This is a genomic window from Streptomyces racemochromogenes (assembly GCF_044129415.1).
In the GTDB taxonomy this organism is placed as follows: domain Bacteria; phylum Actinomycetota; class Actinomycetes; order Streptomycetales; family Streptomycetaceae; genus Streptomyces; species Streptomyces racemochromogenes_A.
Genome location: NZ_JBBDHD010000065.1, coordinates 1 through 40,877 on the forward strand (window position 1 = coordinate 1; position 40,877 = coordinate 40,877).

A 40,877-nucleotide genomic window follows, 5' to 3' on the forward strand; every position below is an offset into this window, starting at 1 on the left:
GATCAGGCCTTCCTGGAGGCCGACCAGGGCGGTGGCGTGGGTCAGGTTCGGGAAGTACCCGATACGGACCTCGGACGCGGAGAGTGCCTTGCCGTCCCCGGCGGTGGCGCCGGCCGCCTTCGGCGCGTCCTCCTCCTTCTTCGCCTCGGAGCCGTAGCCGCAGGCGGTGAGCAGCAGGGGGAGCGCGGCGGTGACGGCGATGACGCGAAGGGCGGTGAGCGATCTTGCGGCAGACACGGAGGTGTCCTTTCACGGGATGGGTTCGCGGGGAAGCGCGGGAACGGGTGTGGCAAGGGCGTGGGAAAGGCCTTCGGCGCACACGGCATCCGCTCCCGGCCGTCGGTGGACGGACGGACGGGGGAGGGGAGAGCGGTACGTCAGGCGGTCCGGGGCGGTGTCCACCCGGTACGGCGAGCGGGGGGCATGCCGCCCGGCCGGTGCTGTGCGCGCGGGGAGCCGGGCGCGGTGAGCGGTGTCAGGAAGGCTGACAGATGGCGCTGGACGTGCGGACCAGATCGATGTGCCGGCGGGAGATCAGGGACGGTGTCCGGCCACCACGGTGCGGTGCGCGCATGATCGCCTCCCTTGGATTTCCTGGTTTTCCCACCTGGTTGGTAGGCATCTTGGCAGAAGGGCGCACCGGCCCCAAGAGGATGCCCACATGGTGGACAAAGCCGTCTCGAAAATTGAGAAGGCGCAGGTGGGGCGGGGTGTCAGGGATTGGTCCAGGCGCCAGGGGTATGGGTCAGCGCGGACACCTCGGCGGGCAGGTCGGCGGAGGCGACGTCGGCGAGCGAGACGCCGTCGAGGATCTCGCGCACGTTGGCCCGCAGGGCGATCCACAGCGGGAGCAGCGATTCGGCGGGGCCGGTGTAGGACAGGTCCGGCGGCCGGACCCCGCGCACGGAGACGAGCGGTCCGTCCACCACACGGATGATGTCCGCGATGCTGATGGACCCCGCCGGCCGGGCCAGCCGGTAGCCGCCGTTGCCGCCGCGCCGGCTGAGCACGAGGCCGCCCCGGCGCATGTCGCCCAGGATCCCTTCCAGGAACTTGTGCGGGATGTCCTGGGCTTCGGCGATGGCCTCGGCCTTCAGCGGCCCGTCGTCCTGTGACGCGGCAAGCTGCAGCGCGGCGCGTACCGCGTAGTCCGCCCTGGCTGAGATCCGCATGCGGACATTATCCCGTACGGCTCCGGCCGCCGTGGCCCGCGGGTGGGCCCCCGGCCGCCGGGCGGCTGCTCCTCCCGGGCGGCCGCACGGCCCGGACCGCGGATCAGCGCAAGGCCGCCGCCAGTGCGCGGTGCGAGCCGTTGAGGAAGTGCTCGCCGATGGAGCGCAGGCGGTGCGCGACCGGGCGCCGGGAGGTGAGGACGCGGGCGTTGCGCCAGAACCGGTCCAGGCCGGGGGCGTCGGCGAACTCCAGCACCCGGGCGGTGATGTGCAGGGCGGCCTTCGAGGTGACGGTCTCGGCCGTGGCGACCAGGGCGGCGACGCCCGCGGCCTCCTCCACGTCCAGCCGCGGGCCGGCGTCGAGGGCCCGGGCCATCACCTCGGTCGCCCGGTCGGCCACGGCGGTGGCCGTCTGGGCGGCGGAGGCCAGTTCCCCGTACGTCAGGAAGAGGTCCGGGTCCTCGCCGGGCAGCCGTCGGGCGCGGCCGCTCCGGCTGAGGTCGCGGGTCTCGGCGAGGGCGCCCTCGGCGATGCCGAGGCCGACGTGGCAGAGGGCGAGCCGCAGCGCCGGCTCGGCGAGCGCGGTGAAGGGCGGGGTCGACTCCTCGTCCCGCGGCCGGCGGCCCAGTACCTGCTCGGGTGCGACGGCGACGCGTTCGAGGACGGCCGTGCCCGCACCGGCGACGCGCTGCCCCAGGCGGTCGCGGGCGGGTTCGACGGTGAGCCCGCGGGTGCCGGGCGCGACGCGCACGACCAGGACGTCGCCGGTCACCGCGCACACGGCGTCCACCACGATCTGGTCGGCGGTGGTCGCCGCCGTGTCCACCGGCCGGTGGCCGTCCAGTACGTAGCCGGTGGTGCGCGGTCTCAGCGTGAGGTCCGGCCGGTCGGCCTCCTCGTGGGGTGCCGGTGCGCGCACCGCGCCGGTCCACAGCCACTGCTCGCGCACCGACTCCTCTTCGAGGGCGGCGGCGCGCTGGTCGGTGGTGTAGAAGCGCCCGCTCCACGCCTGCACGTAGTGGCGGGCGAGCAGCTCGCCGATCGCGCTGTCCGCCGCCGAGACCTCCCGTATGACGGAGCATCCGGTGCGCCAGTCCGTCCCGCGGTCCGCGCGGGGCGGGGTGAGGGAGGCCGGGAGGCCGGCCTCGCGCAGCCGGGCCGTCTCGTCGGCGGGCTGCTCGCCCGCCTGGTCGCGGGCCAGGGCGTCGGCGGCCAGGTCGTCCGCGACGTCGCGGGCGGTGCGCAGGAGCGCGCGCCGTCGCGCGGTGGCGGCCGGGTGCGCGGCGGCGTCGGGGGTCGTCGGCTCGGGCGTCACCGGCGGGACCTCGCGCCGCGGCGGGGTGCGGGGTCCCGGCGGAGGGTGCGGTCGGGTGGGACGACGGTGGTCATATCGGCTGCTCCGGGACGTTGTCGGGTGGCGCCGGCCGGTTGCCGGAAGGCGTGGGAGGTACGGGGAGGGGGACCGGGGCCGAGCTGATCCCCAGTTTTCCCATCGGATTGATAGGAATACTTGCCCGGCTCCGGCCGCCCCGGCAAGAGCATGCCCGGATGATGGACAGGCTGGTCCCGTTATACGGACATCCCGTCAGCGGGGCCGGGAGTCGGGGGAGTTCGACCCCGGCGGGCTCCTCCGGCGTCGACGGACGCGCCGGCCCGTCGATCCGGCCATCCGGCCCGGCCGGGAAGAGGCGGTCCTTCCGCTTCCGGTTCCAGTGGGGCGCCCACCTCCGGGCTCGGCCGTCGCGAAAACAGACCAACTCCGCTCTTCTCGCCGCCCCGCCGCCGGGTGGCGGGCAGTCTCGGCCACTCTCCCCGGCACCCCTTGCGCCGTCGGGGAGGCCGCGTGGTGAACTGGTCGAGCCGTAACCGATCAGGTGCGTGAGCATCACCGCGGGCCCGGGCCAGGGTTGAACGACACCGCCGTACCGTGCGCACCCGCCGGGTGCGAGCCGGCGGGCGTCCGCGCCCCGGGCGACCGCCGGCCATGTCCGCCCGTGCCTGCCCTCCTCCCCTCGCCTCGCCTCGAACCGTGAACGGAGCGATCGTGCACCACGGCACCGAAACCCCCGAACCCCCCGAAACCCCCTACGAGGAAGTGGCCGTCACCGGCGGAGCCGGATTCGTCGGCCGGCACCTCGTCACGGCACTCGCCCTCCTCTCCCGGAAGACCACCGTCGTCGACCACGCCCCCCTTCCGGCCGCCCTCGCCGCCCTCCCCGGCGTTCGCCACGTCCACGCCGACCTGCGCGACTACGGGGAGACCCTGCTCGCCCTCCAGAACGCCGACGCCGTGTTCCACCTCGCGGGCAACGCCAGCGGCACCGAGTCGGTGGCCGACCCCCGCCGCGACTTCCAGCTCAACGCCCTCGGGACCTGCAACGTGGGCAACGCCTGCCTGGAACTGGGCGTGCGCCGCCTGGTCTACCTCTCCTCCGCCATCGTCTACGGCACCCCCCGCCACAGCCCGATCCGCGAGGACCACCCCACCCAGCCCTTCCTGCCGTACGGCGCCTCCAAGCTCTCCGGCGAACTGACCCTGCGCAGCCTGTACGCCACCGCCGGACTGCCCGTCGTCATCGGCCGCTCCTTCGTCGTCTACGGTCCCGGCGAGGACCCGCGCCGCGCCGGCGGGGAGGTCTCGCAGTTCCTGCGCTGGCACCTCAACGAACAGCCCATCCCGGTCGTCGGGGACATCGACCGCAAGCGCCGCGACTTCATCCACGTCGAGGACCTGTGCCGGGCCCTGATCACGCTCGCCGCCCGCGGCGCCGACGGCGAGACCTACAACCTGGGGACCGGCACCGCCGTGTCGATGCGCGAGCTCGCCGACGCGGTCGGGGCGGCGACCGGCCGCCCGGCACTGCTGTCCGCCGATACCTCCAGCCTGGCGGACAGCTTCACCCTCCTCGCGGACGTGGGCCGGCTCCAAGGGCTCGGCTTCGCCCCGCGCGTCACCCTCGCCGACGGCCTCACCGGGCTCGCCGGTCTGCTGGGCCCCTTCCCCGAGGTGCCCTCCGCCCGGGCCGTGTTCCGCCGTGAGGCACCGCCCCGCAGGAGGCTGACCCCGGCCGCCGCCGGCGGGACCCGTGAGGAGGCCCGGACGTGTTAGCCGTCGACGGGGGCGCCCCGCTGCTCGCCGAGGGCGAGGCGGCCCCCTGGCCGCACATCACCGACGCCGACCGCAAGGCGGTGCTCGACGCGCTGGAGCAGGCCACCCCCTGGCACTGGCCCATGCGCACGGTGACCGGTCTGGAGGAGGCCTGGTCGGAGTTCACCGGCATGCCCCACGTCCTCGCCGCCAACTCCGGCACCGCCGCCCTGCACATGGCCGTCGCGGCCGCCGGGGTGGAGCCGGGCGACGAGGTGCTCGTCCCGGCCGACACCTTCCTGGCCTCGGCCTCCTGCGTGCTCCAGGCCAACGCCATTCCGGTGTTCGTGGACACCGATCCCGTCACGTTCACCCTCGACCCGGCCCTGATCGAGGAGCGGATCACCGACCGCACCCGCGCCGTCGTCGCCGTCGACCTCAACGGCCTGCCCGCCGACCACGACGCACTGCGCGCCATCGCGGACCGCCGCGGCCTCGTCCTCATCGAGGACGCCTCCCAGGCCCACGGAGCCACCTACAAGGGCCGCCCGGTCGGGTCCCTCGGCACGATGAGCGGCGCCAGCCTCAACGGCTCCAAGACCCTCTCCGCCCTCGGCGAGGGCGGCCTGTTCGCGACCCGCGACGAGGAACAGCACCGGCTGGCCCGGCGGGTGCTGATGTTCGGTGAGGAACTCCCGGGCCAGAGCCGCGACTACAACGCCCGCATCATGGGCTGGAACTACCGCATCGACGTCCTCGCCGCCGCCTTCGCCCGCTCCCAGCTCACCCGTCTGGAGGAGATGTCCCTCGTCCGGCAGGCCAACGGCGCCGCCCTCACCCGGGCCCTCGACGGCGTTCCCGGCATCCGTACCCCGGCCGTCCCCGAGGACCGCACGCACGTCTACTTCTTCTACCCGCTGCTGGTCCAACCCGAGGAACTGGGGCTCGACGGCCTCCCCGTCGCCGCCTTCCGCGACGCCCTCGCCCGGGCGGTCAACGCCGAGGGCCTCGGCATCATGCGCTGGCAGCCTCAGCCGGTCCCCGGCCAGACCCTCTTCCGGGAACTGCGCGGCTACGGCCGCGGATGCCCCTGGAGCTGCGGACACGCCCGCCCCGGCCACCACTACGACCCCGCGCAGTACCCGGTGAGCGAGGACGTCTGCCTGCGCCGCCTGGTGCTGGGGCAGAGCTTCAGCTCGTTCGGCCCGCCCAACGACGCCGCGACGATGCACCGCTACGCCGAAGTCCTGTACAAGGTCCTTGTCGAGGAACGGGAGGCGCTGATCGCCCTGACCCGGCGGACGGCCGCGGCGGCGCGGTGACGGACGAGAAGGGAACGTACCGAGGATGCGCGACGGGCCCGAGACCGCGGACGGACGCACGGCGACGCAGACCCCCGGCCCCGGCCGGCGGCCGCGGTCCATGCGGCTGGCCGTCGGCGCGGTCTTCTTCGTCACCGGAGCCGCCTTCGCCACCTGGGCGGCCCGGGTCCCCGCCGTGCAGGGCCGGCTGGACCTGTCCGCCGGGGAACTGGCCGTGGCCCTCGTCGGCCTGAGCGGCGGCGCCTTCCTGGGGCTGCCGCTGGTCGGCGGCCTGGTGGCCAGGTACGGCAGCCGAACGGTCCTGTGCGCCGGCATGGCCGCCTACCTGGGCGCCCTCGCGAGCCTGCCGCACGTCCCGGGCCTCGCGGCGCTGACGGCGGCGCTGGCCCTGTTCGCCTGCGGCAACACGGCCGTCGACGTGGCCATGAACACCCAGGGCGTCCTCGTCGAACGCGCCTATGGCCGTCCGGTCCTCGGCGGCTTCCACGCGATGTTCAGCCTCGGCGGCATCGCCGGAGCCACCGCCGGGGGCCTGGCGGCCTCCGCCGGCGTCGGCGTCCGGGCGCACTTCACCGTGGCCGCCCTCGTACTGCTGGCCGTGGCGGGTGCCGCCGCCACGGCCCTGGCGCCCGACCCGCCCCGGCCCGCGGGCCCCACCCGGAGGGACCCCCTGTTGGCCCTGCCCGGCCCGGGCCTGTGGGTCCCCGGCCTGGTGGCCTTCTGCGCGCTCATGGGGGAGGGGGTCGTCAACGACTGGGGGGCGGTGTACCTGAAGGAGGAGACCGGGGCCTCCCCGGGCGCCGCGGGCCTGGGGTACGCCGTCTTCTCCGCGGGGATGGTCATCGGCCGGCTCACCGCCGACCGGCTGCGGGCCCGCCTCGGCACCGTCCGCTTCACCCTTCTGAGCGCCGTGGTGGCGGGTGCCGGGGCCCTCGTCCCGATCCTCGCCGCGACGACGGCGGCGGGCTTCGCCGGCTACACCCTGCTGGGCCTGGGGCTGGCCGCGGTCATCCCGCTCGTCTTCGCCCACGCGGCCGCCCTGCGGCCCGAGCGCACCGGCTCCTCCATCGCCGCCGTCTCGGCGGTGGGCTACGTGGGCTTCCTCGCCGGGCCGCCGGTCATCGGAGCGCTGGCGGAGGCGACGACCCTGCGGTGGGCGATGCTCGTCCTGCCGGCGCTGATGGCGGCGATGGCGCTCCTGGCCCCCCGCCTGCGCCGCCCCTGACCTCCCCGTCCGCCGCGGCTACTCGACCTTCGCCCAGTCGAGGGTGCGTTCCACGGCCTTCTTCCAGCCCGCGTACCCCTCCTCGCGCTGCTCCTGCGACCACCGGGGCTCCCAGCGCTTGGACTCCTGCCAGTGGGTGCGCAGTTCGTCCGTGTCCCGCCAGAACCCCGTCGCCAGCCCGGCGGCGTAGGCGGCGCCGAGCGCGGTCGTCTCCGCGACCACCGGACGGCTCACCGGAACGCCCAGCACGTCGGCCTGGATCTGCATGCACAGGTCGTTGGCCGTCACGCCGCCGTCCACCTTGAGCACGTCGAGGTGGACCCCGGAGTCCTGCTCCATCGCCTCCACCACGTCCCGGCTCTGGTAGCAGATGGCCTCCAGGGTGGCCCGGGCCAGGTGGCCGTTGTCGTGGTAGCGGGCCAGGCCGACGATCGCGCCGCGGGCGTCGGAGCGCCAGTACGGGGCGAAGAGGCCCGAGAAGGCGGGCACGAAGTAGATGCCGCCGCTGTCCTCGACGGTGGCGGCCAGGCGCTCGGTCTCGGCGGCGTCGGTGATGATCTTCAGCTGGTCGCGCAGCCACTGGACCGCGGAGCCGGTGACGGCGATGGAGCCTTCGAGCGCGTACACCGCCGGCTGGCCCGCGAACTGGTAGGCCACGGTGGTCAGCAGCCCGTGCCGGGACCGGACCAGCTCGGTACCGGTGTTCAGCACCAGGAAGTTGCCGGTGCCGTAGGTGTTCTTGGCCTCGCCCGGGGCGTAGCAGACCTGTCCGACCGTGGCCGCCTGCTGGTCGCCGAGGACCCCGGTGATGGGGATGGCGGCCCGCAGCGGGCGGGAGGTACGGGCCTGGCCGTACGCCTCGGGGTGGGAGGACGGGTGGATGGCCGGCAGCATCGACCTGGGCACCCCGAAGAAGCCGAGGAGCTCGTCGTCCCAGTCGAGGGTCTCCAGGTCCATGAGCATGGTGCGGCTGGCGTTGGTGACGTCGGTGGCGTGGATGCCGCCGTCGGGGCCGCCGGTGAGGTTCCACAGCACCCAGCAGTCGGTGTTGCCGAAGAGGGCGTGGCCCTGTTCGGCGGCCTCGCGGACCCCCTCGACGTTCTCCAGGATCCACTGGATCTTCCCGCCGGAGAAGTACGTCGCCGGCGGCAGCCCGGCCTTGCGCCGGATCACGTCCCCGCGCCCCGAACGCTCCAGCGCCGCGGCGATGGAGTCCGTCCGGGTGTCCTGCCAGACGATGGCGTTGTAGTAGGGGCGGCCGGTGCGCGGGTCCCAGACGACGGTGGTCTCCCGCTGGTTGGTGATGCCGATGGCCGCCAGGTCGGTCGCGGAAAGGTTCCCGTGCCGCAGGGCGTTCTGGATCACGGAGTTGGTGCGCTCCCAGATCTCGATCGGGTCGTGCTCGACCCATCCCGACCGGGGCAGGATCTGCGAGTGCTCCAGCTGGTGCCGGGCCACCTCGTTGCCCTCGTGGTCGAAGATCATGAAACGGGTGCTCGTGGTGCCCTGGTCCACTGCGCCGACGAAGTCAGCCATGGGGTTGCCGCCTCTCTCGGGTGCGTCCTGCGGGCCGTGTCAGCTCTCGTCCGGTGCCGGCACCCGTCCGGGCGGCTCCGGCTCGGCGGTCGGCAGGTACCGGCCGATGAAGAACTTGTACAGACCCGCGCCCAGCAGACCGCCGATCAGCGGGCCGACGATCGGCACCCAGAAGTAGAAGTTCCCGTACTGGTCGCGCCACGCGCCGCCGTATCCGGTGAGGAAGCTGGCCAGCCGGGGCCCGAAGTCGCGCGCCGGGTTGATCGCGTAGCCCGCGTTGGTGCCGTAGGCCATGCCGATCGCCACCACGATGAGACCGACGATGAACGGCCCGAGGTTGGCGCCGGGCGGGGTGTTGAGCAGGTCCGTCACCGCGAGGATGAGCAGCAGCAGGATCGCGGTGCCGATGATCTGGTCGCGCAGCGCGCCCCACTCGGTGACCGGCAGGTTCGGGTTGCCGTTGGCCGGCAGGGTGGAGAAGACGCCCTGCGTCTTGATGGTGTGCGTCGGGTCGACCTTCGCCAGTGCCTCGCAGTAGTTCCAGCGCACGATGAGGGCGGCCACGAAGGCGCCCGCCGTCTGGGCCAGCGCGTACGGGGCCACGCGGCTCCAGGGGAAGCCCTTGAACGCCGCCAGCGCGACCGTCACCGCGGGATTGAGGTGGGCGCCGCTCAGCCGGGCGGCGACGTAGACGCCGAGGACGACGCCGAGACCCCAGGCCCAGGCGATGCTGTCGTGGTTGCCCAGTCCTCCGGGGGGAGTGGTGAGGCCGCCGCCGGCGACCACCTGGGCCACCACGCCGACGCCGATGAGGATGAGGATCATCGTCCCGGCGAACTCCGCCGAGAGCTCGCCGATCAGCCCCGACTTCTTGAGCCGCTCAGCCATGGTGCCCGCTTCCCGCCGGCCTGAGACCGGCCGTCGACTGCCCCGAGACCTCTAGCGCCATCGTAAGTCCGGTGACGCCATCGGGCGCGGGGAGCGGGGCGCCGCCGCGCGAACGGCCCCGGCGGGGTCTTCCGCCGAACCCGACGGGTCCCCGGCCTGTTGGAGTCATCGGGGAGGGGCCGGCGCGATCTTCGTACGTTCGACCAGTGCGAAGTGCCGCGGACGACGCAGGAGACTCTTCCACCGAGGGCCGCGGCTCGTCATGGGAGCCGACGCCACAAATCGAGGGGGAACCACGATGAGTGGTCAGTTGTACGACGGTATCGGGGAAGCGTTCGAGGGCTTCAAGACCCTGCCGCTCGTCCGCTACGGCGAGGTGCCGAGCTTCCTCGCCCTGGTCGGGGACGTCAGGGGCAAGGCCGTGCTCGACATCGCCTGCGGAACCGGCTTCTACAGCCGTGAGCTCAAGCGGCGCGGCGCGTCCCGCGTCTTCGGCTTCGACATCTCCGGCGCGATGGTCGACGCGGCCCGGGCGATCGAGGACGCCGAGCCGCTGGGGATCGCGTACGAGGTCGGGGACACGGCCACCCTGCGGGAGTTCGACCGGCCGTTCGACGTCGCCGTCGCCGTCCAGGCCTTCAACTACGCCGCCGACGTGGCCGAGATCGAGCGGATGATGCGCAACATCCGGCGCAGTGTGGTGCCCGGCGGCGCGTTCCACCTGTTCGTGATGAGCCCGGCCTTCGACTTCGACGGTCCGTCGCTCGACAAGTACGGCTTCCTGTGCGAGGCGACCGGAAAGGACAACGGGATCGGGCGCGGGATCCGCCTCACGGCGCTGCTCGACCCGCCGGTCTCCTTCGAGGCCGTCGTCCCGTCGCGGGAGACGTACGAACGGACCCTGGAGGCGGCCGGGTTCACCGGCGTCGAGTGGGTCCCGCTGACCGTCTCGGAGGCCGGGGTGGAGAAGTTCGGCCGGGAGTTCTGGGCGGACCACGACGCGAACCCGCCGCTGACGATGATCCGGTGCACCGCCTGACGGCCGGTACACCGCAGGACGCCCGGCCGCGCCCCGGGGGGGGGGGTCCCGGCGGGCCCCCCCGGGGGGGGGGGGGGGGGGGGCGCCCCCCCCCCCCCCCCCCCCCCCCCCCCCCCCCCCCCCCCCCGCCCCCCCCCCCCGGGGCCCCCCCCCCCCCCCCCCCCCCCCCCCCCCCCCCGCCGGCGCGTGACGGCACCGGACCGGTCTCCGGGGCCACCGCGCGAGGCGTACGGAGCCTCCACCGCCTGGGCGTGTGCGTGCCCGACACGCGCCGCGGCGTCACCGGCGTGCGGCGGACCCGCGGAGCGCGACCGGCGCCGTACGTCCGCGCGCCGGCCGCGCAGCCGGGCGGCCCGTGTCCGCGTACCGCCGGACGGCGGTCGAGCCGCCGGTCGGTCCCCGCGGGCCCCGGACGTCGCACACCCGCCGGTCGCCGAGGCCCTGCTGCGGGAGCGTCGCGCCCGGCCCCCGCCGACCCGTCGGCCGTCCCCCGCGCCGGCGCTGTCGCCCTGCGCGACCCGGCCGCCGGGGGGGTTCTCGACCCCCGGGCGGGACCCCGGCGTCCGGCCCCTCCGCTCCGCCCGCCCCGCAGCCCGGGATCCGGGCCGGCCGCGCGGACACCGGCCGCCTGACCCGCACCGCCGACGCCCCTGCCTGCGAAAGGGAGTTGCTCCTCCGCAAGGCCCTCGGCCGGGCCCCGCGCGAACCGTCCGCCCGCGACCCTCGAACCGGCCTGACGCATACTCAACACCGGTACCGCACTTCACCGTAGAGGTCCGAGGAGATCCATGGCCGACACCGTCCACTCACTCACCGCCCACGTCCACGAACTGCTGGTGACGCACCTGACCCAGAGCGCCGCCGCGGCGGCACCGGCGCCGGACGTGTTCTCCTTCCTCACGGGCACGGTCCCTCCCGCCCCCCGGCGAACCGACGTCGCCGCGGGCCTCCACGACGCCGTGGCGAGGGCCGCCGCCCTCGGTCCCGAGGGAGCCTGGCTCGTCGCCGCGGGCCACGTCACCCTCGGCGGCATGGCCGTCCTCGGGCGTGACGCGGAGCGGGCCCTCTTCCACTTCGACGCCGCCGTGACGGCCGGCTACAACGACTGCGTCGCATTCCACATCGGCCTGGTACGCCCCCTGCACCACGACCCCCGCTTCCGCGCCCTGTACGCGCGGATGCGGGTCACCCAGGCCGACCTCGACGAGTTCTTCTGGCTGCACCAGGAGATGCAGACCACGGCGAGGGAGGCCCAGACGGCGGCCGTCGACGACGTCGGCCGCCACGACACCGGGGTGTCGCTGCTCCCGCAGGCCCCCCTGCCGACCCGTGAACCGGACACCCCCGGTGTCCTGGTCACCCGGCTGGACCTCGCCGCGACCCAGACCGCGATCCAACGGGTGGCCGTGCAGGCGGAGTTCCGGCGCAGTTCCGGCAACGTCAGCCTCAGCCTCATCGACGGCTCGTGGGACGACGACCGGGCCCTGCGCGACGCCCGGTACGCCGATCAGCTGGATGACCTGCGCCGGCGGGCCGCCGAGTCCCGGGCGTTCGTCGAACGCCCGGGCGTCGCACGGGTGCTCGCCCCCTGCCCGCCGCTGGGCTCCCTGACCTACCCGGTCTGAGGGGGCCGGGCCCGCGCGGCGGCCGGCCTCACCCCGCGCGTCCGGTCAGCCGGCCGCGCGCAGCCGGTTGGCGGCCGTCTCGGCCTCGCGCACGACCCGGGCCGTGTCGACGTCGACCAGCCGGCCGCCGAGTTTGAGGGCCCGGCCGTCCACGAACACCGCGTCGATGTTCTCGGGGCGGCCGTTGAACACGATCTGGCCTGTCCAGTCGAAGCGGGGGGCGAAGTTCAGCGCCGCCGGATCGATGACCAGCAGGTCGGCGCGCTTCCCGGGGGTCAGGGATCCCACCCGGTCCGCGAGGCCCAGCACTTCGGCCCCGCCCAGGGTGGCCATCCGCAGGACGTCCTGCACCTGCGGGAAGACCGTGGCCTCGGTCGCGCGGGCGCGCTGCAGACCGATGGCGGTCTTCATCAGGGCGTGGAAGTCCGACGTGTCGTTGGTTCCGCCGTCCAGCCCGAGCCCCACCTTGACCCCCCTGCGTCCGAGGTCGGACAGCCGCATGATGCCGGAGGCCAGCCGCATGTTGCTGAGCGGGCAGTGGGCCAGCCGTACGTCGTGCTCGGCGACGGCGGCGATCTCCGCGTCCGTCAGGTGGATCGCGTGGTTCATCAGGAGCCGGGGCCCCAGCGCGCCGATGTCGGTGAGGACCCCGACGGGATCGTCGGCGCGCATCTCGGGGCGTTCCAGCACATGGGAGTTGAGCATCACCCCGAGTGCCTGGGCGGTCTCCCAGTGGGCGCGGTTGTCGGACGCGGCGGACCGCGCCGCGTGCGTGGCGATCTGGAAGGAGCCGAGCGGCAGGGGGTCGATCAGCTCCTTCTTGACCTTCGCCGCCAGCGCCCCGTCGGGGGCCGGCGGGAACATGGCGTACGTGAACCGCAGCCCGGTGCCGGCCAGGGCCCGTACGTAGCTCTCGACGAGGTCGTACGAGAAGATGTCCACCCAGTCCACCAGCGTGGTCACGCCCGACTGCACGGCGTCGAGCGCGGCGAGCCGTACGAAGCTGTGGAGGGCCTCGGGGGTCAGACGGCCGCGCTGCGGGTCGGTACACGCCCGGAACCAGCCGAACAGGTCCGCATCGGTACAGCCGCCGCGGATCACCGCCTGCCACAGGTGGTTGTGGGTGTCGACGAACCCCGGCATGACCAGCTTGCCCGAGGCGTCCACCACCCGGGCGCCGGACGGCGCGGGCAGCGCCTGCCCGACGGCGGCGACGGCACCCCCGTGCAAGAGGACGTCGGCGTCCTCGACGGCGCCGAGCGGGCCGCTGCCGAGGGCGGGGTCCATGGTGAGGACCAGCGAGGCCCCGCGGAGCAGGACCGTCCGGCCGCCGGGGACGGGAGGGCGGGCGGAAGGGCGTAAGGACGGGTCGACGGGCGCCGGGCGCGGGGCGGAGCCGACGACGAGCGGGGCGGCGGCGGCCAGGCCGAGGCCGGCGAGCAGGCCGCGGCGGGTGGGGGCCGCGGGGGCGGTGGGGGTGGCGGGGATCGACTGCATGGCGTGGTGCCTCCCGAGGGCTCAGAACGGAAGGCCCGCCCGGGCGCGTCGCCGGCGGTGCGTCGGCCGGGGCGGGAGAACACCCGCAGCATTCCCAGCGGACGGCCAAACGATAGACGCCAGCGGAAAACTTTTTCCGGAACGTGGGCGTGGGTGCGGCGCCACCGGTGACCGGTTTGGGCGGGTCCGTACCGGAAAGGCGTAGAGCGGTGGCAGCGGCCGCCGGGCCGCGGGTGATCCGCAGCCCGGCAGCCCCGGCCGCGGACGAGCGGGCCAAGGGCGGCGGCGAGGAGGAATGAGCCCGGCCCGCCCCCGCGGAAAACCGTTTGGGCGCGGAGCCGGCGCCGGGTAGTGTGCGCAGCACCGTGACAGAGCCGCAAGGAGGTGGGACCCGTGAACGTTGTAGCGAAGTGGGTGCTCCCTCTTTTCCACACGGTGTGCGACTGACCCAGGGTGTCGTCGGGAGCGCCTGGACCAGGCACTCCCGAAAGGCGACCACCATGGAACACATCACGATCGTCCGAACCGCCGGGACCCAGTGGCAGGCCGTGTCGGACGGCCTCGTCGTCGGCCACGGCGACGTCGCGCACCGGCCCGACGGACGGCTCTTCGTCAGCGTCGACGTGTGGCAGGACCCGGCCTTCGACCGGCTCGCCGCCGCCATGCTGGCGGACCTGCCGGCCCCGCTGCACACCCTCGTCGGCGCGGCCGACCCCGAACTCGCGGCGCGCTGGCAGCGGTTCGGCTTCACCCTCGCACGCCGTGAGCGGGAGTACGTCGTACCCACCGCCCCCGGCACACCCGTACCGCCGCCCGAGGTGACGGTCCTTCCCGGAACGCAGGCGGATCCGGGCCGGCTGGGCGCCCTGGAGCGGGCGATCCGCCAGGAGGTCGACGCCACCGTCGGCTGGCGGACCATGCCGGCCGAGGTCGTCCCGGCCCCGGGCGGTTCGCTGCCGCTCGACCCGGGCAGGTACACCGTGGCGGTCCGCGACGGCCGGTACGTCGGGCTGGTCCGCGTGGTGCCGGTGCGCAGCCGGGCCCGGATCGGGCTCGTCGCCGTACGGGCCGGGGACCGCCGCCGGGGCATCGGCCGGACCCTGCTGGCCCACGCGCTGGGCTCCCTGCACCACCGGGGCATCACCTCGGCCTGGGCCGAGGTGGACGAGTCCAACGCCGCCGCCGTGACCCTGCTCGAAGGAGCGGGCGCGCAACGCCACGGCGGGTACCTGGAGTTGGTCCGCGAGTGATCGCCGACCGCCTCCCACCCCTGTCACACCCCCACGAAACCGTGAACCGAGAGAAACGGAATACATTGCCGAGGACAGCCAAGGGCATCGAAGTCGAGGGCACCGTCGTCGAGTGCCTGCGCAACGCGACCTTCAAAGTGCAGCTCCAGAACGGACACCACGCGCTCGCGCACATCAGCGGGAAGATCCGCAAGAACTACATCAAGATCCTTCCCGAGGACCGCGTGCTCGTGGAACTCAGCCCGTATGACCTGACCCGCGGGCGGATCGTCTACCGGTACCGCAACTAGTACCCGCCCTGGGCGGGGCTGGAGGACGGCCGGGCGGTCGGCGAAGATGAGGGGGCCGTCCCGGCCGAGCGAACGAGGAGCGTTTTCCGCAGATGTCCAGTTCCGGTTCCGCTTCCGGTTCCGCCTCCGGCTCCGTCGGCGGTCCCCGCAGGAGACCGCCGACGATCGCCGACGTCGCCCGGGCCGCCTCCGTGTCGCCGACCACCGTGTCCCACGCCCTCAACGGGCTCGGCAAGGTGGACCCGCGGACCCGCGCGCGCGTCAAGCAGACCGCCGCCGAGCTGGGCTACCGGCCCAACCTGCGCGCGCAGCGCCTGCGCAAAGGCCAGGCCAAGGCCATCGCGCTCGCCTCCTCGATGCCGTTCGCGGTGGCCGCCGGGCCGTCCCGGCTCGGCTTCTACATGGAGATCGCCGCCGCGGCGGCCGAGCGCGCCATGCTGCACGGCTACGCGCTGGTCCTCGTCCCGCCCGTGCAGTCGGGATCGCCGCTGCACTCCCTGGACATCGACGGGGCCATCGTGGTCGAGCCCGGTGAGGACGACCCGGCCGTCGCGCAGCTGCGCGAGCGCGGCCTGCCGTACGTGGCGCTCGGCCGCGAGGTGGCGCGGACGGACGCCCCCTGCGTGGACCTGCGCGGCGGCCCCGTCACCACGCTGCTGCTGGACCACCTGCGCGCGCAGGGGGCCCGGCGCCCGGCGCTCCTCATCGGCGCCGGGACGCGCCACTCCTCCGTGGACGCCCGCGACGCCTACGCCCGCGCCGCCGAGGAAGGGGGCTGGACCCCCGTCGTCGCCACCGCCCCCGAAGAGGGCGGCGAGCAGGCCGGATACGAGGCCTGCGCCGCACTGCTCGCCGCACACCCCGAGACCGACGCCGTCTGCGCGCTCGTCGACGTCTTCGCGGTCGGCGCCGTCCGCGCGGTCCGCGAGAGCGGTCGGCGGATTCCCGAGGACGTCCTGGTCGCCACCCGGTACGACGGGCCGCGCGCCCGTACCTGCGACCCGCCGCTCACCGCCGTCGACCTCCACCTGGACCGGGCGGCCGCCGACGCCGTGGAACTGCTCCTCTCCCGCCTGCGCGGCGCGGGGGGCGCCCGCCCCGCCGCCCCGCCGGGGGGGCCCGCGCCCCCCCGCGCCCTGCCCTCGCCCGCCGCCACCCCCCCCCCCCCCCCCCCCCCCCCGCCCCCCCCGCCCCCCGCCCCGCCCCCCCCCCCCCCCCCCCCCCCCCCCCCCCCCCCCCCCCCCCCCCGCCCCGCGGCCCCCCCCCCCCCCCCCCGCCCGCAGGCGGCGGCCCCCGTGCCCGAGCCCCGCGTGATCGCGCGGGCCTCCTCGCTGCGCGTCACGGAGCCAGGATGAGCACCAGGCCGGAGACGAGCGCGAACCCCAGGACCAGGGGACGCATCCGCGCGGCGTCGATCCGGTGGTGCACCAGCCGGCTCAGCCAGGCCCCGACGGCCAGGGCCGGCAACAGCCCCGCCGCCCAGCCCAACTGGGCCGGGGTGCCCTGCCCGGTCGCGAGGAGCAGGGCGAGCGAGACGACCTCGCCGACCAGGAAGCACAGGGCGACCGTCGAGCGCAGTTCCGCGGGCGGCCGGTGCTGGTAGACCAGCGCCAGCGGCGGACCGCCCACCCCGGTCGCGGTCTCGGTGAGCCCGGTGACCGCGCCCGCCCCCAGGTAGGCGGCCCGGCCGGGTACGAAGGCCGGCGCCGCCAGGCTCACGGCCGCCGCGAGGACGGTCGCCACGCCGACGACGAGGCCGAGCCGCTGCCCGGGCACGGCCCAGAGCAGCAGCAGCCCGCCGGGGGTCGCGGCGAGCCGCGCCGCGGAGATCCAGCCCGCGCCCCGCAGGTCCACCGCATGCCGTTCGCGCCAGACCACGTACACGTTGAGCGGGATCATCGACGCGAGGACGAAGACCGGGAGCAGCGAGGGGTCCAGCAGCCCGGCCACCGGGGCCACGACCAGGGCGAACCCGAGGCCGCTGGTCCCCTGCACGAACGCGGCGGCCGCCACGACCAGGGCGAGGACCGCCACCGTCGCACCGCTCACCGGGTCGCCCTCCTCGCCCGCGAGTCCGTAGAGGTGGGGTGGGCCCGGGTCACCGCGGCCCGTGCGACCACCTCCTCGGCCAGCTCGGCCGCCCGCTCGACGAGCGCGCGGTCGTCCCAGCCGACGGGCCGGCCCCGCCACATCCGCAGCCGGCCGGCCACGAACACGGCGGTGATCTGGTCGCGGTTGCCGCGCCGGACCAGCTCCCAGGGCAGGTCCCGGGAGGTCCGCATCTCCGGGCCGCTGACGTCGACGAGCAGGAAGTCGGCGGCCGCCCCGGCGGCGATCCTGCCGGTGAGCGCCCCGAGGCCGACGGCGTCGGCGCCGCCCGGACCCCCGCGCTCCAGCCAGGACCAGCCGGCGCCGCAGGAGGAGTCGCCGGTGGCCAGGCCGTAGACGAGGCGCTGGGCGGACTCGGCGGCCTCCACGAGGCGGAAGGCGTCGCCGCGGGTGCCGTCGGTGCCCAGGCCGAAGCGGATGCCGCGCTCGGCCATGGTGGTCGCCGGCGCCACGGCGTTGCCCTTCCACGCGCTGGCGACGGGGTTGTAGCTCACGGCGGCGCCCGTGTCGGCGAGCAGGGTCAGCTCGGCGGGGGTCACCAAGGTGGCGTGCGCCGCGAGCAACTGCGGTCCCAGGGCGCCGACTTCGCGCAGGTACTCCAGCGGCCGCAGGCCGTGCCGGACCAGGGAGCGCTCCACGGCGGCGAGGTGTTCGTTGACGTGGATCTGGACGACGGCGCCCGCTTCGGCGGCGAGCCGGGCGGTGTCCCGCAGGGTCTCGGCGGTCGCGGCCTCGGGGACGGAGACCGCCAGCGAGGGGTGGACCAGTCCGGCGCCCTCGTACCGTGAGAGGTGCCGCTCGGCGGCGGCCAGGACACCGGCGCGGTCCCTCCCCCCGGCCCCCTCGGGGCCGGGGCCGTCGTTGCAGACGAGGCCCAGGACGCAGCGGATCCCGGCGTCCCCCGCGGCCGAGGCCACGACGCCGGCGTCGACCGGGGCCCGGGTGCCGGCCTCCGCGACGGTGGTGAACCCGCCCCGCAGCGATTCGAGGGCGGCCAACTTCGCCGCGGTGTAGGCGGACTCCTCGTCGAGCGCCCCTTCCAGGGGGACCCAGACGCGGCGGAAGATCTCGGAGGGCTCGCCGAAGGCCAGGGCCGCGCCGAAGCTCTGCGTCAGGTGGTGGTGCGCGTCGACGAACCCGGGCATCAGCACGTGTCCGGGCAGCCGGACCGGTGTCAGACCGGGGTGCTCGCGCTCCAGCCGGGCGGCCGGCCCGACGGCCCGGAAGAAGCCGTCGGCGACCACGGCCGCATGCCCCTCCACCGGCCCCTCGGGGGTCATCGTCACGGCGGGACGGAGGAGTTGGATCCCGCCGGTCAGGCGGTGGGGGTCCAGGGCGGCGACGGAGAGGGGGTCGTGTGTCATCGGGAGGGTGGTCATCTCGTCCTTCGGGTGCGGGTCACGCATGGGGCAGGGGGCTGGAGCCGCCGGCGTCGGCGGTGGCGAGGGCCGGCCGTGCGGCGCGGTCCCGGGCCGGCCGGCGGCGTACGTGGTGGAAGAGGACGTTGAGGGCGGCGGCGGTGAACGCGCCGACGGCCACACCGCTTTCGAGCAGGATCCGCGCCCCGGACGGCACGCCCGCGTAGACGCCGGGGACGAGGATCGGCAGCAGGCCCAGCGCGAGGGCGACGGCGCAGATGAACGCGTCGGAGTGCCGGTCGAGCGGGGCCCGGCCCAGCATCTGGATCCCGAGCACGGTGATGACCGCGAAGACCACCATGGCCGTGCCGCCGACGACGGCGGACGGGATCACACTGATCGCGCGGATGACGGGCGCCAGGAAGCCGGTGGCGATGAGCACGACGCCGGCCGCCGCGGTGACGTAGCGGCTGCGCACCCCGGTGACCCGGACGATGCCGATGTTCTCTCCGCTGGTCACCATCAGCGGCAGCCCGAGGAACCCGGCGAGTACGGACACGAGGGCGTCGCCGCGGATGGTCCGCGGGACGTCGGTACGCGTGTCGATCTCCTTGCCGACGGTCTCCGCGTTGATGACGGTCTGTCCCGTGGCCTCCGCCATGGAGGCCAGGCCGTACAGCATCAGCGGCAGCGCGGCGACCAGGTGGAACTCGGGCGTGCCGAACGGCATCAGCTGCGGGGCGCTCAGGATCCCGCCCTCCGTGACGCCGCCGAAGTCGACCCGGCCGAGCGCGAAGGCCAGCACACTGCCGGCGATCAGGCCCAGCATCACGGCGAGTTGCCGCAGGACCCCGCTGAACAGCCGGTACAGGGCGACGGTGAAGCCGATCGTGGCCAGGCCGAGGGCCAGGTTCACGGGGTCGGCGAAGCCCGGTTGCCCGGGCCGGCCGGTGACGAGCAGCGCGCCGACCTTCACCAGGTTGACGCCGACGACGACGATCATCGTGCCGATGACCAGGGTGGGGAAGAACTTCAGCAGCCGGGAGAAGACGGGCAGGACGACGAAGTAGAAGGCCGCGCTGATGATCACCGCGCCGGTGGCGGTGCGTACGCCGTGTTCTTCGGCTATCGCCAGGAAGAGGATCAGCGGGGCTCCGCCGGGCAGCATGACGAACGGCAGCCTGGGCCCGAACTTCCACGGGCCCAGCGACTGGATCAGGGAGCCGACCCCGGAGAGCACGAAGGCCGCCGAGAGCAGGTTCACGGTCAGCCGGGCGTCGAGGTGCAGGGTCGCGCTCATCAGGAAGATCGCCGAGACGGGCGTGGCCGCCATGACGAGGACGTGCTGGACACCGAACAGCAGGATCCGGCTCAGTGGGCGGGACTGGTCCACGGGGTGGGGGAGAGTGCGGGGACGGGACACGTTCGAGCTCCGTTCGGCTCGCTCCGGCTTCGGCCCGGTCCGGCTGCGGGGAGCTCCGGATCGCAGGGCCAAATCGATTTGGCCGCCAGTATGTGAGGGCCCTGAGGGCCCGTCAAGGGGTTGCGGACGCATTGACTCCAGCGGCTCCGCGGCCCCCTTTCGGCGGGCCGCCGGAGCCGGACCGAAGGGCCGTGCGGGGCTAGGGTGGGGCGATGACACAGGTGCGCGACATGGACATGGCGGACATCGAGGCCGTTTCGGCGATCCGGGTCCGGGGGTGGCAGGCGGCGTACGTCGGCATGGTCCCCCGCGCCCACCTGGACGCGATGACCGTCGAGGAGGACGCCGCCCGGCGGCGGGAGTGGTTCTCCCGCCCCGGCAGGACGGCACGGGACCTCGTGGCGGTCGGCGACGGCGGCCCGGTGGGGTGGATCTGCTACGGGCCCGGCCAGGACGGAACACCCGGGCCGGCGGGGACCGGCGAGGTCCACGCCCTGTACGTGGCACCGGACCTCATCGGCATGGGCATCGGCCGCACGCTCCTGGACGAGGCCCACGCCAGGATGCGCGGCGAGGGCTTCCCGGCGTCGGCCCTGTGGGTCCTCGCCGGCAACGCACGCGCGCGACGCTTCTACGAGCGCGCCGGCTACCGGCCGGACGGCGCGACCCGGGACGACGTGTACGAAGAGGTCACGCTCACCGAACTCCGCTACGCGCGCCCGCTCTGAGCCCGGCGGCCGCCGACGCGTTCCGGCCGCTTCACGGGACGCCGCCCGTGGCGGGACCTCCCCGCCTGCGGGACGGTGGCATCCTCGACGTATGGACGACGAGGCCGGAACCCCCGGTGAGAGCACGGCTCCGGAGAAGCTCGCCCTGGCCAAGGTGGTCGCCAGGCTGCGGGCCGAGGTGGAGGACCTCGAAGCGGGAGCCGCGATGTCGGCCGTCCTGGAGCGGGCCAAGGGCGTGCTCATGGGGCGGGAGGGCCTGGCCGAGGACGAGGCCGGCGAGCTCCTCCAGCGGCGTGCCGAGAGCCGCCGCAGCACGCTGATCGAGGAGTGCTGGCTGGTCCTCGGCAGCGCCGGCCGGTCAGCGCACCCCGTCGTCGACACACAGCCGGGGGAGACGCCCGGGCCAGGGCTGTTCCACACCGGCAGGTACGCGCCGGACGACGCCGGGCGACGCGCGCTCCTGGCCTCGCTGGCCAGGACGCTGGCGAGCACGGAGGGTCCCGGCGAGGTCGCCGAGCTGCTGCGGACCGAGCTGGCCGGCCCCGCACGGGTGGACGCCGTCATGATCTACACCCGGACCGCCGCCGGAAGCCTGCACCTGGCCGGGCACGCCGGGATCGACCCCGCCACGGCCGAGCAGTGGAGCCACGTCCCCCCGCTCGCCGGGGTCGCCGCGCTGGAGGCCCTGACCAGGGAACGGCCCGTCTGGCTGGACGACCCGCAGCGGATCGCGGACGGCTACCTGCTCATCGGGGACCGGCCCGAACGGTGGCCGTCGCGCGCCTGGATCCCGGCACCGGGAACCCCCGCCACGACCGCCGTGGGGTTCCTGCGCGGCGAACGGGGGCCCATCGACCACCGCACGCGGAGCCTGCTGCGCCGCGTGGTCCGGCTGTGCGGAGGCGTGCTCTCCCCGCCGCACATCCCCCGGGCCACGGGGACCGCGGGACCGGCGGAGCAGGAGCAGGACGTCGCGGCCGTCCAGCAGGTCTTCGACGTCCTGTCCGAACCGGCCGTGCTGCTCACGCCCCTGCGCGCGGCGGACGGTTCGGTGGAGGACTTCCGGATCGACGCGGCGTCCGGCGGATCCGTCGACGTGGCGGGCCGCCGCGGCAAGGAACTCGTCGGCCGCAGGATCCTGGAGACCTATCCCACCGTGGCCGAAACCCCCCTGTGGGACGGCTACCTGGACACCCTGGAGACGGGGACGGTCCACGAGGGGGCCCCCTTCACCTACGAGGAGGTCGCCGCCGGGATCCCCCGTCAGTCCGTCTACTCCGTCCGCGCCGCCCGCCTGGGCGGCCGGCTGGTGGTCTCCTGGCTCCGCCGCGACACCAGCGACCAGGAGATCCGCCGGCTGGCCGACCTCCAGCGCCTGGGCGACCTCGGATGGGCGAGCTGGAACCTCACCACCGACACCATCACCTGGTCCGACCAGGTCTACACCGTCTTCCGCCGCGACCCCTCCCTCGGGCCCATGGCCCTGGAGGAACTCCCCGCGCACGTGGTGCCGGACGATCTGCCGGCACTCGGCCGGGCCGTGCGGCGGCTGCTCGAAGACGGGGAGGCCATCGACGAGGCCTTCCGCATCACCACCGGGCACGGCGTCCGCCACCTGAGGATCGTCGCCGAGGCCGGCGTCGACATGGACGGCACACCGGTCGAGGTGCACGGCTTCGTCCAGGACGTCACGACCCTGCGCGACACCGAGATCGCCCTGCGCGAGAGCGAACGGGCCAACCTCGTCCAGCGGGGCATGCTCAGGGCCGAACGCTCCCTCGCGGCCCGGCTCCAGGAGACGCTCCTCCCCATCCCCGAACAGTCCCTGGACCTCGCCGGTTTGCGCGTGGACGTCGCGTACGTGCCCGCCGACGCCGGGGTGAACGTCGGCGGTGACTGGTACAGCGCCATCCCGCTCCCCGACGGCGGAGCCCTCTTCGTCGTCGGGGACGTCGCCGGCCACGGGCTGGCCGCCGTCGGCACGATGGCCCAACTCCGCTTCACCGCCAAGGGCATGGCCGTCACCGGCTCGGCCCTCCCCGACGTGCTGGGCCGGCTCAACGCGCTCCTGCTCCATACGGCCGCGGACACGTCCGCCGCCGCCACCGCGACCATGGTGATGGCCCGCTACGAGCCCGCCGAACAGCGGCTGAGCTGGGTGCGCGCCGGACACCCCCCACCCCTGCTGATCCGCGACGGCGAAGCACGCTACCTGCCCCAGCCCCAGGGCAACCTCCTCGGCGCCGCCGCCGACGCGGTGTACGGGCAGGACGTGCTGGACCTGCTGCCGGGGGACCACCTCCTCCTCTACACCGACGGCCTCGTCGAGGACCCGGGCGTGGACATCGACGAGGGGTTCGCCGCACTCGCCGCCGCCGCGGCCCGCCTCGTGCGCGAGGGCAGGGCCGCAGCCCTCGCCCGCACCCTGGCGGCGGGCCGGGCCCACCACCGCGACGACATCTGCGTCCTGGACATCCACCTGCCGCCCCTGCGGTAGCGCCCCGGTCGGGCGCGGAGGTTGCCATCCGCGGGCCCGGCACCCCAGGATGGCCGGATCACGCGTACGCGCCGCGCCCAGGGGTACGAGAGTCCTGGCACATCGAGGGGGCCCGTACCGGGTGTCGAGAACAGGGAGAGCGGTGTGAGGACGAATGTGATCGCCAGGGTGGTTCCGGTGTTGCTGCTGGCGGGGCTGTTCCTGGCCCCGCTGCCCGCGAACGCCGCGGACGCCCTCACGAACCACCGGGCCGGCCCGGCCCGCGGCGCGGTGGCGGCCGCCGCCCCGGCCGGAGCGACGGCCGGATCCGTTCGTGAGGCCGCCGCCCGGACCGCCCACTCCACCGTCGCGGCCGCGGTGGAGGACGGGAAGAAGAAGTCGAAGTCCAAGAAGAAGAAGGGCTTCCTCGGGAAGCTGGGCACGGCCGCGCTGGTCGTGGGCGTCGTGGTCCTCCTGCTGGTCGTGGCCGCCGTCATAGCCCTGGTCGTCGTGCTCGGCCGCCGCCGTCGGCGCGGCTGACGCTCAGGGGCGGGCGGCGGTGATCACGTAGTAGTCGAGGAGGCCCCGCTCCCAGGCGAGCAGGAAGTTCCTCGGCCAGGTGCCCGGCTCCCACTGCGCGGACAGCCAGTGGTCCCAGCCGGGCCAGACGCGCGCACCGATGGACTCGCAGCGCACCTCCGCCAGCCCCGACCGGGCCAGCGCGTCGGTGAGTTCGGAGGGCGGACGGGCGATGTCCAGCCCCTTCGCGAAGGTGTCGAGCAACTCCGCCAGCAGCGGGGCGGCCCCCGGGTCCGCGGCGAAGAAGCTGGTCACGGCCGCCCTGCCGCCGGGCCGCAGGACCCGGGCCGTCTCGGCGGCGAAGAGGGCCAGGTCGTCGAAGTGCTGGGCGGCCTCGACGCTGTAGACGCAGTCGAACTCGCCGTCCCCGAACGGCATGTCCTCCGCGGCCCCGCGCACCAGCCGCAGCCGCCCGGCCCCGGCCCCGTCCAGCAGACCGGAGTTGGCCCGGCGGGCCCGCTCCAGCTGCTGGGGATGGATGTCCATGCCGGTGACCCGGGACGGACCGTACTCCGCCACGGCCAGGGCGCAGCCGACGCCCAGCCCGCAGCCGACCTCCAGCAGCTGTCCGCCGCCGAGGGGACCCGCGGCGTCCAGCACCCGCCGGTACAGGTCCCGTTGGCTGCGGATCCGGTCCTCCACCGTGGGCGGCCCGTCGAGGTCCCCCGGCCGCCAGTGGCCGAAGTTGATGAAACCGCCCGCGAAGACGGGTGCCGAGCTGAGATCGGCGGGACCGTACGTCTCCCGTACGGTGGCCCTCATGTCACCGGGCCGGTGGTCGGCATGGGTCATGTGCGCACCTCCGCACCCAGTGTGGCGCTGCGGTGACGGTCTGTCGACGGCGCCGCGGCGCGTCCGGCGTAGGGTGGGAACGCCCCGCCGTCCACCCACGGGAACCACCAGCACCATGTCGCACACCGGTCCGCAGTCCCTCGACCGCGCGCTGGCCCTCGTCGACGCCGTGGCCGCGGCGCCCGGCCCGGTCAGCGCCAAGGCCCTGGCCCGCCTCGCGGGCTGCTCCCTGTCCACCGCGTACCACCTCCTCGGCCCGCTCACCGGGCGCGGCTACCTGGTGCGTACGGTGCAGGGGTACGAGCTGGGGCCCGCCCTGCCCCGGCTCCACCGCAGCTTCCTGCACCGGCTGGCCCCGGCCCCGGACATGGCCGGCCTGCTCGCCCGGCTGCGGCGGGCGACCGGCGGCGAGGCGTACTACACGGCCTACCGGGGCGGGGTGATCACCGTGGTGGACACCACCGCACCCCCGACCGACACGGCCAACCCCTTCGCGCCCGGCCGGGAGACCCGCGCGCACGCCACCGCCCACGGCAAGGCGCTCCTCGCCCGGCTGACCCCCAGGGCGCGGCGGCGCTACCTCGCCGAGCACGGGATGGCCCGCCTGACCCCGGCGACCATCACGAGCGCGGAGGCCCTGGAGGCGGAGCTGCTGCGGGTACGGGCGGCGGGCGTCGCGGTGTCCGTGGGGGAGGCGGACCCGGCGTGGACGTGCGTGGGCGTCGCCCTGCCCCGGGCGGGGACGGCGCGGCACCCGGACGCGGTGCACGCGCTGTCGGTGTCGGTTCCCGCCGAGGAGTACCGCCGGCGCCCGGACGCGATCCGCGCCGCCCTCACGGAGGCGGCCGCGGGCCGCACCTGAGGCACCGCCCCGCCCGCCGCGATTCCGGCCCTGCCGGAATGGCGGGCGTCCGGCGTGCGCGGGGCCCGTCCCGCATGCCACGCTGGTCCCATGATCTTCATCGCCGTCAGGTTCGACGTCCGCCCGGAGCACAGCGACAACTGGCTCGCCCTCGTCGACGACTTCACCCGCGCCACCCGGTCCGAGCCGGGCAACCTCTTCTACGACTGGTCCCGCAGCGTGGACGACCCGAACAAGTACACCCTGCTGGAGGCCTTCACCGACGCCGAGGCCGGTGCCGCGCACGTCGCCTCGGACCACTTCAAGGCCGGTATGGAGACCCTGGCCGGAGCCATCGCCACCACCCCGGAGATCATCCACGTGGAGGTCCCCGGCCAGGGCTGGAGCGCCATGGCCGAACTGTCGCCCCGCGGCTGACCCCGGCCCGGGCGCGTTCCGGTACGGGATCGGGACACCGCCGTCACGTCGCGGGGATGGACCCCGCGGCCCTGTGGCCGAAAACCGGCCGGGCAGGATCAGCCCGACCACAGGGGGATCGCACGCCATGAGTGACGGCAGAGGTGGACCGGACGTTCCCCGTCCGGAGAACGACGCGTCGGTCCCGGTCCACGGGACCGCCCCGGGTGCCGGCGGAGGTTTCACCGACCCGCCCCCGGGAGGCGACGGCGCCATCGTCCAGGGCGGCCGCACGGCTTCCGGCTCGGACGACCCCCGGGCGATCGGCCCGAAGCAGGACGATCCCCGGGCGGTCGGCACGGGGATCATCGCGCAGGGCGGGCGGACCGGACAGCCGGGCGGGAAGGCGCGTCGGAAGCGCTCCAAGAAGAAGACGCGGACCATGATGCTGGTCATCGGCGGCGTCATGGTGCTGGCCCTGGGCGGGTTCTTCGTGGGCAGCCGCCTGGGTCACGATCCGGCCGCGCTCCAGCCACCGGCGGCCGCCCCGCCCACGGGTGCCGCCCCGGCCGACGCCTCAGGCGGCGCCCCGTCCGCCTCCGCCGCGGGTGCCGTACCGGAACCCGCGACCAGCCCGGCCGCGGAGGCGCCGGCCTCACCGGCGCCGACCCCCTCCGACCCGCCTGCACGCAGCGGCGGCATCCCCTCGCCGGGCCGTTCGGTGCCGTCGGTGCCGCCGAAGCAGTCGAGCGCGCCCGCTCCGGCCGGCCATGATCGGTTCAACTGGGCCTGCGGGTAGGGTGGTTCCCGTACACCAGTTCGCGACGCCGTCGCGGACGCCACGTCCAGGGGGACCCCGCATGAACCCGACCACCCGAAACGCCGCAGTCGTCGCGGCCGCCGTCGCCGCCCTCACCGGAGCGGCCACCGCCGCCGCCGCCAACCCCGGCGCGGCGGACGGCAAGGGCACGATCAGCGTCGTCGCCCACATGGGGATGCTCTCCGCCCCGGTGGAGCCGGCCCCCGCCCCCGCCGACGGGGACCTGGCCGTGGTCGAGCACATCGCCATCGGCTGAACCCGCCGTGAACGACCGCCGGGCCGCCGCGCCGGCCGGGCTGCCCGTGGTGGAGAGGCTGGTCGAGCTCTCCACCCGGTTGCAGGGGATGTGGGACGCCGCCCCGTCGCTGGTGTTCCCGGGCTGGGGGCACCCGTTCCGCGCACTCGGGGAGCTGCTTCCCGAGCGGGACGTCCTTCAGGCGGACCGGCATCCGCAGATGGTGCCGCTGATGTGGTACCCCGCCCTGCGCTCGCGCGGGCCCCACGGCGAGGTGGTCGAGGTCTTCGACCACCTGCCGGGGGAGCGGAAGGCGGCCGCGCTGATGCTCGGACGGCGGGACCTGGCGGGACTGTACGGCTGGGCGGTGATCACCGCCTCCGTGACCGACTGGATCCGTGCGGCACTCGACGGCGCGGCCGTGCTGGAGGTGGGGGCCGGGTCCGGCTACTGGGCACGGCAGCTGTCCCTCGGCGGGCTCGACGTCCTGGCCACCGACCTGCACCGGGTCGAGGCCAACGGCTTCACACACGGCTTCCGGCACGCCGGCGTCGAGGCGCTCGGCGCGGTCGACGCCGTACGGCGCAACCCCGGCCGCACCCTGCTGCTCGTATGGCCGCCGCCCGGGGACCCCATGGCCGCCGACGCCCTGCGCGCCTACCGCGGCGACACCTTCCTGTACGCCGGGGAGGGGCCGGGCGGGATGTGCGCCGACGCGGACTTCTTCACCGAACTGGACCGCCACTGGATCGTCCGGGACGTCTGCCCGCTCACCGTCCGCTGGCTCGGCCACGGCGACACCGTGACCCTCTACCGCCGTCGCTGACCCCGGCCCCCACGGGCTCCCGCACAGCGGGACCGGAACCTGCGCGGCCCTGGTGTGAAGCAGTGAATCACTGCTTCAATGCTTTCCATGCCCTACCGCCGCCCACCCGCCGTGCAGGCCCGGCTCGACGCCCGTCGCGACCGGGTCCTGGAGGCCGCCGTCCGTCTGCTCTCCCGGGAGGGGTACGCCGGCTGCTCCGTCGCCGCCATCGCGGCCGAGGCCGGCATCTCCACCGGGAGCGTCTACCAGTCGTTCTCCGGCAAGTCCGAGCTCGCCGCCGCCCTCTTCCGCACCCTCGTGGCCAGGGAGGTGACGGCGGTGACGTCCGCCGCCGAGCGCCCCGGGACCGCCGCGCAGCGGGTCGCCGCGGCCGTCGAGACCTTCGCCTCGCGGGCGCTCCAGGCACCGCGGCGGGCGTTCGCCCTGCTCGCCGAGCCCGCCGACCCGGCCGTCGACACCGAACGCCTCGTCTTCCGGCGGGCGTTCCGCGACGTGTTCGCCCGGCAGGTGGCCGCCGGTGTGGCCGCCGGCGAACTGCCGCCGCAGGCGCCCCAGCTGACCGCCGCCGCGCTGGTCGGCGCGATCGCCGAGGCGCTCGTCGGACCGCTCGCCGACGGTGACGCGGCCCCCGGCGAGGTCATCCCGGGCCTGATCACCTTCACCCTGCGTGCCCTTGGAGGACACGATGCCGCAGACGCATGAGGTCACCAACCAGGTTCCGCCGCACCACGGCTACGACGCGGCCGCCGACCCGGCCCTGCTGGAGGCCCTCGACCGCGAGGGAGCGGGCTGGGCCGCGCCCGAACTCCACCGCCTCGGCGTCCTCGCCGGATCCGAGCAGGCGGCCGAGTGGGGCAGGCTGGCCAACGAGAACGAGCCCGTCCTGCACACCCACGACCGCTACGGCCACCGCGTCGACGAGGTCGAGTTCCACCCGTACTGGCACGAGCTGATGGACACCGCCGTCTCGCACGGACTGCACGCCGCCCCCTGGGCCCAGAGCGAGCCCGGCGCGCACGTCGCCCGCGCCGCGAAGTTCATCGTCTGGAGCCAGGTCGAAGCGGGCCACACCTGCCCGGTGTCCATGACCTACGCCGCCGTCCCGGCCCTGCGCGCCGCGCCCGCGCTCGCCGAGTGGCTGGAGCCGCTGCTCGCCTCCCGCACCTACGACTTCGGGCTGCGCCGGCCCGACACCAAGCGCGGGCTGATCGCCGGCATGTCGATGACCGAGAAGCAGGGCGGATCGGACGTCCGCGCCAACACCACCGCCGCCGTCCCGGCCGGGGACGGCACGTACCGGCTGACCGGGCACAAGTGGTTCACCTCGGCGCCCATGTCGGACGTCTTCCTGACCCTGGCGCAGGCCCCGGGAGGACTGTCCTGCTTCCTGCTGCCGAGGGTCCTGCCCGACGGCACCCGCAACCGGCTGCACCTCCAGCGCCTCAAGGACAAGCTGGGCAACCGCTCCAACGCCTCCTCCGAGATCGAGTACGACGAGGCGTTCGGCTGGCTGGTCGGGGAGGAGGGCCGAGGCGTCGCGACCATCATCGAGATGGTCAACACGACCCGCCTCGACTGCGTCCTGGGCGGCGCCTCGGGCATGCGGCTCGGCCTGGTGCGGGCCGTCCACCACGCCACCCACCGGCGGGCGTTCGGCAAGGCCCTGATCGACCAGCCCCTGATGCGCAACGTCCTCGCCGACCTGGCCCTGGAGTCGGAGGCCGCGACGGCCGTCGCCATGCGCCTGGCCGGGGCCGGCGACCGGGTCGCGCGCGGCGACGCGGACGAGGCGCTGCTGCGCCGCCTCGGCCTGGCCGTCACCAAGTACTGGGTGTGCAAGCGCGCACCCGCGCACGCCGCAGAAGCCCTCGAATGCTTCGGCGGCAACGGCTACGTCGAGGACTCGGGCATGCCCCGCCTCTACCGCGAGGCGCCGCTGTCCTCCATCTGGGAGGGCTCGGGCAACGTGGCCGCCCTGGACGCGCTGCGGGCGATGGCCCGCCAGCCGGAGACCGTCGAGGCCTTCTTCGCGGAGCTGGACCGGGCCGCCGGGGCCGACCGGCACCTGGACGCGGCGGTGGCCGGGCTGCACAAGCAGCTCGCCGACCCCGCCGAGGCCGAGTACCGGGCCCGCCGGCTGGCCGAGACCATGGCACTGGCCTTCCAGGCCTCGCTGCTGGTGCGGCACGCCCCTGCGGCGGTCGCCGACGTCTTCTGCGCCTCCCGGCTGGGCGGCGAGCACGGCGGCGCCTACGGGACCCTGCCGACGGGAGTCGACACCGGGGCCGTCCTCGACCGCGCCCGGACGCCCGCCGTCTGAGCCGGTCCGGATCAGGGGTGCCAGACCTCCTTGATCGAGTCGATGTTGCCCTCGTGGTCGACCGTGATGTCGTAGATGTTCCCCGAGCAGCTGTACGGGGCCTTCACGGCGGACGGGTTCGTCATGCAGTCGCCCGCGTGCATCCACAGCTCGCCGACGGGGACGGTCTTGGTGGAGCCCGAGCCGGTGGCCAGCTCGGCCTTCACCTCGCCCGCGGCGAAGATGTAGTACTTGGCCTCGCCCTTGCCGTGGTAGATCCAGTCGTTGGGGGTGCAGGTCGGCTGGGCGTCCTTCGCGGACATCGAGCCCTTGGACGGCGGTGCGACGGGCTCCACCATCTTGTGCCCGGCCGGCAGCTTCGGCGGCTTCCCGCAGTCGCCGCCGGGCGCGGCGGAGCCCGTGGGGCCGCCGCCGGCCGGTGCCTTGGCGGAGGGCGCGGCGGACGGCTGCGCGGCGGCGGACGCGCCGGCACCGGACGGCCCCGCGGTTCCGCCCGCCGCCGCGGTGTCGTCCGGGCCGCAGGCCGTGACCGAGCCGAGTGCCGCGACCAGCGCGAACGTTCCGATGATGCGTCGAGTCGACTGCACGTCAATTCCCCCGGGATGGCTGAAAGATGTGTGATCACATCCGATCGGTGATGTGTTCTACACGAGACGCGCCACAAGATCCAATCGCCTCCGCCCGCAACCGGAACACCCGTACGGGGCGTCTGGGCCCGTGACGACGGCCGGCCGGAACGCCGGCCGGAACCGGGGACGGGGGCAGGACACGTGACGCGCGTACCGCAGGACCGTGCCGGTCACCCGCGGTGGCGACGACACTCGGCCGTCCCCCCGGACACCCCGAACCCCCTGCCCAACACCTCGGGGATCCGGCCCCCGAGGGGCGGGACCTAGGGGAACGGGTGAGGGTGGAAGGGGAGGTCCTCGTACCGCAGCGGGGCGGCGGTCCGGCCCAGCCGGTACGGGACCTCCAGCAGCCGGGGTAGCCCGCGCGTGCGCCGGTTGACGTGCCCGAACGTCATGGGCAGCGCCCCCGGCACCACGGCCTTCGCCGCGTACAGGCCGAGCCGCTCGCGCACGCCCGCCTCGTCCTGCCCGACCACGACCACCTCCAGCCCCTCGCCCGCCAGCCGCCGCACCGTGGCGTCCAGCAGCCCGCCCAGGTCCGCCACCGGCTCCGGCGCCCCCGGCCACACCTCCCGCCAGGGAGCCGGCCGGTCGTCGCCCCCGTACAGGAAGTCCAGCCTCGGCCGGGCCTCAGGCAGCCCGTACAGGGCGGTGTGGTCGGAGAGGGTGACGACCAGCTCCGGCCGCTCCAGCATCGGCCGCAGGCGGCGCGGATCACAGGTCGCGGGCTCCGCCCGCAGCCGCTGGGCGGCGTTGAACACGTTCGTCACCGCCTCCACCACGGCGGACCGGATCGCCGCCGCGGGATCGTGGTGGGCCCCCGCCGCCACGAACACCTGCGGCGCCGCCGACCGCGGATCGCCGTGCCGTGCCACCGCGATCACCGCCGGAACACCGAAGTCGTTGGTCGCGTCCAGGAGCGCGAGCTCGTACCCCGCCAGCTCCGCCCGGTCGGCCAGGTGCACCACCTCCGGGTCCTCCCGCGGCAGCGCGATCCGCCGCAGCGGGGTCCGCGCGTACCAGGCCATCAGGAAGGCGTCGCGCTCCGCCACCTCGAACAGCCCGTACAGGGCGGCCTCTTCGGGGCTGTTGCCGAGTCCGCACCCGCTGGAGCACTCGTAGACCACGCGCGGCCGGCCGGGGGCGGGGTCCCAGTAGGCGACGTGCTCGGGCACGGCGACCGGACGCGCACGCGTCAGCGACCAGCCGTGCACCCAGTCCAGTTCCAGCTCCGGGGTGTAGGGCACGGTCGGCGACGCCGGATGCCCGTGGTGGGCGGGCTCGGGCAGCCCCAGCCGCTCCGGGTCCACGGCCCGTTCCGGCCCCAACCGCGCGTAACCGGCGCGCAGTACGGTGCGCCGGCCGAGCGGGCCCATCCCGGTGAGCCGCTCCACGCCCTCGAAGAGCGCCACCCGCTCGCTGCTGTCGAAGTCGCCCGCCCGGCCGTACCCGCCGTCCGGCAGCTCCCGCCCGTGGGTGACGTAGGCACTGGTCAGACAGGTGACGGAGTCCTCGGTGCGCACCACGCGGCGGACCGGACCGAACCGTTCGTCGTACAGCTGGGTCCGCAGACCGGCCGTGTCCGTACGGCCGTTGGGGCCGCGCAGCACCGCAGGGTCCGGCAGCGGACCGCCCGTGCGCTCCGGCCGGGCCGCCTCCGCCGAGTCCTCCGGCAGCGGCAGGCACACCTCGCAGCCGCCGAGCGGGCGGAAGAGGTGGCCGGACCAGCCGGCCCGCCGATGGTCCACCACCCGTACGGCCGCACCCGCACCCGGGGCCGGCAGGGGCTCCGCCAGCAGTTCGGCCGCCAGCGCCGCGACGGCGTCCACCAGGGCGGGGGAGGGGCGGCCCGCCAGCCGCAGCCCGCCGCTGTGCCACGGGACGCGGCCGCCGGCGGTGGCGAGCCGACGGTACTCCGTACAGCGCAGGCAGCCCTCCGCGCCCGGCCGCAGCACCGGGCCGACCACCGTCAGTGCCCCGTCGCCACGCACCGGAACCAGCTCCACGGGGTGGCGCAGCGCGTGCCGCGACAGCGCGGCGGCGGTCGCGAGGTCCCAGTCGTCCAGCACGACCACGGACCGGCCGGAGGTGCTCCTCAGCGCGCCCGCGGCGTCGAGGACGGTCAGCCCGAGCGCGGCGAGCGCCGCCCCGAGCGGGCTCTCGGTGACGGGCGGGGCCGACGGGGTCATCGCTCCCCTCCTTCCGTGGCGGTGTCCTGGACGCCGAGCACGGTGAACCCGCAGCCGCGCAGCGCGGCGACGACGGTGCGCGCGCCGGGGCCAGAGGGCTCCCACGCGGAGGTCCGCAGCCCCGTGAGCCCCAGCAGCGCGGTGTGCAGGGCGGCTTCGCGGCGGGCGACGGCGGCCCACCAGCCCGCCGCCCAGCGCTCGTCCTCCCAGGGGGCGGGTGTCACCCCGGCGACCGCCAACGGGCACAACTCACCGCCCGCAGAGGTGATGTGCTCAGGCTTCGGCGCCTGTTCCCCCGCCTGGACGCGGACCACCGCGGCCAGCGCGGCGAAGGCGGCCGCGTCCCCGGCGGTGGCCTCCACCGCCTGCCCGAGCAGCCGTCCGCCGCCGCCCGTGCCCGCGCGGACGTCGGCCCGGTAGGCCGTACCGCCGCCGTCGAGCGGGGCCACGTACGCCTGCGCCCGCACCCCCAGCCGCCGCGTCAGGACACCCCACCAGTGGTGGGCCTGCGGGTGCCCGCTGCCGTACGGGTCCCGGCGCGCGGCCCCCGGGCCCCGTGCGGGCAGCCGCAGTGCGGCGCGGCGCAGCGCCCGCCCCAGGGCGTGCCCGGACCCCGCCCCCACGACCACCCCGGCCCCGCACTCCAGCTCCGCGGCCCGGCACACGGCGTCCAGGCGGGCCAGATCGGCCCGGCCGGCCCCGGCCGTCAGCGGGCCGCACCCGGCCAGGGCGACCGGCAGCTGCGGCAGCGCCCCCGTCAGGGGCTCCGCCAGCACCCCGAGCCGCGGGTCGCCCAGCGCGGCCACGCCGTCCAGCGCCTCGGCGAGCGTCCCGGGCGGCGGCCCGGCCTCCATCGACCCGGCGGCCCAGGGGCGGTAGGCGGCCCGCGCGGCCCCCGCCCCGGCCACCAGCACGAACGGCACCCCGACGCCGTCGGTCCCCGGGTGCCTCCCGGAGGCGGCGGCCGGCTCGGCTGCGCCGGGACCGGCCTCGGATGCGGCGGCCGGGTCGGGCAGGCCCGCCAGGGCGCACAGCAGCCGCTGTACCGCCGCGCCCGCCACCAGGGCGGTCAGGGACGCGGCCGGTACCGGGGCCGGGTCGGGATCCCCGGAGAGCCCGAGCCGGGCGGCGAGCGCCGCCGCGGCCGCCCCGGCCCGTGCGGGGTCGGAGACCGGGGTGACGAAGGACCCGTGGGGGTGGACGGCCGCACCGACCGCGACCTCGGACCCGTCGGCGCGCCGGGCACGGACCAGGACCCGGCCGGCGCCGCCCACCGCGGCGTCCGCGGCCGGCCCGGCGGTGATCCCGGCGCGGCCCAGGGCCCGCACGGCCGCGGAGGCCAGGGCGCCCTGCGGATCGGCCGCCCGCACCTCCACCCGGGCCCCGTCCAGCGCCGCCGCGGCCTCGTCCGGCCGGTCCGCGACGGTGAGCAGCCAGTCCCCGGCCGGATGCCCCTCGGGCGGCCCGGGCTCCGCGACGAGCATTCCGTGCGCGTGCAGCTGGCCGACGAGGGTGCACAGCGCGGCGCGTACCGGGGTACCGGCGCCGGCCCGGGCGGAGAGGCCCGCGGCCCCGCCCGTCCGGAGCGCCTCCTCCAGCACCTCCCAGAGCGCGGGGAGCGCCGCACTGCCCTCCAGGGTGACGCTGCCGTCCCGCCCCCGCAGGTGCAGGCCGCCGGCGAGGGCGCTCGCCGCGACCCCGGGCCGGAGCCGCCAGTGCCCCAGGGAGTCCAGCGAGTCGGGGGAGTCCGCCGCGCCGGCGGCGGACTCGCCCGGCGGTACGGCGGTCATGACGAGCTCCCCGGGCGGTAGGTCTCCACGACGAGCTCGACGGCGCGCGCCGGCCGCTCCCGGCCGCCGGGCGCGGGCAGGGCCTCCTCCAGCACCAGTCCCTCGGGGTGCCGGGCCAGCCACTTGTCGAGGCAGCGCAGGTGCAGGGCGTTGCCGAGGTCGACGAACTGCGGCTTGGGCTGCGCCCGCGCGGCCCGGGCCGCTGCGGCCGTCGGGTCCGCCGCGACCGGCGGGTGCAGGAACAGCCTGCCGGGCACGCCCAGCAGGGCCCGCCAGCGCGCGGCGGCCCCGAACGGGACGGCGCCGCCGGCCGCCTCCGCCGCCAGGTCGGCGCGCAGGACCGCGACCGTGCCGGGGGCGAGCTTCCAGCGGCGGCGCCGCAGCACGACGTGCCGGTGGCGCAGCCGGGGGGTGCGCACCAGCGGGCCGCCGGGCACCTCGCTGACGGTCTGCGGCACCAGCGACGCGAAGCCGACGACGCCTTCCGGGTGGTCGTGGGCCAGGGGCGCGCAGCGGGTGGGCAGCAGCCCGGAGACCAGCAGGCCCGGGTAGAAGACGTCCAACGGCTCGCCGGTGTCCCGCAACCGGAGGCGCACCTGGTCGGCGGCCTCGTCGTGGAAGAGCTCCACACCGGCCTCGTCCACCTCCGGCCCCGCCGGGCCGGGGCGGGTCGCCGGGCCGTGCTCCTCCGAGAGGATCTCGTCCCGCAGGAAGCGGGGCTGGAGGTTGGCGTTGAAACCCTGCACGGGCCGGAACTGCACGGCCCGGGAGCCGGGTTCCGCGCCGCGTTCCACCTCCCGGCCGACGGCTTCGGCGGCGCCCGGATCCAGCAGGGACAGGAACCGGCTCGCGGTACGCCCCCAGCCGCCGTAGACGTGGTTGAGGACCAACAGACGGCTTTCTGCGTCCCGTTGCAGGAAGTGCGCGTACGACAGCGGGCGCGCGGACGCCCACCCCGGCAGCCGCGCGGCGCAGGACCGGACGAGCTCCGGCGGCAGGACCACGTCCGCGTCGGGGTCCCGGTACCCGCCCCGCCCGGCCTCGGCCGCCGCCTCGAACGACCTCCGCAGTCGCACGAGTTCGGCCGCGCGGCTCGGCAGGGGGTCCGGGCCGCCGGGCGGCAGGAACGCGTCGCGGACGGTGTCCTCCCAGGCGGCGACGGTCTCCCCGCCGAACTCCCAGACGGGATGGCAGACCCCGCCGGGCCCGTACCGCGCCACGAACCGGTCGCGCACGTACCGCCGCACCAGATGCCCCAGGTCGTACAGCTCGGCGAGGGCGGCGACCTCGCGCAGCGCCTCCCGGTCCTCGCCGGTGAGCAGGCCCCGGGCCGCCACCGGCCGCCGGGCCACCACGTCCTCCGTGAGCGGCGCCGGCACCGGCTCGTCCGGGGGGAGCGGCCGGCCCGCCGAGGCGAGCAGAGCCGCCCAGCGCTCACGCAGCAGCGCGAGCAGCGCGGCGCGCTCAGCCGGCTCGCCCGCCCCGAACTTCCGCGTCGCGTCGGCGATCTCGTCGAGGGATGAGGCGAGGGCGCCCTCCCCGCCGGAACGCAGCCAGGCGGCGAGCCGGCCCAGCGGGTCAGGGTCCTGCGGCCCGACCGGCGGCACGGGCACCAGCAAACCGGTGTCCGCCAGCCGCTCCACGTACGCCAGGGCGGCCGCCCGGTCGCGCGGGGCGGCCAGCGCGGCCGCGAGCTCCCCGGGCGTCACGGGGGTCCGGCACAGCTCGGCGACCCGCTCCAGGGCCCCGCTCGCCGCGACCGCGACCTCGTCCTCGGCGACGGCGGTGAAGCGCCAGACGCCGGACAGCCCGCGCCGGCGGGCGAAGACGGCGCGCCCCGCACCGTCCGTACGGGGTGCGCTCGTCATCCGGTGCGGCAGCCGGGCCCTCCTCGCGGGGTCGGTGAGCAGCGCCTCGCACAGCGCGGCCACCAGGCTCCGGCCGGTGCGCACGTGGTTCCCCGTGGCACCCAGCAGGTCACCGTGCCCCCACTCCGCGCCCTCCCCCCACTCCGCTTCCGCGCCCCGCTCGGTGCCGGCGGGCTCCGGGTCGTCCGTGAGGGGGCCCCAGCCGACCGCGGTGAACCAGGACACGGGGCTGGAACGGGTGGCGGCGCGGAGCGCGTGGCGCAGGACCCCGGGCTCCTCCTTGCGGGCCCGCCGCCCGGTGGCGCCGCTCCCCGCCCGGCCGATGGCGGCCAGCAGCTGGGCACTGGTGGCGGAGGCGGCCAGGAGGAGGGCCGGCTCACGGCACTGGGCGGCGAGGGCGGCGCGTTCGGCGGCCAGCGCGGCGGGCGCCGCACCGGCGAGGTCCGCCCGCGCGGCGGCCAGCCGGTCCCGCAGCTCCAGCCACTCCCGCAGCCGCGGCACCCGCTCCGGCAGGTCGCCGAGCGCGTCGAGGAGCGCCGGCCGGGGCTCCCGCCCGTTGTGCAGGGCCCGGCGCAGGGGGAGGACCACGGTCCGGTGGAAGGAGTCCGGATGGCCGCCCCGGCTCGCGTAGAGGGCCTCGGTCAGGGCCGGCAGCAGGTCGCGGAGGGCCCGCTCCAGGCGGGTCAGCCGCTCCAGGCCCGCGCGGAAGCCGGCGCCGTCCGCGGACTGCGCGGGATGGCCGAGCGTCGTCGCCCGCACCAGCGCGTACGGGGCGGTGCGCACCGCGGGGACGGGGGTGGGGGCTGTCATGGCGCCGGGGTCCTTCCGGCTCGGGGTGGTCGGCGGCTGGAGGGGGACCGCCCGCCCCCGCGCCCCGGTGGGGGCGCCGGAACGGGCGGCGGAGGGACGGGCTCAGATGACGCCCGGGACGGTCTGCGGCTGCTGCGTGCTGCAATGGCAGGCGCAGGCGGTGGGTATGCCGCAGGTGGCGGTGGAACAGCTCTTCGCGAAGGCCGAAACGTCGGCGGTGTCGCGCATCGAGGTGACGGTGATGTCACCCAGGTCCAGGTCGTGCGCCTCGAACAAGGTGGCCGCGTCGAAATCTGCCATGACAACTCCCCCTGGTGTGGGACGGCTTGGTGGGACCGCTTCCGTGTAACGGACAAGCCACGCAACCGTAGCGCCGGGGGCGATCCGGGCGCAGGGCACGGTTTTCGACATACCGGCGTCACTCCACGTGGAAACCGGAAACCTGGCCGGAACCGCCCCTCGGACGCCCGGCTTCCGCCCCGGGCGCCGAAGCCCCCGCCCCGCGCCGCCGCATTCCGGCCACCCCGGCCCGAACCCGCCCCGGAGGGAGACCGGCGGTCGCCCTCCGCGACGAGAAGGGATCACACGGGCGGCAGCAGGTCGCTCTCGCTGAGGGTGTACGTCAGCGGGGGGTAGACGAAGTCCGTTTCCCTGTTCTCGCGGCGCCTCAGCCCGAAGAACTCGTGCCGCTGCTCCTCGTCGGCCGGCAGGAGGCGCACGTCCCCCGCGAGGTAGGCGTGGCCGTCGCGGTAGCGGACGAGGGTCTTCGACGTCCGGAAGGTCACGCCCAGCCACTGGTTGTCCGCCGCCGGGACGGGTGCCTCGGCCACGATCTTGTGCCGGAGCCGCCGGTTGGCGGCGGTGGAGAAGGCCACTACGCCGTGGTGGGCGAGGGGGATCTCGAACGTCTCGGCGTCCGGGCCCTTCGACGTGAAGACCAGCTTCCGCAGCGGGCCCGCGCCGGGGTTCCGGTAGCAGGAGAAGACGGCGATGAACGACCCGTCGGCCAGATCGAGGGCCTGGTCGGAATGGCCGCCCATGGTCGTGTAGGCGTTGGTGTAGTTCTCGACGAGGGCGTTGTTGAAGCCGGCCGGGAGCCCCGCGCGCTCCCCGACCTGCCGGGCGAGGCGTTCGTGGACCGCCCGGAAGCGCCGCGCCGGGCTGCCGTACCGCGTGGTCGTGCGGACGAGGGGCACACCGTCGGCTGCCTCGCCGGCCCGGGTGAGTACGGCGCCGCGCCGGCCCTTTCCCACGTCCTCCATGGGGGTCGACTCGGACAACTGCGCGAACCAGTCCTCCTCGGCCGGCAGGGCGCACCGGATGATCTGCTCCGCGAGCCTAGGCGTGGGGGGCACGGTAGTCTCCCGTGTTCATGCTGAAGGTGAACGCGTCGCCGTAGTCGACCGCGGACGAGCTCCGGTTCTCCTCCGCGTACAGCGCGCGCAGCTCGTCCATGCCGGCGGGTGTGGGCGGACCGAGTTCCACCGGGTCTCCCGCCGCCTTGAGGAACGTACGGCCGTCCTTGTGGACGGCCTCGGTGCTCGAACAGCGCACCACGTATCCCAGCCGGGTCGGCAGCAGCTCCGCGTCCAGCGGCGAGGGCCGGATCTCGTGCGTGTACAGGCGGTTGGTGGACAGCGGCATGAAGAACACGGAGCCGGGGTGGAGGGTCACGGTGAACTCCGCGGGCAGCGCGCCCGCCGCGCCCCCGGCGTGCTCCGCGGCCGGTTCCTTGAGGCGGAAGCGGAGCCGGGTCAGCCCGCTGACCCCCTTGACCCCGTGGTCGAAGGCGTCCTCGTCCAGCGGCCGCAGCCCGTCGAGCCGGTCGTAGAAGGTGCAGAAGGCCATGATGCCGTTGACCGGCATGTCCTTGGTCTTGTCGGCGTGGGCCGAGATCCTGGCCTTGGACTGCTTGCGCCCGGCCGTGGCGGCGGTGTTGTGGTAGACCTGCGCGAGAACGTGGTTCAGCGGTGCCGGGTCGCGGAAGAGGGTGGCGGCCTCGCGGTTGAGCTCCTCGACGATCCGCGTGTCGGTCGGGCGGAAGTTCTCCGTCGGCCCCGAGAGGTTCGTGGAGCACCGGAGCAGCCGGAAGTGCAGCTCGTCGCCGCTGCGGGTGACCGGCGTCAGATAGATGCCGCTGCGGTGGGCCGTTCCCGGCTTGGTGGACTCCGTCAGAGACTGGAACGCGTGCTCCGCGCGGATCCGGCCGAAGTGGTCGGCTTCCGGGTCGAAGAAGCGGCGGTAGTGCACGCCGGCGCCGTGCACGCGCAGGGGGACCCGGCCGAGGCCGACCACGGTCCAGGGCACGCCGGGGTCGGCCTCGTCGTAGCCCGTCGACAGCTCCCGGATGACGAACACCCGATCCGCCGGGCGGAGCCGCTCCCGGCTGACCCCGGCCACGTCGCCGCACAGGTAGACGGTCCTGCCCGTGAGGTCGGGCGGTGCGGAGGCGAGGTCCTGCGCCGTGAGCGTCGACCCGAAGAAGTCCGGGACCGGGTCGACGTCCCGCGGGGCCGCGGACACGACCAGGATGGTGCCCGCCTCGTCGATGCGGGCTTCGGCCGCCGCCGCTGCCGCCGCGGGCGTCGGGCGGTGACCGCCGCCGGGGTGCGGGTGGGAGGCGTCATCCATGGTGCGGCCCTTCGTGGACTGGCGTGCGGACAGGGACCATTGTGCAGGGGCCCCCGCGCGGGACGTACGGGAGCCCGGTGCCGCGTCGACGGCCGGTCGCGACCGCGGGCGTGCGGTGGTGCAATGGCTGTGAGGGGGGTGTCCGCCGACCCCGTAGGTGACGCCGTGAGTGAAGAATCCGACACGCGAGAGCCGATCGAGGAGATGGGCCCCATCGACTACCTCGTGGTGGAGTTCCCCGGCAACCGGATGACCGGTGAGGGCTTCCCCCTGCTCGTCGACCTGGTGGACCGCGGCCTCATCCGCATCCTCGACCTCGTCTTCATCAGGAAGGAGCAGGACGGCTCCGTGGCCGCGCTGGAGATCGCGGACCTCGACGCCGACGGGGAGCTCGACCTCGCCGTCTTCGAGGGCGCGTCGTCGGGTCTCCTGGGCCAGGACGACCTGGAGGAGGCCGCCAACGCCATCGAGCCCGGCAGCTCCGCCGGACTGCTGGTCTACGAGAACGTCTGGGCGGCGCCGCTCGCCGCAGCCCTGCGCCGCGGCGGGGGCCAGCTGGTCGCCTCGGGACGCATCCCCGTCCAGGCGATCCTCGCCTCGCTGGAAGCGGCCGAGACCGCCACCTGAGCGCACCCGACACCCACCGACAGCCGACACCCCGCCGCCGTCCCCCGGCGGGTGGGGGAGACATCGAAGGACCGCCATGCCAGGACTTCTCCGCGGCGTAGCCCGCACCGCCGTGGTCGCGGGAACCGCGACCGCGGTCTCGAACCGCGTGTCCCGCCGGCAGGCCGGCCGCTGGGCCGCGCAGCAGCAGCCGGAACCCGAACCCGCCCCGCCGCCCCCGCCGCCGGCCGCGGCGCCCGCCTCCGACCGGTCGGGCATGCTGGACGAGCTGAAGCAACTCGGCGAACTCAAGCAGCAGGGGGTGCTCACGGAGGCCGAGTTCGAGGAGCAGAAGCGCAGGATCCTCGGCTGACCGCCGCCGCTCCCCGCGGCGCCCCGGGGGGGGGGGGGGGGGGCGGGCGGGGGGGGGCGGGGGGGGGGGGGGGGGGGGGGGGGGGGGGGGGGGGGGGGGGGGGGGGGGGGGGGGGGGGGGGGGGG

36 protein-coding genes and 2 pseudogenes are annotated in these 40,877 nt (G+C 75.4%); 20 read left to right on the plus strand and 18 right to left on the minus strand.

Going from position 1 to position 40,877, the window contains the following annotated elements:
• The 4 genes and pseudogenes from WDV06_RS22780 to WDV06_RS22795 form a co-directional block, all read right to left on the minus strand.
• Window positions 1-237: pseudogene (locus WDV06_RS22780) on the minus strand (sulfate ABC transporter substrate-binding protein); the annotation flags it as partial.
• A 238-nt stretch (window positions 238-475) separates the two neighbouring features.
• Window positions 476-622, minus strand: a complete 147-nt coding sequence (locus tag WDV06_RS22785) for a putative leader peptide (RefSeq protein ID WP_395511625.1) — start codon at window positions 620-622, stop codon at window positions 476-478.
• A gap of 91 nt (window positions 623-713) precedes the next feature.
• On the minus strand, window positions 714-1,172 hold the full coding sequence (locus tag WDV06_RS22790) for an RrF2 family transcriptional regulator (RefSeq protein WP_395511626.1): 459 nt from the start codon (window positions 1,170-1,172) through the stop codon (window positions 714-716).
• Window positions 1,173-1,275: 103 nt separating this feature from the next.
• Window positions 1,276-2,487 carry an acyl-CoA dehydrogenase family protein gene (locus WDV06_RS22795; RefSeq protein ID WP_395511627.1) on the minus strand — a complete coding sequence of 404 codons (1,212 nt, stop codon included), beginning with the start codon at window positions 2,485-2,487 and terminating at the stop codon, window positions 1,276-1,278.
• A 714-nt stretch (window positions 2,488-3,201) separates the two neighbouring features.
• On the opposite strand from WDV06_RS22795, the gene WDV06_RS22800 reads away from it, so the two are divergent.
• From WDV06_RS22800 to WDV06_RS22810, 3 genes are read left to right on the plus strand one after another with little or no spacing between them, the layout of a single operon-like run.
• Window positions 3,202-4,281 carry an NAD-dependent epimerase/dehydratase family protein gene (locus tag WDV06_RS22800; protein WP_395511628.1) on the plus strand — a complete coding sequence of 360 codons (1,080 nt, stop codon included), beginning with the start codon at window positions 3,202-3,204 and terminating at the stop codon, window positions 4,279-4,281.
• Window positions 4,275-5,582 carry a DegT/DnrJ/EryC1/StrS family aminotransferase gene (locus WDV06_RS22805; RefSeq protein ID WP_395511629.1) on the plus strand — a complete coding sequence of 436 codons (1,308 nt, stop codon included), beginning with the start codon at window positions 4,275-4,277 and terminating at the stop codon, window positions 5,580-5,582. The genes WDV06_RS22800 and WDV06_RS22805 overlap by 7 nt, the downstream gene beginning before the upstream one ends.
• A gap of 25 nt (window positions 5,583-5,607) precedes the next feature.
• Entirely contained in the window at window positions 5,608-6,807 is a 1,200-nt protein-coding gene (locus WDV06_RS22810) for an MFS transporter (protein ID WP_395511630.1), read from the plus strand.
• A gap of 18 nt (window positions 6,808-6,825) precedes the next feature.
• Here the strand turns inward: WDV06_RS22810 and glpK are convergent, their stop codons facing one another.
• Window positions 6,826-8,343: a glycerol kinase GlpK gene (glpK, locus tag WDV06_RS22815; RefSeq protein ID WP_395511631.1), complete on the minus strand. Its 1,518-nt coding sequence runs from the start codon at window positions 8,341-8,343 to the stop codon at window positions 6,826-6,828.
• Window positions 8,344-8,382: 39 nt separating this feature from the next.
• Window positions 8,383-9,231, minus strand: a complete 849-nt coding sequence (locus WDV06_RS22820) for an MIP/aquaporin family protein (protein ID WP_395511632.1) — start codon at window positions 9,229-9,231, stop codon at window positions 8,383-8,385.
• Window positions 9,232-9,529: 298 nt separating this feature from the next.
• Between WDV06_RS22820 and WDV06_RS22825 the strand changes: the two genes are divergently transcribed.
• The gene (locus WDV06_RS22825) at window positions 9,530-10,270 is read left to right on the plus strand and encodes a class I SAM-dependent methyltransferase (RefSeq protein WP_395511633.1); all 741 of its coding nucleotides are present in this window, start codon (window positions 9,530-9,532) and stop codon (window positions 10,268-10,270) included.
• Between the two features lie 788 nt (window positions 10,271-11,058).
• Complete coding sequence (locus WDV06_RS22830) at window positions 11,059-11,895, plus strand: hypothetical protein (protein ID WP_395511634.1); 837 nt, start codon at window positions 11,059-11,061, stop codon at window positions 11,893-11,895.
• A 45-nt stretch (window positions 11,896-11,940) separates the two neighbouring features.
• On the opposite strand, the gene WDV06_RS22835 is transcribed toward WDV06_RS22830, so the two are convergent.
• Window positions 11,941-13,392, minus strand: a complete 1,452-nt coding sequence (locus WDV06_RS22835) for an amidohydrolase family protein (protein WP_395511635.1) — start codon at window positions 13,390-13,392, stop codon at window positions 11,941-11,943.
• A 500-nt stretch (window positions 13,393-13,892) separates the two neighbouring features.
• Here WDV06_RS22835 and WDV06_RS22840 point away from each other — a divergent pair, with 500 nt between their 5' ends.
• From WDV06_RS22840 to WDV06_RS22850, 3 genes and pseudogenes are all read left to right on the plus strand, one after another.
• Window positions 13,893-14,642, plus strand: coding sequence for a GNAT family N-acetyltransferase (locus WDV06_RS22840; RefSeq protein ID WP_395511636.1), 750 nt, complete (start codon window positions 13,893-13,895; stop codon window positions 14,640-14,642).
• Window positions 14,643-14,707: 65 nt separating this feature from the next.
• Window positions 14,708-14,932, plus strand: a complete 225-nt coding sequence (gene infA / locus WDV06_RS22845; protein ID WP_395511637.1) for a translation initiation factor IF-1 — start codon at window positions 14,708-14,710, stop codon at window positions 14,930-14,932.
• A 92-nt stretch (window positions 14,933-15,024) separates the two neighbouring features.
• Window positions 15,025-16,068 (plus strand): annotated as a pseudogene (locus WDV06_RS22850) (LacI family DNA-binding transcriptional regulator); the annotation flags it as partial.
• 202 nt (window positions 16,069-16,270) lie between these two features.
• On the opposite strand, the gene WDV06_RS22855 reads toward WDV06_RS22850, so the two are convergent.
• Genes WDV06_RS22855 through WDV06_RS22865 form a run of 3 tightly spaced genes read right to left on the minus strand, consistent with a single transcriptional unit; the run spans window position 16,271 to window position 19,792 of the window.
• A complete protein-coding gene (locus tag WDV06_RS22855) occupies window positions 16,271-16,981 on the minus strand; it encodes a sulfite exporter TauE/SafE family protein (protein ID WP_395511638.1) in 711 nt (236 codons plus the stop codon).
• Window positions 16,978-18,405: an amidohydrolase family protein gene (locus WDV06_RS22860; protein WP_395511659.1), complete on the minus strand. Its 1,428-nt coding sequence runs from the start codon at window positions 18,403-18,405 to the stop codon at window positions 16,978-16,980. Before WDV06_RS22860 ends, WDV06_RS22855 begins: the two co-directional genes overlap by 4 nt.
• 34 nt (window positions 18,406-18,439) lie before the next feature.
• The gene (locus WDV06_RS22865; RefSeq protein WP_395511639.1) at window positions 18,440-19,792 is read right to left on the minus strand and encodes a uracil-xanthine permease family protein; all 1,353 of its coding nucleotides are present in this window, start codon (window positions 19,790-19,792) and stop codon (window positions 18,440-18,442) included.
• 242 nt (window positions 19,793-20,034) lie between these two features.
• Between WDV06_RS22865 and WDV06_RS22870 the strand changes: the two genes are divergently transcribed.
• The 3 genes from WDV06_RS22870 to WDV06_RS22880 all read left to right on the plus strand — a co-directional run bounded on the left by WDV06_RS22870 (window position 20,035) and on the right by WDV06_RS22880 (window position 23,566).
• A complete protein-coding gene (locus WDV06_RS22870) occupies window positions 20,035-20,550 on the plus strand; it encodes a GNAT family N-acetyltransferase (RefSeq protein WP_395511640.1) in 516 nt (171 codons plus the stop codon).
• 91 nt (window positions 20,551-20,641) lie between these two features.
• Window positions 20,642-23,047 (plus strand): SpoIIE family protein phosphatase, encoded by a 2,406-nt coding sequence (locus WDV06_RS22875; protein ID WP_395511641.1) that lies wholly within the window; start codon window positions 20,642-20,644, stop codon window positions 23,045-23,047.
• A 144-nt stretch (window positions 23,048-23,191) separates the two neighbouring features.
• Window positions 23,192-23,566, plus strand: a complete 375-nt coding sequence (locus WDV06_RS22880; RefSeq protein WP_395511642.1) for a hypothetical protein — start codon at window positions 23,192-23,194, stop codon at window positions 23,564-23,566.
• A gap of 3 nt (window positions 23,567-23,569) precedes the next feature.
• Here WDV06_RS22880 and WDV06_RS22885 read toward each other — a convergent pair whose 3' ends face one another.
• Window positions 23,570-24,397, minus strand: a complete 828-nt coding sequence (locus WDV06_RS22885) for a class I SAM-dependent methyltransferase (protein ID WP_395511643.1) — start codon at window positions 24,395-24,397, stop codon at window positions 23,570-23,572.
• Between the two features lie 115 nt (window positions 24,398-24,512).
• Between WDV06_RS22885 and WDV06_RS22890 the strand changes: the two genes are divergently transcribed.
• The 7 genes from WDV06_RS22890 to WDV06_RS22920 all read left to right on the plus strand — a co-directional run bounded on the left by WDV06_RS22890 (window position 24,513) and on the right by WDV06_RS22920 (window position 29,856).
• The gene (locus tag WDV06_RS22890) at window positions 24,513-25,259 is read left to right on the plus strand and encodes an IclR family transcriptional regulator (RefSeq protein ID WP_395511644.1); all 747 of its coding nucleotides are present in this window, start codon (window positions 24,513-24,515) and stop codon (window positions 25,257-25,259) included.
• A gap of 90 nt (window positions 25,260-25,349) precedes the next feature.
• Window positions 25,350-25,676 carry a putative quinol monooxygenase gene (locus tag WDV06_RS22895; RefSeq protein ID WP_395511645.1) on the plus strand — a complete coding sequence of 109 codons (327 nt, stop codon included), beginning with the start codon at window positions 25,350-25,352 and terminating at the stop codon, window positions 25,674-25,676.
• 127 nt (window positions 25,677-25,803) lie between these two features.
• Window positions 25,804-26,454 carry a hypothetical protein gene (locus WDV06_RS22900; protein WP_395511646.1) on the plus strand — a complete coding sequence of 217 codons (651 nt, stop codon included), beginning with the start codon at window positions 25,804-25,806 and terminating at the stop codon, window positions 26,452-26,454.
• Window positions 26,455-26,515: 61 nt separating this feature from the next.
• Entirely contained in the window at window positions 26,516-26,731 is a 216-nt protein-coding gene (locus WDV06_RS22905; protein WP_395511647.1) for a hypothetical protein, read from the plus strand.
• A gap of 7 nt (window positions 26,732-26,738) precedes the next feature.
• Complete coding sequence (locus WDV06_RS22910) at window positions 26,739-27,536, plus strand: class I SAM-dependent methyltransferase (RefSeq protein ID WP_395511648.1); 798 nt, start codon at window positions 26,739-26,741, stop codon at window positions 27,534-27,536.
• Between the two features lie 87 nt (window positions 27,537-27,623).
• A complete protein-coding gene (locus WDV06_RS22915; protein WP_395511649.1) occupies window positions 27,624-28,238 on the plus strand; it encodes a TetR/AcrR family transcriptional regulator in 615 nt (204 codons plus the stop codon).
• Window positions 28,222-29,856 (plus strand): isovaleryl-CoA dehydrogenase, encoded by a 1,635-nt coding sequence (locus tag WDV06_RS22920; protein ID WP_395511650.1) that lies wholly within the window; start codon window positions 28,222-28,224, stop codon window positions 29,854-29,856. The genes WDV06_RS22915 and WDV06_RS22920 overlap by 17 nt, the downstream gene beginning before the upstream one ends.
• Before the next feature lie 11 nt (window positions 29,857-29,867).
• Here the strand turns inward: WDV06_RS22920 and WDV06_RS22925 are convergent, their stop codons facing one another.
• The 7 genes from WDV06_RS22925 to WDV06_RS22955 all read right to left on the minus strand — a co-directional run bounded on the left by WDV06_RS22925 (window position 29,868) and on the right by WDV06_RS22955 (window position 39,773).
• Window positions 29,868-30,443, minus strand: coding sequence for a hypothetical protein (locus tag WDV06_RS22925; protein ID WP_395511651.1), 576 nt, complete (start codon window positions 30,441-30,443; stop codon window positions 29,868-29,870).
• A 305-nt stretch (window positions 30,444-30,748) separates the two neighbouring features.
• Entirely contained in the window at window positions 30,749-32,674 is a 1,926-nt protein-coding gene (locus WDV06_RS22930; RefSeq protein ID WP_395511652.1) for a TOMM precursor leader peptide-binding protein, read from the minus strand.
• Entirely contained in the window at window positions 32,671-34,464 is a 1,794-nt protein-coding gene (locus WDV06_RS22935) for a hypothetical protein (RefSeq protein ID WP_395511653.1), read from the minus strand. The genes WDV06_RS22930 and WDV06_RS22935 overlap by 4 nt, the downstream gene beginning before the upstream one ends.
• Window positions 34,461-37,142, minus strand: a complete 2,682-nt coding sequence (locus WDV06_RS22940) for a lantibiotic dehydratase (protein WP_395511654.1) — start codon at window positions 37,140-37,142, stop codon at window positions 34,461-34,463. Before WDV06_RS22940 ends, WDV06_RS22935 begins: the two co-directional genes overlap by 4 nt.
• Before the next feature lie 102 nt (window positions 37,143-37,244).
• A complete protein-coding gene (locus WDV06_RS22945) occupies window positions 37,245-37,442 on the minus strand; it encodes a thiazolylpeptide-type bacteriocin (protein ID WP_395511655.1) in 198 nt (65 codons plus the stop codon).
• A 281-nt stretch (window positions 37,443-37,723) separates the two neighbouring features.
• Window positions 37,724-38,497, minus strand: coding sequence for a hypothetical protein (locus WDV06_RS22950; RefSeq protein WP_395511656.1), 774 nt, complete (start codon window positions 38,495-38,497; stop codon window positions 37,724-37,726).
• The gene (locus tag WDV06_RS22955; protein WP_395511657.1) at window positions 38,481-39,773 is read right to left on the minus strand and encodes a hypothetical protein; all 1,293 of its coding nucleotides are present in this window, start codon (window positions 39,771-39,773) and stop codon (window positions 38,481-38,483) included. The genes WDV06_RS22950 and WDV06_RS22955 overlap by 17 nt, the downstream gene beginning before the upstream one ends.
• Before the next feature lie 204 nt (window positions 39,774-39,977).
• On the opposite strand from WDV06_RS22955, the gene WDV06_RS22960 reads away from it, so the two are divergent.
• Window positions 39,978-40,400, plus strand: a complete 423-nt coding sequence (locus tag WDV06_RS22960) for a DUF6325 family protein (RefSeq protein WP_395511660.1) — start codon at window positions 39,978-39,980, stop codon at window positions 40,398-40,400.
• A 76-nt stretch (window positions 40,401-40,476) separates the two neighbouring features.
• Complete coding sequence (locus tag WDV06_RS22965) at window positions 40,477-40,752, plus strand: SHOCT domain-containing protein (protein ID WP_395511658.1); 276 nt, start codon at window positions 40,477-40,479, stop codon at window positions 40,750-40,752.
• Window positions 40,753-40,877: the final 125 nt, after the last annotated feature.

What these genes read in the sequence shown, in the direction of transcription:
- WDV06_RS22785 (WP_395511625.1), bottom strand. Translation starts at nt 622, where the DNA reads ATGCCTACCAACCAGGTGGGAAAACCAGGAAATCCAAGGGAGGCGATC.
- WDV06_RS22790 (WP_395511626.1), bottom strand. Translation starts at nt 1,172, where the DNA reads ATGCGGATCTCAGCCAGGGCGGACTACGCGGTACGCGCCGCGCTGCAG.
- WDV06_RS22810 (WP_395511630.1), top strand. Translation starts at nt 5,608, where the DNA reads ATGCGCGACGGGCCCGAGACCGCGGACGGACGCACGGCGACGCAGACC.
- glpK (WP_395511631.1), bottom strand. Translation starts at nt 8,343, where the DNA reads ATGGCTGACTTCGTCGGCGCAGTGGACCAGGGCACCACGAGCACCCGT.
- WDV06_RS22820 (WP_395511632.1), bottom strand. Translation starts at nt 9,231, where the DNA reads ATGGCTGAGCGGCTCAAGAAGTCGGGGCTGATCGGCGAGCTCTCGGCG.
- WDV06_RS22825 (WP_395511633.1), top strand. Translation starts at nt 9,530, where the DNA reads ATGAGTGGTCAGTTGTACGACGGTATCGGGGAAGCGTTCGAGGGCTTC.
- WDV06_RS22830 (WP_395511634.1), top strand. Translation starts at nt 11,059, where the DNA reads ATGGCCGACACCGTCCACTCACTCACCGCCCACGTCCACGAACTGCTG.
- WDV06_RS22835 (WP_395511635.1), bottom strand. Translation starts at nt 13,392, where the DNA reads ATGCAGTCGATCCCCGCCACCCCCACCGCCCCCGCGGCCCCCACCCGC.
- WDV06_RS22840 (WP_395511636.1), top strand. Translation starts at nt 13,893, where the DNA reads ATGGAACACATCACGATCGTCCGAACCGCCGGGACCCAGTGGCAGGCC.
- WDV06_RS22860 (WP_395511659.1), bottom strand. Translation starts at nt 18,405, where the DNA reads ATGACACACGACCCCCTCTCCGTCGCCGCCCTGGACCCCCACCGCCTG.
- WDV06_RS22870 (WP_395511640.1), top strand. Translation starts at nt 20,035, where the DNA reads ATGACACAGGTGCGCGACATGGACATGGCGGACATCGAGGCCGTTTCG.
- WDV06_RS22875 (WP_395511641.1), top strand. Translation starts at nt 20,642, where the DNA reads ATGGACGACGAGGCCGGAACCCCCGGTGAGAGCACGGCTCCGGAGAAG.
- WDV06_RS22885 (WP_395511643.1), bottom strand. Translation starts at nt 24,397, where the DNA reads ATGACCCATGCCGACCACCGGCCCGGTGACATGAGGGCCACCGTACGG.
- WDV06_RS22890 (WP_395511644.1), top strand. Translation starts at nt 24,513, where the DNA reads ATGTCGCACACCGGTCCGCAGTCCCTCGACCGCGCGCTGGCCCTCGTC.
- WDV06_RS22895 (WP_395511645.1), top strand. Translation starts at nt 25,350, where the DNA reads ATGATCTTCATCGCCGTCAGGTTCGACGTCCGCCCGGAGCACAGCGAC.
- WDV06_RS22900 (WP_395511646.1), top strand. Translation starts at nt 25,804, where the DNA reads ATGAGTGACGGCAGAGGTGGACCGGACGTTCCCCGTCCGGAGAACGAC.
- WDV06_RS22905 (WP_395511647.1), top strand. Translation starts at nt 26,516, where the DNA reads ATGAACCCGACCACCCGAAACGCCGCAGTCGTCGCGGCCGCCGTCGCC.
- WDV06_RS22915 (WP_395511649.1), top strand. Translation starts at nt 27,624, where the DNA reads ATGCCCTACCGCCGCCCACCCGCCGTGCAGGCCCGGCTCGACGCCCGT.
- WDV06_RS22920 (WP_395511650.1), top strand. Translation starts at nt 28,222, where the DNA reads ATGCCGCAGACGCATGAGGTCACCAACCAGGTTCCGCCGCACCACGGC.
- WDV06_RS22930 (WP_395511652.1), bottom strand. Translation starts at nt 32,674, where the DNA reads ATGACCCCGTCGGCCCCGCCCGTCACCGAGAGCCCGCTCGGGGCGGCG.
- WDV06_RS22935 (WP_395511653.1), bottom strand. Translation starts at nt 34,464, where the DNA reads ATGACCGCCGTACCGCCGGGCGAGTCCGCCGCCGGCGCGGCGGACTCC.
- WDV06_RS22940 (WP_395511654.1), bottom strand. Translation starts at nt 37,142, where the DNA reads ATGACAGCCCCCACCCCCGTCCCCGCGGTGCGCACCGCCCCGTACGCG.
- WDV06_RS22945 (WP_395511655.1), bottom strand. Translation starts at nt 37,442, where the DNA reads ATGGCAGATTTCGACGCGGCCACCTTGTTCGAGGCGCACGACCTGGAC.
- WDV06_RS22955 (WP_395511657.1), bottom strand. Translation starts at nt 39,773, where the DNA reads ATGGATGACGCCTCCCACCCGCACCCCGGCGGCGGTCACCGCCCGACG.
- WDV06_RS22960 (WP_395511660.1), top strand. Translation starts at nt 39,978, where the DNA reads ATGGGCCCCATCGACTACCTCGTGGTGGAGTTCCCCGGCAACCGGATG.
- WDV06_RS22965 (WP_395511658.1), top strand. Translation starts at nt 40,477, where the DNA reads ATGCCAGGACTTCTCCGCGGCGTAGCCCGCACCGCCGTGGTCGCGGGA.